Origin of the sequence: Jonesia denitrificans DSM 20603 (genome assembly GCF_000024065.1) — a bacterium.
GTDB classification, from domain to species: Bacteria; Actinomycetota; Actinomycetes; order Actinomycetales; family Cellulomonadaceae; genus Jonesia; species Jonesia denitrificans.
On sequence record NC_013174.1, the window covers coordinates 633,631 to 689,643 of the forward strand.

67 protein-coding genes (2 of these 67 cut by a window edge) are annotated in these 56,013 nt (G+C 58.7%); 57 read left to right on the forward strand and 10 right to left on the reverse strand.

Annotated elements, in window-relative coordinates; all coding sequences use genetic code 11:
• From JDEN_RS02915 to JDEN_RS03120, 42 genes are all read left to right on the forward strand, one after another.
• Window positions 1-708, forward strand: the 3' portion of a protein-coding gene (locus tag JDEN_RS02915; RefSeq protein WP_015770874.1) for a DNA-directed RNA polymerase subunit beta'. Its footprint begins 3,165 nt before the window's first position; 708 of the gene's 3,873 nt are visible here — the last part of the coding sequence; the start codon falls outside the window, past its left edge; it ends in the stop codon at window positions 706-708.
• Window positions 709-734: 26 nt separating this feature from the next.
• On the forward strand, window positions 735-881 hold the full coding sequence (locus JDEN_RS13790; RefSeq protein WP_169304091.1) for a hypothetical protein: 147 nt from the start codon (window positions 735-737) through the stop codon (window positions 879-881).
• Between the two features lie 343 nt (window positions 882-1,224).
• Window positions 1,225-1,599 carry a 30S ribosomal protein S12 gene (rpsL, locus tag JDEN_RS02920; protein ID WP_015770875.1) on the forward strand — a complete coding sequence of 125 codons (375 nt, stop codon included), beginning with the start codon at window positions 1,225-1,227 and terminating at the stop codon, window positions 1,597-1,599.
• Window position 1,600: 1 nt separating this feature from the next.
• Window positions 1,601-2,071 carry a 30S ribosomal protein S7 gene (rpsG, locus tag JDEN_RS02925; protein WP_015770876.1) on the forward strand — a complete coding sequence of 157 codons (471 nt, stop codon included), beginning with the start codon at window positions 1,601-1,603 and terminating at the stop codon, window positions 2,069-2,071.
• Between the two features lie 90 nt (window positions 2,072-2,161).
• On the forward strand, window positions 2,162-4,261 hold the full coding sequence (gene fusA / locus JDEN_RS02930) for an elongation factor G (protein ID WP_015770877.1): 2,100 nt from the start codon (window positions 2,162-2,164) through the stop codon (window positions 4,259-4,261).
• 130 nt (window positions 4,262-4,391) lie between these two features.
• A complete protein-coding gene (gene tuf / locus JDEN_RS02935) occupies window positions 4,392-5,582 on the forward strand; it encodes an elongation factor Tu (RefSeq protein WP_015770878.1) in 1,191 nt (396 codons plus the stop codon).
• A gap of 491 nt (window positions 5,583-6,073) precedes the next feature.
• Window positions 6,074-6,382, forward strand: coding sequence for a 30S ribosomal protein S10 (gene rpsJ / locus JDEN_RS02940; RefSeq protein WP_012867945.1), 309 nt, complete (start codon window positions 6,074-6,076; stop codon window positions 6,380-6,382).
• 19 nt (window positions 6,383-6,401) lie between these two features.
• Complete coding sequence (rplC, locus tag JDEN_RS02945) at window positions 6,402-7,061, forward strand: 50S ribosomal protein L3 (RefSeq protein ID WP_015770879.1); 660 nt, start codon at window positions 6,402-6,404, stop codon at window positions 7,059-7,061.
• A gap of 4 nt (window positions 7,062-7,065) precedes the next feature.
• Window positions 7,066-7,752 carry a 50S ribosomal protein L4 gene (rplD, locus tag JDEN_RS02950; protein ID WP_015770880.1) on the forward strand — a complete coding sequence of 229 codons (687 nt, stop codon included), beginning with the start codon at window positions 7,066-7,068 and terminating at the stop codon, window positions 7,750-7,752.
• Complete coding sequence (gene rplW, locus JDEN_RS02955) at window positions 7,749-8,051, forward strand: 50S ribosomal protein L23 (protein WP_015770881.1); 303 nt, start codon at window positions 7,749-7,751, stop codon at window positions 8,049-8,051. The genes rplD and rplW overlap by 4 nt, the downstream gene beginning before the upstream one ends.
• Before the next feature lie 33 nt (window positions 8,052-8,084).
• The gene (rplB, locus tag JDEN_RS02960; protein ID WP_015770882.1) at window positions 8,085-8,921 is read left to right on the forward strand and encodes a 50S ribosomal protein L2; all 837 of its coding nucleotides are present in this window, start codon (window positions 8,085-8,087) and stop codon (window positions 8,919-8,921) included.
• A gap of 15 nt (window positions 8,922-8,936) precedes the next feature.
• Entirely contained in the window at window positions 8,937-9,218 is a 282-nt protein-coding gene (gene rpsS, locus JDEN_RS02965; protein WP_015770883.1) for a 30S ribosomal protein S19, read from the forward strand.
• Window positions 9,219-9,266: 48 nt separating this feature from the next.
• Complete coding sequence (gene rplV / locus JDEN_RS02970) at window positions 9,267-9,635, forward strand: 50S ribosomal protein L22 (RefSeq protein WP_015770884.1); 369 nt, start codon at window positions 9,267-9,269, stop codon at window positions 9,633-9,635.
• The gene (gene rpsC, locus JDEN_RS02975; protein ID WP_015770885.1) at window positions 9,635-10,450 is read left to right on the forward strand and encodes a 30S ribosomal protein S3; all 816 of its coding nucleotides are present in this window, start codon (window positions 9,635-9,637) and stop codon (window positions 10,448-10,450) included. Before rplV ends, rpsC begins: the two co-directional genes overlap by 1 nt.
• 4 nt (window positions 10,451-10,454) lie before the next feature.
• Window positions 10,455-10,874, forward strand: a complete 420-nt coding sequence (gene rplP, locus JDEN_RS02980) for a 50S ribosomal protein L16 (RefSeq protein ID WP_015770886.1) — start codon at window positions 10,455-10,457, stop codon at window positions 10,872-10,874.
• Window positions 10,874-11,113, forward strand: a complete 240-nt coding sequence (gene rpmC / locus JDEN_RS02985) for a 50S ribosomal protein L29 (protein WP_015770887.1) — start codon at window positions 10,874-10,876, stop codon at window positions 11,111-11,113. Before rplP ends, rpmC begins: the two co-directional genes overlap by 1 nt.
• A 7-nt stretch (window positions 11,114-11,120) precedes the next feature.
• Window positions 11,121-11,393, forward strand: coding sequence for a 30S ribosomal protein S17 (gene rpsQ, locus JDEN_RS02990; RefSeq protein WP_015770888.1), 273 nt, complete (start codon window positions 11,121-11,123; stop codon window positions 11,391-11,393).
• Window positions 11,394-11,529: 136 nt separating this feature from the next.
• Window positions 11,530-11,898, forward strand: coding sequence for a 50S ribosomal protein L14 (rplN, locus tag JDEN_RS02995; protein WP_015770889.1), 369 nt, complete (start codon window positions 11,530-11,532; stop codon window positions 11,896-11,898).
• Between the two features lie 2 nt (window positions 11,899-11,900).
• Window positions 11,901-12,251 (forward strand): 50S ribosomal protein L24, encoded by a 351-nt coding sequence (gene rplX / locus JDEN_RS03000; RefSeq protein WP_015770890.1) that lies wholly within the window; start codon window positions 11,901-11,903, stop codon window positions 12,249-12,251.
• Entirely contained in the window at window positions 12,251-12,814 is a 564-nt protein-coding gene (rplE, locus tag JDEN_RS03005) for a 50S ribosomal protein L5 (RefSeq protein ID WP_015770891.1), read from the forward strand. Before rplX ends, rplE begins: the two co-directional genes overlap by 1 nt.
• A 1-nt stretch (window position 12,815) precedes the next feature.
• On the forward strand, window positions 12,816-13,001 hold the full coding sequence (locus tag JDEN_RS03010; RefSeq protein ID WP_015770892.1) for a type Z 30S ribosomal protein S14: 186 nt from the start codon (window positions 12,816-12,818) through the stop codon (window positions 12,999-13,001).
• Between the two features lie 74 nt (window positions 13,002-13,075).
• The gene (rpsH, locus tag JDEN_RS03015; protein ID WP_015770893.1) at window positions 13,076-13,474 is read left to right on the forward strand and encodes a 30S ribosomal protein S8; all 399 of its coding nucleotides are present in this window, start codon (window positions 13,076-13,078) and stop codon (window positions 13,472-13,474) included.
• Between the two features lie 21 nt (window positions 13,475-13,495).
• Window positions 13,496-14,035 (forward strand): 50S ribosomal protein L6, encoded by a 540-nt coding sequence (gene rplF / locus JDEN_RS03020; RefSeq protein ID WP_015770894.1) that lies wholly within the window; start codon window positions 13,496-13,498, stop codon window positions 14,033-14,035.
• Window positions 14,036-14,037: 2 nt separating this feature from the next.
• Window positions 14,038-14,409 (forward strand): 50S ribosomal protein L18, encoded by a 372-nt coding sequence (rplR, locus tag JDEN_RS03025; RefSeq protein WP_015770895.1) that lies wholly within the window; start codon window positions 14,038-14,040, stop codon window positions 14,407-14,409.
• Window positions 14,410-14,443: 34 nt separating this feature from the next.
• On the forward strand, window positions 14,444-15,100 hold the full coding sequence (gene rpsE, locus JDEN_RS03030; protein WP_015770896.1) for a 30S ribosomal protein S5: 657 nt from the start codon (window positions 14,444-14,446) through the stop codon (window positions 15,098-15,100).
• Window positions 15,100-15,282: a 50S ribosomal protein L30 gene (gene rpmD, locus JDEN_RS03035; RefSeq protein WP_015770897.1), complete on the forward strand. Its 183-nt coding sequence runs from the start codon at window positions 15,100-15,102 to the stop codon at window positions 15,280-15,282. Before rpsE ends, rpmD begins: the two co-directional genes overlap by 1 nt.
• Window positions 15,283-15,284: 2 nt before the next feature.
• Window positions 15,285-15,761 carry a 50S ribosomal protein L15 gene (gene rplO / locus JDEN_RS03040; RefSeq protein ID WP_015770898.1) on the forward strand — a complete coding sequence of 159 codons (477 nt, stop codon included), beginning with the start codon at window positions 15,285-15,287 and terminating at the stop codon, window positions 15,759-15,761.
• A 308-nt stretch (window positions 15,762-16,069) separates the two neighbouring features.
• Window positions 16,070-17,359 carry a preprotein translocase subunit SecY gene (secY, locus tag JDEN_RS03045; protein WP_015770899.1) on the forward strand — a complete coding sequence of 430 codons (1,290 nt, stop codon included), beginning with the start codon at window positions 16,070-16,072 and terminating at the stop codon, window positions 17,357-17,359.
• Window positions 17,356-17,943, forward strand: a complete 588-nt coding sequence (locus tag JDEN_RS03050) for an adenylate kinase (protein ID WP_015770900.1) — start codon at window positions 17,356-17,358, stop codon at window positions 17,941-17,943. Before secY ends, JDEN_RS03050 begins: the two co-directional genes overlap by 4 nt.
• Before the next feature lie 257 nt (window positions 17,944-18,200).
• Complete coding sequence (infA, locus tag JDEN_RS03055) at window positions 18,201-18,422, forward strand: translation initiation factor IF-1 (protein WP_015770901.1); 222 nt, start codon at window positions 18,201-18,203, stop codon at window positions 18,420-18,422.
• Between the two features lie 52 nt (window positions 18,423-18,474).
• The gene (gene rpmJ / locus JDEN_RS03060) at window positions 18,475-18,588 is read left to right on the forward strand and encodes a 50S ribosomal protein L36 (protein WP_015770902.1); all 114 of its coding nucleotides are present in this window, start codon (window positions 18,475-18,477) and stop codon (window positions 18,586-18,588) included.
• A 205-nt stretch (window positions 18,589-18,793) separates the two neighbouring features.
• A complete protein-coding gene (gene rpsM / locus JDEN_RS03065) occupies window positions 18,794-19,168 on the forward strand; it encodes a 30S ribosomal protein S13 (protein ID WP_015770903.1) in 375 nt (124 codons plus the stop codon).
• A gap of 71 nt (window positions 19,169-19,239) precedes the next feature.
• Window positions 19,240-19,647, forward strand: a complete 408-nt coding sequence (gene rpsK / locus JDEN_RS03070; protein WP_015770904.1) for a 30S ribosomal protein S11 — start codon at window positions 19,240-19,242, stop codon at window positions 19,645-19,647.
• 139 nt (window positions 19,648-19,786) lie between these two features.
• On the forward strand, window positions 19,787-20,791 hold the full coding sequence (locus tag JDEN_RS03075) for a DNA-directed RNA polymerase subunit alpha (RefSeq protein ID WP_015770905.1): 1,005 nt from the start codon (window positions 19,787-19,789) through the stop codon (window positions 20,789-20,791).
• Window positions 20,792-20,842: 51 nt separating this feature from the next.
• The gene (gene rplQ / locus JDEN_RS03080; protein WP_015770906.1) at window positions 20,843-21,388 is read left to right on the forward strand and encodes a 50S ribosomal protein L17; all 546 of its coding nucleotides are present in this window, start codon (window positions 20,843-20,845) and stop codon (window positions 21,386-21,388) included.
• An 84-nt stretch (window positions 21,389-21,472) separates the two neighbouring features.
• The gene (truA, locus tag JDEN_RS03085; RefSeq protein WP_049754506.1) at window positions 21,473-22,345 is read left to right on the forward strand and encodes a tRNA pseudouridine(38-40) synthase TruA; all 873 of its coding nucleotides are present in this window, start codon (window positions 21,473-21,475) and stop codon (window positions 22,343-22,345) included.
• Between the two features lie 46 nt (window positions 22,346-22,391).
• Window positions 22,392-23,306, forward strand: coding sequence for an oxygen-dependent tRNA uridine(34) hydroxylase TrhO (trhO, locus tag JDEN_RS03090; RefSeq protein ID WP_015770908.1), 915 nt, complete (start codon window positions 22,392-22,394; stop codon window positions 23,304-23,306).
• A gap of 297 nt (window positions 23,307-23,603) precedes the next feature.
• Window positions 23,604-24,047: a 50S ribosomal protein L13 gene (gene rplM, locus JDEN_RS03100; RefSeq protein WP_015770909.1), complete on the forward strand. Its 444-nt coding sequence runs from the start codon at window positions 23,604-23,606 to the stop codon at window positions 24,045-24,047.
• A gap of 40 nt (window positions 24,048-24,087) precedes the next feature.
• Complete coding sequence (gene rpsI, locus JDEN_RS03105; RefSeq protein ID WP_015770910.1) at window positions 24,088-24,579, forward strand: 30S ribosomal protein S9; 492 nt, start codon at window positions 24,088-24,090, stop codon at window positions 24,577-24,579.
• Between the two features lie 235 nt (window positions 24,580-24,814).
• Window positions 24,815-26,167 (forward strand): phosphoglucosamine mutase, encoded by a 1,353-nt coding sequence (gene glmM, locus JDEN_RS03110; RefSeq protein ID WP_015770911.1) that lies wholly within the window; start codon window positions 24,815-24,817, stop codon window positions 26,165-26,167.
• Between the two features lie 103 nt (window positions 26,168-26,270).
• A complete protein-coding gene (locus tag JDEN_RS03115; RefSeq protein WP_041288106.1) occupies window positions 26,271-26,924 on the forward strand; it encodes a peptide deformylase in 654 nt (217 codons plus the stop codon).
• Entirely contained in the window at window positions 26,912-27,628 is a 717-nt protein-coding gene (locus tag JDEN_RS03120) for a DedA family protein (RefSeq protein ID WP_015770913.1), read from the forward strand. Before JDEN_RS03115 ends, JDEN_RS03120 begins: the two co-directional genes overlap by 13 nt.
• Window positions 27,629-27,649: 21 nt before the next feature.
• On the opposite strand, the gene coaA is transcribed toward JDEN_RS03120, so the two are convergent.
• On the reverse strand, window positions 27,650-28,624 hold the full coding sequence (coaA, locus tag JDEN_RS03125) for a type I pantothenate kinase (RefSeq protein ID WP_015770914.1): 975 nt from the start codon (window positions 28,622-28,624) through the stop codon (window positions 27,650-27,652).
• A 216-nt stretch (window positions 28,625-28,840) separates the two neighbouring features.
• Between coaA and glmS the strand changes: the two genes are divergently transcribed.
• Together glmS and JDEN_RS03135 are read left to right on the forward strand one after the other, a co-directional pair.
• Window positions 28,841-30,706, forward strand: a complete 1,866-nt coding sequence (glmS, locus tag JDEN_RS03130; RefSeq protein ID WP_015770915.1) for a glutamine--fructose-6-phosphate transaminase (isomerizing) — start codon at window positions 28,841-28,843, stop codon at window positions 30,704-30,706.
• Between the two features lie 5 nt (window positions 30,707-30,711).
• Window positions 30,712-31,062, forward strand: coding sequence for a holo-ACP synthase (locus JDEN_RS03135; RefSeq protein ID WP_015770916.1), 351 nt, complete (start codon window positions 30,712-30,714; stop codon window positions 31,060-31,062).
• 42 nt (window positions 31,063-31,104) lie between these two features.
• Here JDEN_RS03135 and JDEN_RS03140 read toward each other — a convergent pair whose 3' ends face one another.
• Window positions 31,105-32,103: an LLM class F420-dependent oxidoreductase gene (locus tag JDEN_RS03140; RefSeq protein ID WP_015770917.1), complete on the reverse strand. Its 999-nt coding sequence runs from the start codon at window positions 32,101-32,103 to the stop codon at window positions 31,105-31,107.
• Window positions 32,104-32,208: 105 nt separating this feature from the next.
• On the opposite strand from JDEN_RS03140, the gene JDEN_RS03145 reads away from it, so the two are divergent.
• From JDEN_RS03145 to tsaD, 7 genes are all read left to right on the forward strand, one after another.
• Complete coding sequence (locus JDEN_RS03145; protein ID WP_041288108.1) at window positions 32,209-33,726, forward strand: bifunctional ADP-dependent NAD(P)H-hydrate dehydratase/NAD(P)H-hydrate epimerase; 1,518 nt, start codon at window positions 32,209-32,211, stop codon at window positions 33,724-33,726.
• A gap of 271 nt (window positions 33,727-33,997) precedes the next feature.
• Window positions 33,998-35,230, forward strand: coding sequence for an alanine racemase (gene alr / locus JDEN_RS03150; RefSeq protein ID WP_015770919.1), 1,233 nt, complete (start codon window positions 33,998-34,000; stop codon window positions 35,228-35,230).
• Between the two features lie 8 nt (window positions 35,231-35,238).
• A complete protein-coding gene (tsaE, locus tag JDEN_RS03155) occupies window positions 35,239-35,784 on the forward strand; it encodes a tRNA (adenosine(37)-N6)-threonylcarbamoyltransferase complex ATPase subunit type 1 TsaE (RefSeq protein ID WP_015770920.1) in 546 nt (181 codons plus the stop codon).
• Window positions 35,785-35,786: 2 nt separating this feature from the next.
• Window positions 35,787-36,476 (forward strand): tRNA (adenosine(37)-N6)-threonylcarbamoyltransferase complex dimerization subunit type 1 TsaB, encoded by a 690-nt coding sequence (gene tsaB / locus JDEN_RS03160; protein WP_015770921.1) that lies wholly within the window; start codon window positions 35,787-35,789, stop codon window positions 36,474-36,476.
• A complete protein-coding gene (gene rimI / locus JDEN_RS03165; RefSeq protein WP_015770922.1) occupies window positions 36,473-37,039 on the forward strand; it encodes a ribosomal protein S18-alanine N-acetyltransferase in 567 nt (188 codons plus the stop codon). The genes tsaB and rimI overlap by 4 nt, the downstream gene beginning before the upstream one ends.
• Window positions 37,036-37,953 carry a sulfurtransferase gene (locus tag JDEN_RS03170; protein ID WP_015770923.1) on the forward strand — a complete coding sequence of 306 codons (918 nt, stop codon included), beginning with the start codon at window positions 37,036-37,038 and terminating at the stop codon, window positions 37,951-37,953. The genes rimI and JDEN_RS03170 overlap by 4 nt, the downstream gene beginning before the upstream one ends.
• Before the next feature lie 31 nt (window positions 37,954-37,984).
• Window positions 37,985-39,028, forward strand: a complete 1,044-nt coding sequence (tsaD, locus tag JDEN_RS03175) for a tRNA (adenosine(37)-N6)-threonylcarbamoyltransferase complex transferase subunit TsaD (RefSeq protein WP_015770924.1) — start codon at window positions 37,985-37,987, stop codon at window positions 39,026-39,028.
• A 21-nt stretch (window positions 39,029-39,049) separates the two neighbouring features.
• Here the strand turns inward: tsaD and JDEN_RS03180 are convergent, their stop codons facing one another.
• Window positions 39,050-40,189, reverse strand: coding sequence for a glutamate--cysteine ligase (locus JDEN_RS03180; protein ID WP_015770925.1), 1,140 nt, complete (start codon window positions 40,187-40,189; stop codon window positions 39,050-39,052).
• A 9-nt stretch (window positions 40,190-40,198) separates the two neighbouring features.
• On the reverse strand, window positions 40,199-41,401 hold the full coding sequence (locus JDEN_RS03185; protein WP_226926611.1) for a THUMP-like domain-containing protein: 1,203 nt from the start codon (window positions 41,399-41,401) through the stop codon (window positions 40,199-40,201).
• A 181-nt stretch (window positions 41,402-41,582) separates the two neighbouring features.
• On the opposite strand from JDEN_RS03185, the gene groES reads away from it, so the two are divergent.
• Window positions 41,583-41,876, forward strand: coding sequence for a co-chaperone GroES (groES, locus tag JDEN_RS03190; RefSeq protein WP_015770927.1), 294 nt, complete (start codon window positions 41,583-41,585; stop codon window positions 41,874-41,876).
• A gap of 156 nt (window positions 41,877-42,032) precedes the next feature.
• Here the strand turns inward: groES and JDEN_RS03195 are convergent, their stop codons facing one another.
• Entirely contained in the window at window positions 42,033-42,341 is a 309-nt protein-coding gene (locus tag JDEN_RS03195; RefSeq protein WP_015770928.1) for a WhiB family transcriptional regulator, read from the reverse strand.
• A gap of 618 nt (window positions 42,342-42,959) precedes the next feature.
• Between JDEN_RS03195 and JDEN_RS14045 the strand changes: the two genes are divergently transcribed.
• The 3 genes from JDEN_RS14045 to JDEN_RS03210 all read left to right on the forward strand — a co-directional run bounded on the left by JDEN_RS14045 (window position 42,960) and on the right by JDEN_RS03210 (window position 46,892).
• The gene (locus JDEN_RS14045; protein WP_049754409.1) at window positions 42,960-44,138 is read left to right on the forward strand and encodes a MerR family transcriptional regulator; all 1,179 of its coding nucleotides are present in this window, start codon (window positions 42,960-42,962) and stop codon (window positions 44,136-44,138) included.
• Window positions 44,139-44,239: 101 nt separating this feature from the next.
• Entirely contained in the window at window positions 44,240-45,754 is a 1,515-nt protein-coding gene (guaB, locus tag JDEN_RS03205) for an IMP dehydrogenase (protein ID WP_015770930.1), read from the forward strand.
• A 4-nt stretch (window positions 45,755-45,758) separates the two neighbouring features.
• A complete protein-coding gene (locus JDEN_RS03210) occupies window positions 45,759-46,892 on the forward strand; it encodes a pseudouridine synthase (protein ID WP_226926610.1) in 1,134 nt (377 codons plus the stop codon).
• Here the strand turns inward: JDEN_RS03210 and JDEN_RS03215 are convergent.
• Window positions 46,848-47,564, reverse strand: coding sequence for an exonuclease domain-containing protein (locus JDEN_RS03215; protein ID WP_015770932.1), 717 nt, complete (start codon window positions 47,562-47,564; stop codon window positions 46,848-46,850). The two genes, JDEN_RS03210 and JDEN_RS03215, sit on opposite strands and share 45 nt — an antisense overlap.
• A gap of 158 nt (window positions 47,565-47,722) precedes the next feature.
• On the opposite strand from JDEN_RS03215, the gene JDEN_RS03220 reads away from it, so the two are divergent.
• Entirely contained in the window at window positions 47,723-48,868 is a 1,146-nt protein-coding gene (locus tag JDEN_RS03220; protein ID WP_015770933.1) for a GuaB3 family IMP dehydrogenase-related protein, read from the forward strand.
• A gap of 114 nt (window positions 48,869-48,982) precedes the next feature.
• Here JDEN_RS03220 and JDEN_RS03225 read toward each other — a convergent pair whose 3' ends face one another.
• Together JDEN_RS03225 and pta are read right to left on the reverse strand one after the other, a co-directional pair.
• Window positions 48,983-50,182 carry an acetate/propionate family kinase gene (locus JDEN_RS03225; RefSeq protein WP_015770934.1) on the reverse strand — a complete coding sequence of 400 codons (1,200 nt, stop codon included), beginning with the start codon at window positions 50,180-50,182 and terminating at the stop codon, window positions 48,983-48,985.
• Window positions 50,183-50,217: 35 nt separating this feature from the next.
• Complete coding sequence (gene pta / locus JDEN_RS03230; RefSeq protein ID WP_015770935.1) at window positions 50,218-52,317, reverse strand: phosphate acetyltransferase; 2,100 nt, start codon at window positions 52,315-52,317, stop codon at window positions 50,218-50,220.
• A 382-nt stretch (window positions 52,318-52,699) separates the two neighbouring features.
• Between pta and JDEN_RS03235 the strand changes: the two genes are divergently transcribed.
• Window positions 52,700-53,635: an SURF1 family protein gene (locus JDEN_RS03235; RefSeq protein WP_015770937.1), complete on the forward strand. Its 936-nt coding sequence runs from the start codon at window positions 52,700-52,702 to the stop codon at window positions 53,633-53,635.
• An 8-nt stretch (window positions 53,636-53,643) separates the two neighbouring features.
• On the opposite strand, the gene JDEN_RS03240 is transcribed toward JDEN_RS03235, so the two are convergent.
• Complete coding sequence (locus JDEN_RS03240; protein ID WP_015770938.1) at window positions 53,644-55,431, reverse strand: ABC transporter ATP-binding protein; 1,788 nt, start codon at window positions 55,429-55,431, stop codon at window positions 53,644-53,646.
• Window positions 55,418-56,013, reverse strand: the end of a protein-coding gene (locus JDEN_RS03245; protein ID WP_015770939.1) for an ABC transporter ATP-binding protein. The gene runs 1,174 nt beyond the window's last position; only the last 596 of its 1,770 coding nucleotides appear in the window; the start codon falls outside the window, past its right edge — the gene reads right to left on this strand; its stop codon occupies window positions 55,418-55,420. The genes JDEN_RS03240 and JDEN_RS03245 overlap by 14 nt, the downstream gene beginning before the upstream one ends.

Genomic DNA, 56,013 nt, shown 5'->3' on the forward strand with positions numbered 1-56,013 from the left:
CCTGAGGATGATTCGGAAGAGATCAGCTACCAAGTCTCCAAGCGTGCACGCCTTTTAGTGGCAGATGGTGACCGGGTTGCTGTGGGAACGCAGCTTGTACAGGGTGCAGTCGACCCGAAGAAGGTCCTTCGTATCCTTGGTCCCCGGGCAGCGCAGAAACACCTCGTGGACGAAGTTCAGGAAGTGTACCGTTCTCAGGGTGTGGATATTCACGACAAGCACATCGAGGTCATCGTGCGTCAGATGCTGCGTCGTGTCACCATCCTTGATTCAGGGACGACGGATCTTCTGCCAGGGGAACTCGCAGAGCGTGCCCGTTTTGAAGATGCGAACCGTGAGGCTCTCTCCACAACAGGGACCCCGGCATCGGGACGTCCAGAGTTGATGGGGATCACCAAGGCATCGTTGGCGACCGATTCGTGGTTGTCCGCGGCGTCGTTCCAGGAGACCACTCGAGTGCTCACGGAGGCTGCAATGTCCGGCCGCCGCGACCCACTTCTTGGGCTCAAGGAAAACGTCATCCTCGGTAAGCTCATTCCAGCAGGGACGGGGCTACCTCGTTACCGCAACGTGGATGTCGAACCCACAGAGGAAGCGAAGTCCGAGTTGTACCCGAACTTCGGTTACGACGAGATCGACTTCTCTGGCTCTGGCTTCGGTGGAGACACAATCTCCCTCGACGACATCGAATTCCCTGACTTCCGTTAGGAATAGAGGGGTGTGAACGCCGTGGGGTGCAGCTACTGAAGCTGCGCCCCACGGCGTTGTCGTTCCCGGGCCACGATGTGCCTGCCGATGCGCTGGTTGGCTGGTGCGCATCGGCAAGTGATGATGTGGTTGGCGGGAGAGGAGGGCCGGTACTCACCGTTGATGTGTGGTAGAGCACTTTGACGCATTCCTGGGCCACAGGTAGTCTTGTGGAATGTGCCTACTCGCGTAGGAGTTTAGCTGTGCCTCGGGAAACGAGGAACGCGCACAAAGCCCGCACCATTGTCAGTTTATGGTTCGTGAGTGCTGTGACGCAGATAAGCCAAACTAACGTGAGTGAGCATCCCAATCAGAATCACTGACAGATCCTGGTGGGCCATCGAGCCGGTGGAACGTGGCGTATCGCAGCGAAAGCTGGGGTAAGCGCGTGCGCCGACCCCGGTGGAACAAGCCGATACAGACCATGTAGCTCACGCCGCGATTGCCGTGGCGAGCTCGAAAAGACACGGAGTAACTGTGCCCACAATCCAGCAGCTCGTCCGTAAGGGGCGGACGTCGAAGGTTGGGAAGTCCAAGACTCCTGCCCTCAAGGGTTCCCCTCAACGGCGCGGCGTGTGCACCCGCGTCTACACCACCACACCAAAGAAGCCAAACTCGGCGCTGCGTAAAGTTGCCCGTGTGAAGCTGTCCAGCGGCATTGAGGTCACCGCCTACATTCCAGGCGTCGGTCACAACCTGCAAGAGCACTCCATTGTGCTCGTGCGTGGTGGACGTGTGAAGGACCTCCCCGGTGTTCGTTACAAGATCATCCGTGGTGCGCTCGACACGCAAGGTGTGAAGAACCGCAAGCAGGCTCGTAGCCGCTACGGCGCGAAGAAGGAGAAGAGCTGAAATGCCTCGTAAAGGCCCAGCCCCGAAGCGTCCGCTGATCGCGGACCCTGTCTACGGTTCCCCGGTTGTAACGCAACTCATTAACAAGGTTCTCTTCGACGGTAAAAAGACCGTTGCTGAGTCCATCGTTTATGGTGCACTCGAAGGCGTTCGCGACAAAACAGATTCCGACCCAGTCGTTATCCTCAAGCGCGCACTCGAGAACATCCGCCCAGCCCTCGAAGTTCGTTCCCGGCGTGTGGGTGGTGCCACCTACCAGGTGCCAGTCGAAGTTCGCCCAGCACGTGCGACCACACTCGCATTGCGTTGGTTGGTTGACTACTCTCGCGCACGCCGCGAGAAGAGCATGACCGAGCGTCTCATGAACGAGATTCTCGATGCATCCAACGGCCTCGGGGCAGCTGTGAAGCGCCGCGAGGACATGCACAAGATGGCCGAATCGAACAAGGCCTTCGCGCACTACCGCTGGTAATCTTGTGTGGTGGCACCGTTTGTGCGGTGCCACCACTCACCAGTTGGTCGCAATCTTTGGCCTGTTCCCCACCAGTAAGAGGTAACCCCCGTGGCACTTGACGTGCTGACTGACCTAAACAAGGTCCGCAACATCGGCATCATGGCGCACATCGATGCCGGAAAAACCACTACGACCGAGCGCATCCTGTTCTACACAGGTGTGAACTACAAGCTCGGTGAAACCCACGATGGCGCATCGACGATGGACTGGATGGAGCAGGAACAGGAGCGTGGTATTACCATTACCTCAGCTGCGACCACCTGCTACTGGAAAAACAACCAGATCAACATCATCGACACCCCTGGGCACGTTGACTTCACCGTCGAGGTAGAGCGCTCACTGCGTGTTCTCGATGGGGCTGTCGCCGTGTTCGATGGTAAAGAGGGTGTTGAACCTCAGTCTGAGACTGTATGGCGTCAAGCAGACAAGTACAACGTTCCACGTATTTGCTTCGTCAACAAGATGGACAAGCTCGGCGCTGACTTCTACTTCACTGTTCGCACTATCGTGGAACGCCTGAAGGCAAAGCCGCTTGTCATCCAGCTTCCTATCGGTTCAGAGAACGACTTCATCGGCATGGTTGACGTCATCGAGCAGAAGGCGTACGTCTGGCACGGTGAAACCAAGCTCGGTGAGTCGTACGACATCGAAGATGTGCCAGCAGACCTTCAGGACAAGCTTGAAGAGTACCGTAACCAGCTCATCGAAGATGTTGCTGAGTCTGACGAAGAGCTCATGGAGAAGTACCTCGGTGGCGAGGAACTGACCGTTGCTGAACTGAAGGCGGGTATCCGCAAGCTCACTGTCTCCGGTGAGGCGTTCCCTGTGTTGTGTGGTTCTGCATTCAAGAACAAGGGTGTACAGCCCATGCTTGATGCGGTGATTGACTACCTCCCAACCCCTCTCGACGTTGCGTCAGTGACTGGTACCACGTTGAACGAAGAGGAAGAGCTGGTCCGTCACCCGGATGCAAACGAGCCTTTCTCAGCTCTCGCATTCAAGGTCGCGACTCACCCCTTCTTTGGGAAGCTCACTTATGTGCGCGTGTACTCGGGTAAAGCCTCGTCCGGCGCGCAGGTCATCAACTCAACAAAGGGCAAGAAAGAGCGCATTGGGAAACTCTTCCAAATGCACTCCAACAAAGAAAACCCTGTTGACGAAGCAACTGCCGGTCACATCTACGCGTTTATCGGTTTGAAGGACGTCACGACTGGTGACACCTTGTGTGACCCACAGAACCAGATCATCCTTGAGTCGATGACGTTCCCTGAGCCAGTGATCGACGTGGCAATTGAGCCAAAGACTAAGGCTGACCAGGAAAAGCTCTCGACAGCCATCCAGAAGCTTGCCGAGGAAGACCCAACCTTCCGTGTGAAGCTTGACGAAGAAACCGGTCAGACCGTCATCGGTGGTATGGGTGAACTTCACCTGGATATTCTCGTTGACCGTATGCGCCGTGAGTTCCGAGTCGAAGCGAACGTGGGTAAGCCTCAGGTTGCCTACCGCGAGACCATTCGTCGTGCTGCTGAAAAGGTGGAATACACCCACAAGAAGCAGACAGGTGGATCTGGTCAGTTCGCGAAGGTGCTGGTCACCTTTGAGCCGCTAGACACCGCTGAAGGTGAACTGTACGAGTTCGCCAATGAAGTCACCGGTGGCCGTATTCCACGTGAGTACATCCCCAGTGTTGACGCAGGTATCCAAGCTGGTCTTCAGCAGGGTGTCCTCGCAGGCTTCCCCCTTGTCGGAGTGAAGGCCCGCCTTATTGACGGTGCATATCACGACGTCGACTCGTCAGAAATGGCGTTCAAGATTGCCGGTACCATGGTGCTCCGCGAGGGCATCAAGCGTGCCGATCCGGTACTACTCGAGCCAGTGATGGCTGTCGAGGTGCGCACACCCGAGGAATACATGGGTGATGTTATCGGTGACCTCAACTCACGCCGTGGAATGATTCAGTCCATGGAAGACGCTACCGGCGTCAAGGTTGTCCGCGCACAAGTACCGTTGTCAGAGATGTTCGGGTACATTGGTGACCTGCGGTCGAAGACTCAGGGTCGTGCTGTGTACTCGATGCAATTCGACAGCTACGCCGAGGTTCCTCGTGCAGTTGCCGAAGAGATCATCAAGAAGACCCGGGGCGAGTGAGTTCCCCACAGGTCGAACTGAGAAACCATCACATCAACCTGTAGCGACCGCCGCCCCGCAGATATTCGGACTCAATGTGAGTTAGTATTTGCACGTTCGGCAAAACTACCCAAGTCCCAGGAGGACCCCAGTGGCGAAGGCCATTTTCGAGCGGACCAAGCCGCACGTAAACATCGGCACCATCGGTCACGTCGACCACGGTAAGACGACGCTGACCGCTGCGATCTCAAAGGTTCTTCACGACCGTTTCCCGGACGTGAACCCTGAGTTTAAGTATGACGAGATCGACAAGGCGCCTGAAGAAAAGCAGCGCGGTATTACGATCAACATCTCGCACATCGAGTACGAGACCGACAAGCGCCACTACGCGCACGTCGATGCCCCTGGTCACGCTGACTACATCAAGAACATGATCACCGGTGCTGCACAGATGGACGGGGCTATCCTCGTTGTCGCAGCAACCGATGGTCCGATGGCTCAGACTCGTGAGCACGTGCTTCTTGCACGTCAGGTTGGTGTTCCTTACCTCCTCGTTGCACTGAACAAGTGCGACATGGTCGACGACGAGGAAATCCTCGAACTCGTCGAGATGGAGGTTCGTGAACTCCTCTCCAGCCAGGGCTTCGACGGCGACAACGCTCCCGTTGTTCGCGTGTCCGGGTTCCAGGCACTCGAGGGTGACGAGAAGTGGGTTCAGTCGGTTGCTGACCTCATGGAAGCTGTGGACGCGAACGTTCCAGACCCAGTTCGTGACCTTGACAAGCCATTCTTGATGCCTATCGAAGACGTCTTCACGATCACCGGTCGTGGAACCGTTGTCACCGGTAAGGTCGACCGTGGTGTTCTTGACGTGAACTCCGAAGTTGAAATCGTTGGTATTCGCCCCGCGCAGAAGACCACCGTGACCGGCATTGAGACCTTCCACAAGTCCATGTCACAGGCTCAGGCTGGTGACAACACTGGTCTTCTTCTTCGCGGTATCAAGCGTGAAGACGTTGAGCGTGGACAGGTTGTTGTGAAGCCTGGTTCAATCACCCCTCACACCAAGTTCGAAGCTCAGGTCTACATCCTGAACAAGGACGAGGGTGGGCGTCACAACCCGTTCTACTCGAACTACCGTCCCCAGTTCTACTTCCGTACCACGGACGTAACTGGTGTCATCACCCTTCCTGAAGGCACCGAAATGGTGATGCCTGGTGACAACACCGAAATGTCGGTCGAGCTCATCCAGCCAATCGCTATGGAAGAGGGCCTCGGTTTTGCTATCCGTGAGGGTGGCCGCACCGTTGGTTCAGGTCGTGTAACCAAGGTCATTGAGTGATCATTTGATCACACGCACTGATCTCTGACAGGCGGGACAAACGTTTATTCGTTTGTCCCGCCTGTTTTTTCATGAGGACAGTGAGCGTGTCTCCGCATTCGGTGAGGATGAATTGTCAGTGCAGCAACTGATGGTGTTGGTGTGATCTGATGCAACGGGGTTGGTTTTTAGAAACACGTATGGCAGTATTGAGGAGTTGCCTGTTACGGGCGCGATCATTCAAATATCGAACAGTGTGTTGAGCCACGGACTAAGTCCATCGTTGTGTTGAGCTCTCTGTGCGATATTTCAGGTTGACGCTCCGCAAACCTTCTGGTTCATCACAGGCAAGTAGACGTTGTGAAGGCGACGACTGAACTTGCGTTCGGTCTCCCTTCTCACATGAGCGGCCCACACAATCGTGAGCGCACGCGTAGTCGAGAATATTGCGACACGCGCGAGTGCGGGGGTCGGACAGTAAGCGGTTCGAGAGAAGAGAGTCAGACGACGCCATGGCGGGACAGAAGATCCGCATCCGGCTCAAGTCCTACGACCACGAGGTGATCGACAGTTCGGCGCGCAAGATCGTCGATACAGTCACACGCGCTGGTGCGACGGTCGTGGGCCCGGTGCCGTTGCCAACGGAAAAGAACGTTTTCTGCGTTATCCGTTCGCCTCACAAGTACAAGGACAGCCGCGAGCACTTTGAGATGCGTACACACAAGCGGCTCATCGACATCATTGATCCCACACCAAAGGCAGTTGATTCGCTCATGCGTCTTGACCTTCCTGCGGATGTGAACATCGAGATCAAGCTCTGAGACTGGGGGAGAAGCTTTCATGACTACCCAGCAGAACGAGCGGCCAGTAAAGGCCGTCCTCGGAAAAAAACTTGGGATGACCCAGGTCTGGGATGAGGCAGGACGCCTAGTTCCTGTCACTGTTGTTGCCGTTGAACCCAACGTCGTGACACAGATTCGTACCGTCGACAACGACGGTTACGCTGCGGTTCAGGTCGCAACCGGACAGATTGACCCTCGGAAGGTCACCAAGCCACTCAAAGGACACTTTGAGAAGGCCGGCGTCACTCCCCGTCGTCACGTCACGGAAATCCGTACCAGCGACTCCGGTGAGTACTCACTGGGTCAAGAAGTCACCGTGGGTGTCTTCGAAGCTGGAACCAAGGTTGATGTCATTGGCACAACCAAGGGTAAGGGGTTCGCCGGAGTGATGAAGCGCCACGGGTTCGCTGGTGCCAGCGCATCTCACGGTGCTCACCGCAACCACCGTAAGCCTGGTTCTATCGGTGCGGCCGCAACGCCGTCACGCGTGTTCAAGGGCCTGCGTATGGCTGGTCGCATGGGTCACGACCGTATGACCGTGCAAAACCTGACCGTCCACGCGGTCGACGCTGACAAGGGCTACGTACTCCTCAAGGGTGCAGTTCCAGGCCCTAAGGGTGGCGTCGTTCTCGTGCGCAACGCAGTGAAGGGAGCGTGAAACCATGGCTGAGAACCTGACCGTCGACATCCTCGACGCAACTGGTAACAAGACAGGTGACGCTGTGCTTCCCGCCGAGATCTTCGATGTTGCCCTCAACGTACCGCTGATTCACCAGGTCGTTGTTGCGCAGCAAGCTGCTGCTCGCCAGGGAACCCATGCAACCAAGACCCGGGCACAGGTGTCCGGGGGTGGGCGTAAGCCATACAAACAAAAGGGAACAGGGCGTGCCCGTCAGGGTTCAACCCGCGCCCCTCAGTTTGCGGGTGGTGGAGTAGTCCACGGACCACAGCCACGTGACTACTCGCAGCGCACGCCAAAGAAGATGAAGGCAGCAGCTCTTCGTAGCGCACTGTCTGACCGTGCTCGCGCTGGTCGCATTCACGTCATCGATTCTTTTGGTGTAACGGAAGCTCCGTCCACGAAGGGTGCACTTTCGGCACTGTCCTCGCTGAAACTCAGCAAGGAAAACTTCGGCGACGTCAAGCACGTTCTTGTGGTTCACGAGCGGAATGACGAGATCACGATCAAGTCATTGCGGAACATCGAATCAGTACACCTGATCACCGCAGACCAGCTCAACACCTACGACGTGCTCCTGTCCGATGATGTTGTGTTCACCAAGGCTGCACTCGACGGCTTCTTGGCTGGACGTCAGTCCGCTGACAACAACGAGGAGAACGCCAAGTGACTAAGCCGCAGAAGGACCCCCGCGACGTCATTGTCGCCCCCGTCCTCACTGAAAAAAGCTACGTCGGCTTCGAAGAAGGAAAATACACCTTCATTGTGCAGCCGAACGCGAACAAGACTGAGATCAAGATCGCCGTTGAGAAAATCTTCGGCGTGAAGGTCGACTCCGTCAACACCATCAACCGTCAGGGCAAGACCCGTCGGACCCGTTTCGGCCTCGGCAAGCGCAAGAACACCAAACGCGCGATTGTGACCCTCCGTGAGGGACAAATCGACGTGTTCGGTGGGGCAGCTAGCTGATCGCCGTTCGAGAGCAGATGAGGATAGATCCCCATGGGAATCCGTAAGTACAAGCCGACGACGCCAGGCCGCCGTGACGCCAGCGTTGCCGACTTCGTCGAGATCACGCGCTCACAGCCGGAGAAGTCACTGGTCCGTCCACTGACCAAGACTGGTGGCCGTAACAACTCCGGCCGTATCACAACCCGTCACAAGGGTGGTGGTCACAAGCGTGCGTACCGTGTTATCGACTTCCGTCGGCACGACAAGGACGGCGTGCCCGCAAAGGTCGCTCACATTGAGTACGACCCGAACCGTACCGCTCGTATCGCACTGTTGCACTATGCAGATGGCGAAAAGCGTTACATCATTGCGCCACACAAGTTGCAGCAAGGTGACGTTGTTGAGGCTGGTCCCAACGCCGACATCAAGCCAGGCAACAACCTTCCACTTCGCAACATCCCGACCGGTACCGTGATCCACGCAATTGAGCTTCGCCCAGGTGGTGGAGCAAAGATTGCACGCTCAGCTGGTGCTTCGGTGCAGCTTGTTGCGAAAGACGGACCATACGCGCAATTGCGTATGCCATCTGGCGAGATCCGCAACGTTGACGCGCGCTGCCGCGCTACCGTCGGCGAAGTGGGTAACGCTGAACAGTCGAACATCAACTGGGGTAAAGCAGGACGTATGCGGTGGAAGGGCGTTCGCCCAACTGTCCGTGGTGTTGCTATGAACCCGATCGATCACCCGCACGGTGGTGGTGAAGGTAAGACCTCAGGTGGACGTCACCCGGTCTCACCTTGGGGACAACCAGAAGGGCGTACTCGCCGGCCAAACAAGCCGAGTGACAAGCTCATCGTTCGTCGTCGCCGCACCGGCAAGAAGCGCTGATAGGGAGCCTGAACAATGCCACGCAGCTTGAAAAAGGGTCCTTTCGTTGACGGCCACCTTCAAAAGAAGGTCGACGCACAGAACGAAGCTGGTACCCACAATGTCATCAAGACCTGGTCCCGTCGGTCGGTTATCACGCCCGACTTCCTAGGTCACACTTTCGCCGTGCACGACGGTCGCAAACACGTACCCGTGTTTGTGACTGAAGCGATGGTCGGTCACAAACTCGGTGAGTTTGCTCCAACCCGCACGTTCCGCGGCCACGTTAAGGACGACAAGAAGGGCCGTCGCCGCTGACCTCGGTCACAGGCAATGGTCATGACGAACCAAGAAGGCAGGACAGCAATGGAAGCCATGGCGAAGGCGCGGTTCATCCGTGTCACGCCCCGAAAGGCCCGTCGCGTCGTGGATCTTATCCGTGGCAAGCAGGCCACAGAGGCCGTAACCGTGCTCAAGTTTGCGCCACAGGCTGCGAGCGAGCCGGTTCTCAAGGTCGTGCAGAGCGCTATCGCTAACGCACGGGTAATCGCAGACCGTGACAACGTGGCCTTTGACGAGACAAAACTCGTCATCAAGACCGCGGTGGTGGATGAGGGACCAACCCTCAAGCGTTTCCGCCCACGTGCTCAGGGTCGTGCTAGCCAGATCCTCAAGCGGACCAGCCACATCACTGTGGTTGTTGCTCCGATTGACGACAAGGAAGGGGCCCGATAGTGGGACAGAAGGTTCACCCGCACGGGTACCGTCTCGGAATCACCACCGATCACCGTTCGCGTTGGTTCGCTGACAGCACGAAACCAGGTCAGCGTTACCGCGACTACGTCCGTGAAGATGTCGCAATCCGCAAACTCATGAGCGAAGGCCTTGAGCGTGCGGGGATTGCAAAGGTTGAGATCGAACGTACACGTGACCGTGTTCGTGTTGACATCCACACCGCGCGTCCCGGCATCGTTATTGGTCGCCGTGGTGCAGAGGCAGACCGTATTCGTGGCGAGTTGGAAAAGCTCACAGGAAAGCAAGTTCAGCTCAACATTCTCGAGGTCAAGAACGCTGAGATCGAAGCTCAGCTTGTTGCCCAAGGGATTGCTGAACAACTGGCGTCCCGTGTGTCTTTCCGTCGCGCAATGCGTAAGGGAATGCAGTCCGCACTTCGTGCCGGCGCGAAGGGGATCCGTGTGCAATACTCGGGTCGTCTTGGTGGTGCTGAAATGAGTCGTTCGGAGTTCTACCGTGAAGGTCGTGTGCCACTGCACACACTCCGCGCGAACATCGACTACGGCTTCTTTGAAGCACGCACCACCTTCGGGCGCATCGGTGTCAAGGTGTGGATCTACAAGGGCGACATGACCGAGAAAGAGTTCAACGCGCAGCAGGCACAGCAGGCTCCGCGCGCTGGACGCGGACGCGGCGAACGCCCTGCACGTGGACGTCGTAACAGTGAGCGTAACAGCGGTGGCGCAACGCCAGCTGCTGATGCTCCCGCAGCTGAAGCGAAGGCTCCGGCTGCTGAGACCGGAACGGAGGCCTGAGCGAATGCTTATCCCGCGCAGGCTCAAGCACCGCAAGCAGCACCACCCCTCCCGTAGTGGAGCTTCCAAGGGTGGAAACGTTGTGACCTTCGGTGACTATGGTATTCAGGCTTTGACCCCTGCCTACGTCACGAACCGTCAAATCGAAGCTGCACGTATTGCGATGACCCGCCACATCAAGCGTGGCGGTAAGGTCTGGATCAACATCTACCCAGACCGTCCCCTCACGAAGAAGCCCGCCGAAACTCGTATGGGTTCCGGTAAAGGTTCACCCGAGTGGTGGGTCGCTAACGTCAAGCCAGGCAAGATTGTTTTCGAACTTGCTGGTGTCCCAGAGCCACTTGCTCGCGAGGCCATGCGCCGCGCGATGCACAAGCTCCCAATGAAGTGCCGTTTTGTGGTGCGTGAAGGAGGTGCTAACTGATGGCCGTTGGAACTAAAGGCCTCGAGCCAAAGCAACTGGACCTCCTCGACGACGCAGCACTTGTTGCAGAACTTGAGAAAGCGAAGAAAGAACTCTTTAACCTTCGTTTCCAGGCTGCTTCAGGGCAACTCGAAACACATGGCCGACTCAAGGCCGTTCGCCGAGACATCGCGCGCATTTACACGATTCTTCGTGAGCGTGAACTCGGTATCCGTACTGCACCAAGCGTGAGCGAGTGAGGCTGATATGAGCGAGAACATCGTCGCAGAACGCCCTCAACGCAAGACGCGTCGTGGGTACGTTGTGAGTGACAAGATGGAGAAAACCATCGTTGTCGAGGTAGAGGATCGCGTAAAGCACCCGCTTTACGGTAAGGTTATGCGCAGGACTAGCAAGGTGAAAGCTCACGACGAGCAAAACACCGCTGGAATCGGCGACCTGGTCCTCATCATGGAAACCCGTCCGTTGTCAGCCACTAAGCGCTGGCGTCTGGTGGAGATCCTCGAGAAGGCCAAGTAAGCAGTCTTCCTCCATGGGGCGGACCGTGAGTTTACGGTTCGCCCCATAGAGTTGTCTGTGAGACCTTCTTCAGAAATTTATCCGTTCGGCAAGGCTCGCTTAGGCGAGAACCAGCTCGACGACAGGAGTTCATTACATGATCCAGCAGGAGTCGCGACTTCGCGTCGCTGATAACACGGGAGCCAAGGAAATCCTTTGCATCCGCGTTCTCGGTGGCTCGGGCCGTCGCTACGCCGGTATTGGTGACACAATTGTCGCCACCGTCAAGGATGCAATCCCTGGCGGAAACGTCAAGAAGGGTGACATCGTCAAGGCTGTCATCGTTCGTACGTCCAAGGAACGCCGTCGCCCAGACGGTTCCTACATCAAGTTCGACGAGAACGCAGCGGTGATTCTCAAGAACGACGGGGAACCACGCGGTACGCGTATCTTTGGTCCCGTCGGTCGTGAACTGCGCGACAAGCGCTTCATGAAGATCATCTCGCTGGCGCCGGAGGTGCTCTGACCATGGCTAACATCAAAAAGGGCGACACCGTAATCGTCATCGCGGGCAAGGACAAGGGCAAGACAGGCCGTGTTCTCCAGGTTCTTCGTGACCAGGACCGCGTCATTGTTGAGGGTGTCCGTCGAGTCACCAAGCACGTCAAGCCAGGACAAACTGCTCGCGGTACACGCACGGGTGGCATCGAGGTTGTCGAAGCCCCGATCCACATCTCTAACGTTCAGTTCTATGACGCAGAGACCAAGCGTGGGAAGCGCCTCGGATCCCGCCTCGAAGAGGTAGAGCGTAACGGGCGTCAGCGTATTGCACGCGTGCGTGTTGTTCGTGGCCACGGCGACAAGGAGAAGGACGTCTGATGAGCACCGAGACCAAGACTCAGCCTCGCCTCAAGTCGCGTTACCGCGACGAGATCCGTCCTGCGCTGCACGAAGAGTTCAAGCACGAAAACATCAACCAGGTTGCTGGCCTTGTCAAGGTCGTCGTCAACATGGGTGTGGGAGACGCTGCAAAAGACTCCAAACTCATCGAGGGTGCAATCCGTGATCTGACACTGATCACCGGTCAGAAGCCTCAGGTGAACCGTGCTCGCAAGTCCATCGCGCAGTTCAAACTTCGTGAAGGAATGCCAATCGGCGCACACGTGACGCTTCGTGGTGACCGTATGTGGGAGTTCACTGACCGTCTTCTCTCCATCGCGTTGCCTCGTATCCGTGACTTCCGCGGTCTTTCGCCTAAGCAGTTCGACGGAAACGGTAACTACACGTTCGGTCTGACCGAGCAGTCGATGTTCCACGAAATCGACCCCGACTCAATCGACCGGGTGCGTGGTATGGACATCACATTTGTCACCTCAGCCAAGACCGACGAAGAGGGCCGTTCGCTCCTCAAGCGACTCGGCTTCCCGTTCAAGGAGAACTGACATGGCTAAGAAGGCCCTGATTAACAAGGCAGCCGCAAAGCCCAAGTTCGCGGTTCGCGCTTACACCCGGTGCCAGCGTTGCGGTCGTCCGCACGCCGTGTACCGCAAGTTCGGACTCTGCCGTATCTGCCTTCGCGAAATGGCACACCGCGGCGAGCTTCCCGGCGTCACGAAGAGCAGCTGGTAACAACTACGTCGCAGGTCCAGCGGGCGCGGCTTGCGCAGCGCCTGGATACCCCGGCGAGGAAGGGCTGAAGCCCAATGACTATGACCGATCCGATCGCAGACATGCTGACACGTCTGCGGAACGCGAACTCGGCTTACCACGAGACGGTGACTATGCCATCGTCGAAGTTGAAGTCGAACATCGCGGCAATTCTCAAGGCCGAAGGTTACATCAAAGACTGGAAGATCGAGGATGCCCGTGTGGGTAAGAGCCTCGTCATCGAGTTGAAGTACAACACGGCCCGCGAACGTGCACTGGCTGGTGTGCGTCGTATCTCGAAGCCTGGTTTGCGTGTCTACGCAAAGTCCACGAACCTTCCACAGGTGCGTGGCGGACTGGGTGTCGCTATCTTGTCGACATCATCAGGTCTTCTCACAGACAAACAAGCCGCACAGAAGGGCGTGGGTGGGGAAGTCCTCGCCTACGTCTGGTAATCGGAAAGGAGAAGGATACACATGTCACGTATCGGTAAGCTTCCTATTCCGGTTCCCGCTGGTGTGGATGTCACGATCAACGGAAACCTTGTCACGATCAAGGGATCAAAAGGCACGCTTGAGCACGTCATCCCTGCACCCATCGAGGTTGCGCGGGCTGAAGACGGAACGATCATCGTGTCACGCCCCAACGACGAGCGTCAGTCACGTGCCCTGCACGGTCTGACTCGCAGCCTGTTGGCCAACATCATCACTGGTGTGACCCAGGGATACGAGAAGAAGCTCGAGATTGTTGGCACGGGTTACCGTGTGACCGCAAAGGGTAAGGACCTTGAGTTCGCCCTTGGTTTCTCGCACCCGGTTGTCGTTACTGCTCCTGAAGGTATTACCTTCGCAGTCGAAGCTCCCACGAAGTTCTCCGTGTCGGGTATCGACAAGCAGCAGGTCAGCGAGGTCGCAGCGAACATCCGCAAGATTCGTAAGCCTGAGCCTTATAAGGGCAAGGGTGTGCGCTACGCCGGCGAGAACATCCGCCGCAAGGCTGGAAAGGCTGGTAAGTAACCATGGCTCTGAAGATTCTTGGAAAGGGCAAGGCAGTTGCTCGGCAGCGTCGTCACGCTCGTCTTCGCAAGAAGATCCGTGGTACTGCCGTACGTCCACGTCTCGTAGTTACTCGTTCGACCCGGCACATGGTTGCGCAAGTCGTCGATGACACTGCAGGCAAGACACTTGTTTCGGCGTCCACCCTTGAGGTGGACTTGCGATCATTCGACGGTGACAAGACCGCAAAGTCCCGCAAGGTTGGCGAACTGATCGCTGAGCGTGCGAAGGCTGCCGGTATTGACTCGGTCGTTTTTGACCGCGGTGGAAACAAGTACCACGGCCGTGTGGCGGCAGTCGCAGAGGGCGCCCGCGAAGGTGGTCTGTCACTGTGATCTCCACAATCGTTTCGAAGCAAAGGACACTCTGATGGCTGCAGGGCAGCGCAATTCCGGCGCACCCACGGGTGGCGCCAATGAGCAGAATGACCGTCGTAACAGCCGCGGACGCGGTGAAGGCGGAGGTCGTCGTGGTGACGCAGCTGAAAAGAGCGCTTTCGTTGAGCGCGTCGTCACCATCAACCGCGTAGCTAAGGTCGTTAAGGGCGGTCGTCGTTTCTCCTTCACAGCACTTGTTGTGGTGGGAGACGGTGACGGAACCGTCGGCGTCGGCTACGGTAAGGCCAAGGAAGTACCCGCGGCTATTGCCAAGGGTGTTGAGGAAGCGAAGAAGAACTTCTTCCGCGTTCCACGCATCAAGGGGACCATCACTCACCCAGTTCAGGGTGAGAAGGCAGCGGGAGTTGTCTTCTTGCGTCCTGCAGCACCTGGTACCGGTGTTATCGCCGGTGGTCCAGTGCGTGCAGTACTCGAGTGTGCAGGTGTTCACGACATCTTGTCGAAGTCACTTGGTTCCACCAACGCGATCAACATCGTGCACGCCACCGTTGACGCACTGAAGCAGCTCGAAGAGCCAGCTGAAGTTGCTGCTCGCCGTGGTCTTCCACTCGACCATGTAGCCCCGGCTGCCCTGCTCCGTGCACAGGCAGAAGGTAAGGCTGCGCAGAGCGCTGAGGTAGGTGCGTGATGGCCAATCTCAAGGTAACCCAGGTCAAGTCCGCAATTGGCGGCAAGCAAAACCAGCGCGACACGCTGCGTACTCTGGGCCTCAAAAAGATCGGACAGTCTACTGTCCGTGAGGATCGCCCAGAGGTCCGCGGCCTCATCGCTACCGTGGCACACCTAGTCACGGTTGAGGAGGTTGACTGATCATGGCCGAGAAGAAGGCTGAAGAAACCACCACAGTTGAGCCGCTGAAGCTTCACGACCTTCGCCCAGCTAGGGGCGCAAAGAAGGCCAAGACCCGTGTGGGTCGTGGTGAAGCATCCAAGGGTAAGACTGCTGGTCGTGGTACCAAGGGTACGAAAGCGCGTTACCAGGTTCCGGCACGCTTTGAGGGTGGTCAAATGCCACTTCACATGCGTTTGCCGAAGCTCCGTGGCTTCAAAAACCCATTCCGCGTCGAGTACCAAGTTGTGAACTTGGACAAACTCTCAGAACTATATCCTGAGGGTGGCGCAGTAACCGTTGACGACCTTGTCGCAAAGGGCGCTGTTCGCAAGAACAAGCCCGTCAAGGTTCTCGGCACCGGCGAGATCTCGGTCAAGCTGGAAGTCACCGTTGACGCAGTGTCCTCCTCAGCCCAGGAGAAGATCCAGGCTGCCGGCGGCACCATCTCAGTTCGCTGAGAATCCCTACATGACTATGGGCTGGTACACCGCGTGTGCCAGCCCATAGTCATGCCATATCAACAAACACCACGAGTGACACAGACGTCTTACTCACAACACGCCCCATCATGTCCATGGGCAGAACTTGGACATCATGTGGATTTCTGTTCAAGGCAGTGTGCGTATAAGGTATCTTCGGTATCGCTATACCGATACGCTGTCATCATTTGCATGCACCTGTTGGTGATAACCACAGTGGGTTGCCACCATACACAGGACGCCGCGTACGCGGTGACCGCGCCGCGACAAGGGCTCAGGAGGACCATGTGCTAGGCGGATTCGTTCGTGCGTTTAGGACGCCAGATCTACGGTACAAGTTGCTGTTCACTATCGGAATCATTGTGCTGTATCGGATCGGATCGTTTGTTCCAGCACCTGGTGTCTCCTATCCCAATATTCAACAATGTCTTGCCACTCAGGAAACGGGAGCCCTTCTTGGTCTCGTTAACCTCTTTTCCGGTGGGGCATTGCTTCAACTGTCAATCTTTGCGCTGGGGATCATGCCGTACATTACGGCAAGTATTATCGTCCAGTTACTCCGTGTGGTGATCCCTCGATTTGAGGCACTGCATAAGGAAGGGCAGACGGGAACAGCAAAGCTTACTCAGTACACTCGTTACCTCACTATTGGTCTCGCCCTGCTGCAAGCAACCACTTACGTCACCTTGGCTCGCACCGGCAACTTGATTCCCGGTTGTGTTGTGATCCCAAACAACAGTGTCATGACATCGCTCTTTGTGGTGTTAACGATGACGGCAGGGGCAACGCTTCTGATGTGGTTTGGTGAGCAAATCACTGACCGCGGCATTGGTAACGGCATGTCGATGCTGATCTTCATCTCTATTGCTGCATCGTTCCCACCTGCTATTTGGTCGATCACGCAAGGTTCTGGTGGTTTTGCCAAGTTTGCTATCGTTCTCGCGGTCGCACTCATTGTTATCGCTCTTGTCGTGTTCGTCGAACAGTCACAACGTCGTATCCCTGTTCAATATGCGAAGCGTATGGTCGGTCGCAAGGTGTATGGCGGTTCTTCGACTTACATTCCGATCAAGATCAACATGGCAGGTGTGATCCCTGTCATCTTCGCGTCGTCGATCCTCGCTGTGCCCACTTTGGTCGCGCAGTTCGCGGACGTGAATAATGATTGGGTAGCCTGGATTCAGCGGAACATTGCCTCACCATCGGCGCCGCTCCACCTTGCTCTTTTTGTTGTCATGATTCTTTTCTTCTGTTTCTTCTACACTGCGATTACCTTCAACCCGGATGAAGTCGCGGACAACATGAAGAAATATGGAGGCTTCATTCCCGGGATCCGTGCTGGCCGCCCAACTGCGGAATACCTGGATTACGTCATTACCCGTGTGACATCAGCGGGGGCGATCTACTTGGCCTTGGTGGCACTCGTGCCGACAGTGACATTCATTGCGATGGGTGTTGGCGATTCGATTCCGTTTGGTGGAACATCGATTCTCATCATCGTTGGTGTCGGGCTGGAAACTGTGAAGCAGATTGATTCACAACTGCAACAACGTCATTACGAAGGGTTGCTCAAATGAGCGCACGCATTGTTCTGTTAGGTCCTCCCGGCGCAGGAAAGGGCACCCAAGCTGCTCGACTTGCCCAGGAACTCGGTGTCGAAGCCATCTCCACCGGAGACATCTTTCGCGCCAACATTAAGGGTGGGACAGAACTTGGCCGCCTTGCCCAGGAATACACCGCAAAAGGTGAACTTGTTCCTGACTCAGTGACCAACGCGATGGTTAAAGATAAGCTCACGTCGATGGTGGGGGAGGACCCCGCCCGGCTCGGCTTCATCTTGGACGGTTACCCCAGGAACGTTGCTCAAGTTGCAGAGCTTGACAACATTCTTGAGGAAATCGGTGTCACAGTTGATGGTGCAGTGGAACTTACTGCCGACAACGACATTGTCGTCGAACGTCTCTTGAAGCGGGCCGAGATCGAAGGCCGCCAAGATGATACAGAGCCTGTGATCCGCCACCGACTGGATGTGTATGCGCAGCAAACGGCGCCCATCGCACAGGTGTATCTGGAACGTGGACGGCTGGTCCAAGTCGATGGAATCGGCGACATTGATGAGGTCACTGCTCGGTTGATCAAGTCTCTTGAACAACTGGGCTAAGTGACGAGAATTCGTTACTCATTGACGAGGACAGCGGGGCTAGGACGAAGTGACGTCCTAGCCCCGCTGCTCGTGCGTAACTGTGTAGAGGTTGCGTAAAACATTCCTGCACAGTATTCCCGTGCAGTGCGTGAAGGAGTCCCAGATGCAAGGTAACCGGGATCACTGTTCCTAGAGCTGTGCAGGCAGGGTAAGATGGTGCGTTGGTATGTGTCTACGCATACCAACGACAGCAATGACAGGAGTTAGCGGAGTATATGGCGAAGAAAGACGGCGTCATCGAGATCGAAGGGACCGTGGTCGAGGCTCTCCCCAATGCGATGTTCCGTGTTGAGTTGGCCAACGGTCACAAAGTGCTTGCCCACATCTCCGGAAAGATGCGTCAACACTACATCCGCATCCTCCCCGAGGATCGTGTGGTTGTTGAGTTGAGTCCCTACGACTTGACCCGAGGAAGAATCGTCTACCGCTACAAATAGCCACTCGATCACTGCTGTTCCACCGAACAGTGGAGACAGCGGAGGAACCACGATGAAGGTCAACCCCAGCGTCAAGAAGATCTGTGACAACTGCAAGGTGATTCGTCGCCACGGCCGTGTCATGGTCATCTGCGAGAACGTCCGCCACAAGCAACGCCAAGGCTGAGAATACTCTCAACTTGGTGTGCGGCGACGGGACTCAGTAGGTCACGAGATCTCAATTCGGGGTCGCGCCCGAAGACATGAAAGCGCATTACCGTCACGATCCGACAACTTGACGACGTGACACACCCTCGGCTCGGAGGCCGAGGCTCACGTGATGTGAGAGGTAATGCACCAGACCTCCGAATGAAGTACAGGAGCCACAAAAGATGGCACGTCTTATTGGCGTCGACCTCCCTCGCGACAAGCGAGTTGAGGTAGCGCTTACGTACATTTACGGTGTGGGTCGTACCCGCGCTCAGCAGACTCTGGAAGCCACTGGCATCTCCCCAGATGTCCGCGTCAAGGACCTCGGTGACACCGAGCTCGTCGCACTGCGTGACTACCTTGAAGGCAATTTCAAGCTCGAAGGTGACCTTCGCCGTGAGGTTGCTGCAGACATCCGCCGCAAGGTTGAGATCGGCTGCTACGAGGGTCTTCGCCACCGCCGCGGCCTTCCGGTCCGTGGTCAGCGCACAAAGACCAACGCTCGTACCCGTAAGGGTCCGAAGAAGACCGTAGCCGGCAAGAAGAAGGCCCGCTGATCTAGCGGCCCTGATGGTGCAACTTGTTGTATGCACCATTTCCTTAGACCTCAACCCAGGAGAAAGAGCATATGCCTCCCAAGACTCGCGTCGCCCAAAGCGCACGCAAGCCTCGCCGCAAAGACAAGAAGAATATTTCCGTCGGCCAGGCACACATCAAGTCCACCTTCAACAACACCATTGTGTCGATCACTGACCCATCAGGTGCTGTCATCTCGTGGGCCTCATCGGGACAGGTGGGCTTCAAGGGCTCACGTAAGTCCACTCCCTACGCTGCTCAGCTTGCTGCAGAGTCAGCTGCTCGTCGTGCTCAAGAGCACGGTATGAAGAAGGTTGACGTCTTCGTCAAGGGTCCAGGTTCGGGCCGTGAGACTGCGATCCGTTCCCTCCAGGCTGCTGGTCTTGAGGTTGGATCGATCCAGGACGTTACTCCTCAGGCGCACAACGGCTGCCGTCAACCTAAGCGTCGTCGCGTCTGATCCTTATGGATCGTCGTGTGTCACCGTCAATAGCAACGTGCGGTACACACAGCTAGGCACAAGCCTGTCAGGTCATGCTTAGTGATACTAAGCGCTCAATATGCGTCATATAGCGGACGCATGTCGAAAGGAAAGCCACGTGCTCATTGCACAACGTCCCACCCTCTCAGAAGAGGTTATTTCAGACGCTCGTTCCCGGTTCACCATTGAGCCGCTGGAACCAGGGTTTGGGTACACGCTCGGTAACTCGCTGCGTCGTACATTGCTGTCTTCCATTCCTGGTGCGGCAGTGACCTCAATCCGTATTGACGGGGTTCTCCACGAGTTCTCAACGATCACCGGTGTGAAAGAAGACGTCACTGAGATCATTTTGAACGTGAAGAACCTGGTCCTGTCATCGGAAAACGATGAGCCAGTGGTGATGTACTTGCGTAAGCAAGGTGCTGGTGTTGTGACAGCAGCGGACATCGTACCGCCAGCAGGGGTCGAGGTACATAACCCTGACCTGCACATCGCAACACTGAACGACAAAGGTAAGCTCGAAATTGAGCTGACCGTTGAGCGTGGGCGTGGATATGTATCAGCGCAGCAGAACAAGTCGATGGACGCCGAAATTGGTCGGATCCCCGTTGACTCAATCTACTCACCCGTGTTGAAAGTCACTTACAAAGTGGAAGCAACACGTGTGGAGCAGCGGACCGACTTTGACCGACTCATTGTCGATGTGGAAACCAAGTCGTCGATCGTACCTCGCGACGCGCTGGCTTCTGCTGGGAAGACACTGGTTGAGTTGTTCGGTTTGGCTCGTGAGCTCAACGTAGAAGCTGAAGGAATCGAGATTGGTCCTTCACCTACTGATGCTGCACTCGCTGCTGACCTTGCTTTGCCTATCGAGGATCTGAACCTGACGATCCGTTCGTACAACTGCCTGAAGCGTGAGGGCATCCACCAGGTGGGTGAACTTGTCGCACGCAGTGAGGCAGATCTGCTCGACATCCGTAACTTTGGTGCGAAGTCAATCAACGAGGTGAAAGAAAAGCTCCACGAGCTTGGCTTGTCGCTGAAAGACTCACCGCTGGACTTCCAGCCATCATCTGAGTCGGACTACTTTGACGACGGTGACGTCGACGAGCAGTACAACTGACTTCTGGACTGACCGCACGAGCGGTCTCACAATCTGCAAGGAGCAAGAACAATGCCTACCCCGTCTAAGGGCCCACGGCTCGGCGGCAGCCCGGCTCACGAGCGTTTGATGCTCGCGAACCTCGCTTCTAGCCTTTTCGAGCACGGCCGTATTACGACCACCGTGACAAAGGCCAAGCGTCTTCAGCCGGTGGCCGACCGCCTCATCACGAAGGCCAAGCGTGGTGACCTCCACGCACGCCGTCAGGTTGCTCAGGTGATTCGCAACAAGACCGTTCACGTCCCAGACGCTGAAGGTGACGCGAAGACTGTTGTGCACCGTCTCTTCACGGAGATTGCACCGGCAATGGCAGAGCGCCAGGGTGGTTACACTCGAATCACCAAGATCGGTACTCGTCGTGGCGACAACGCGCCGATGGCTGTCATCGAGCTCATCACTGAGCCGGTTTCCCCGAAGCAGGCTGTTGTGAAAGAGGCAACGAAGGCCGCTGAGCGTGCCGCTGCTAAGGAAGAAGCAGCAGCTCAGGTGGAGGAGTCTGTTGACACTCCTGCTACTGAAGCTGATGCTCCTGCCGCTGAGGTTGAAGAAGCAAAGTGATGTGTTGTCACGCTGAGGCGTGATGTGCTTGTGTGGGGCACCGACCGTGAGGTTGGTGCCCCACACCTGTTTGTGAGGGATTGTGTGGTTGGCGTGATTCGGATTCGTTGTGATGTGGCTTATCGTGGCACGGACTTTGTGGGGTGGGCACGTCAGCCGGGTTTGCGCAGTGTTCAGGGCACCCTTGAGGACGCGTTGGAGCGTTTGATGGGGGAGCGCATTGCGGTGACTGTTGCTGGGCGTACGGATGCTGGTGTCCATGCGCGTGGGCAGGTTGTTCATTGTGATGTTCCTGGTGACCGGTGGGAGCGGTTACCGGGCCGGTCGGATCGTACGCCGGGTGAGGCTCTGCGAGCTAAGTTGGGTGGGATTTTGCCTTCCGATGTGGTGGTTCGTCGGGTTGCCCCGGCACCGCCTGGTTTTGATGCGCGTTTTTCGGCGTTGTCGCGGACCTACTATTACCGTATTGCTGACGATGTGATGATGCGTGATCCGTTGACGGCGCCTTTTGTGTTGTGGGTACGCTCACCTCTTGATGTTGAGGCGATGAATCGTGGTGCAGCGCCGTTGGTGGGGTTGCGGGATTTTGCGGCGTTTTGTAAGCCGCGTCCAGGCGCATCGACTATCCGTGAACTGCAGGATTTCCGCTGGGAGCGGGTGGAGCAGGGGCCAGATGAAGGGCTTGTGCGTGCCACTGTGCGCGCGGATGCGTTTTGTCACAATATGGTGCGCGCGTTGGTGGGTGCGTCTCTTGATGTGGGGCGGGGGGTGCGTGGTGAAGAGTGGTTGGTCCAGGCGTTAACGTCGAAGTCGAGGGTGAATTCATCGGCGGTGGTGCAGCCACATGGGTTGACTCTCGAGCAGGTAGCGTATCCGCCGGTCGACCAACTAGCTGACCGGGCGCAGGCGATCCGTGCCCGCCGGATGGATGAGGAACTGTTGGACGGCGGTGTGTGACGCATCTGTTGTCTCGGTAGAGCCGTGATCGCCATATCCTAGTGTTATGGCGATCAACAAAATTATTCTTTTTTATGCGTTTGCTCCGGTGGCTGATCCCACGGCAGTGCGTTTGTGGCAGTTGGCGTTGGCAGAAAAGTATGGATTGACGGGACGTGTCATTGTGGCACCGTCGGGGATTAATGCGACGTTGGGCGGTCGTCTTGAGGACTTAAAACAGTATGTGAAGACGACGCGACAGTACCCCGGTTTTGGGTCAATGGATGTGAAGTGGTCACAGGGGTCAGGTGCGGATTTCCCTCGTTTGTCTGTGAAGGTCAAGCCAGAGCTCGTGGCGTTTGGGGCGCCTGAGGAGGTCGTGGTTGATCGCCATGGGGTAGTCAATGGGGGGCAGCACCTTGAGCCTGAGGAAGTGAATTCGCTCGTTGATGAGTTAGGCGATGATGTGGTGTTCTTTGACGGGCGCAACGCATTTGAGGCGCATATTGGCCGTTTTGAAGGTGCTGTTGTTCCTGACACTCAGACCACGCATGATTTCGTGAGGGAACTTGAATCTGGTAAGTATGACCATTTGAAGGACAAACACATTGTGTCGTACTGCACAGGTGGGGTGCGTTGCGAGATTTTGTCTGTTCTCATGAAGAACCGCGGGTTTGAGAATGTCTATCAAATCAAAGGTGGGATTGTACGGTACGGCGAAAAGTTCGGTACAACTGGGTTGTGGAAGGGCCCGTTGTATGTGTTTGATAAGCGGATGGTGCACCACTTTGATGGCGAGACCTTAACGTTGGGGCGGTGTTGTGTGTGTGAGGCGCCCACGGAACGATTCCTTAATTGCGCGGACCCGGGGTGTAAGCGACTTCGTTTGTACTGCGATGAGCATGTGGCGGTTGCTCAGTCGACTGTGTGTACTGATTGCAGCGAGCGAACCCAAGACGTGACCTACCTCAAATCCCATTGATCTTCATCGTGGGGTACACTGAAACCTGATTGCTGTATATCCATGTGTGCTGTGTGACTGGATGGTTGTTGGATCAGGAGTATGACACTCCGAGGTCCCGCCTGCTTCAACCGTCACCGCAACAGGCTGTCACTGAAGAAGGATCCGCTGGATTTTCTGCAGTGCTTGTACACGTAATCATTGTGCTTCTCCCGAGACCGGTGCGCCCACTCGCTAGGCTCCACGAAGCGCTCGCCGACCTTTCTGCGCGCTGACAAGCGACAGAGAAGACACGAACACGAAACGAAGGCTACGAACGTGCGTACGTACACCCCGAAGCCAGGCGACATTCAACGTGACTGGTACGTCATTGACGCCACCGACGTTGTACTCGGTCGCCTCGCCAGCCACGTCGCTCAATTGCTCCGTGGCAAGCACAAGGCTACTTTTGCCCCCCATGTCGACGGCGGTGACTTTGTCATTGTCATCAACGCTGACAAGGTGGCTCTGAGCGGCAACAAGCTTGACCAGAAGAAGGCTTACCGGCACTCCGGTTACCCAGGTGGTCTCACCGCGGTTCCTTACTCCGAACTCATGGAGAAGAACCCTGAACGTGCTGTGGAGAAGGCCGTTCGCGGCATGATCCCTAAGACCAGCCTCGGCCGTGAGCAGATGACGAAGCTTCGCGTTTACGCAGGCTCCGAACACCCTCATGCTGCACAACAGCCGAAGACCTTCGAGATTACCCAGATCGCGCAGTAGGCTTCGGCTTACGCGAATATAAGGACGCGAGGACACTCCAGTGGCCGAAACCACCGTCGATATTGACACACTGGGCGACGAAGAGATCCCCAGCACATACACATCCGAGTCAGCAGCACCGACCGGGCGCGGCCAGAGCATTACCGCACCAGGTCAGGGTGTTGGGCGCCGTAAGGAAGCTATTGCCCGTGTACGCCTAGTTCCTGGTTCCGGCCAGTGGACAATCAACGGGCGTCCATTGGACGGTTACTTCCCGAACAAGGTGCACCAGCAACTGGTGAACTCCCCGATCAAAGCAGTGGACGTTGAGGGTCGCTTCGACGTCGTCGCTCGTATCAATGGTGGCGGGGTGACCGGTCAAGCCGGTGCCTTGCGCCTTGGTATTGCGCGTGCGCTGAACGCCATTGACCGCGACGCTAACCGTGCAACCTTGAAGAAGGCCGGGTTCTTGACCCGTGACGCGCGTGCAGTTGAGCGTAAGAAGGCTGGTCTGAAGAAGGCCCGTAAAGCATCGCAGTTCTCCAAGCGCTGATCTGCAGCTTCACAAACGAAGGGCTCCCGCACGTTGGTGTGGGGGCCCTTTGCTTTTCCTCCACATGCTCTCCTCTTGCCACCCATCAGTGGCGATGTGGTCATACAGTAGATTGGGACCGGCGTGGGTGTGGTTGACGCACGGTGTGGTGGACTTTGACTTTGGCCTGCGTGCTTATTGGTGTGAGCGCGCGTGATGATGATCGTCTGTAGACGATGTGACGAACAGGAACAACATGGCACGACTCTTTGGGACTGACGGTGTTCGCGGGTTAGCGAACCGTGATGTCACTGCGGAACTGGCACTGGATCTTGCAGTGGGGGCGGCGCATGTGTTGGCGCTGCGTGGCGAGTTTCGTAAACCGCGTCCACGGGCGATTGTGGGCCGTGACCCGCGTGCATCGGGTGAGTTTCTTTCTGCTGCAGTTGCTGCAGGTTTGGCGAGTGCTGGGGTTGATGTTGTTGATGTGGGCGTCGTACCGACACCAGCGGTTGCCTTTTTGACGGGGCGACTTGGTGGCGATTTAGGTGTCATGATCTCTGCTTCCCATAACCCTATGCAGGACAATGGGATTAAGTTTTTCGACCGCAATGGGTACAAGCTCGACGATGATGTTGAGGACCAGATTGCTGCGCTTATGGGGGAGAACTGGGAACGTCCTGTGGGTGCGAAAGTGGGGCGTATCAGGTACGACTACTCTGCTGTTGATGCCTATGTTGACGCGCTGGTGGATACGGTGACGTATTCGCTTGAGGGGCTTCGTGTTGTCGTGGATTGTGCGCATGGGGCCGCGAGTGTGGTGGGGCCGTTGGCGCTGGAGCGGGCGGGGGCTGAGGTCATCGTCATCGGGAATGAGCCTGATGGTGAGAACATCAACCACGAGTATGGGGCCACGGCTCCCCGCCGGATGGCGGCTGCAACAGTGGGGCATTCTGCTGATGTGGGTGTGTCCTTTGATGGGGATGCGGATCGGTGTATCGCTTCTGATGAAGAGGGGATCATCGTTGATGGCGACAAGATCATGGGGATGTTAGCGATCGGTGCTGCTGAGGCTGGTCGTTTGAAGGACAACGTCTTAGTGACGACTGTGATGTCGAATTTGGGTCTTCGGTTGGCCATGGAGGAGCGTGGTATCTCCACGGTGCAAACGAGTGTGGGCGACCGTTACGTGTTGGAGGAAATGCTTCGTCATGGCTACACCATTGGTGGTGAGCAGTCGGGGCATGTGTTGTTGACGGAGTTTTCGACGACTGGTGATGGTATTTTGACGGCGTTGCACCTCCTGTCACGGTTGGCGGAACGCCGGGTGAAGATGAGTGAACTTGCTGGGGCAATTACGCAACTTCCTCAGGTGATGATCAATGTGAAAGATGTGGATAAGGCGGCTGCGCGTACCCATGAGGGTGTCTTGGCGGCGGTTGCTGCTGAGGAGGCCGCGTTGGGTGACACGGGGCGGGTGTTGCTTCGTGCATCGGGTACTGAGCCGCTTGTGCGGGTCATGGTGGAAGCCCCAACGCAAGAGTTGGCGCAGGGTTGTGCACAGCGTCTAGCTGATGTAGTGCGTGAGCATTTGGCTTTGTCGTCATAGTGGTGCGGGGAGCACGGTGGTGCCGTGCTTTCCCCGTGGTGAGTTCGTGAATGTGCCCGGCGTGGAAACGCCGGGCACTGTGCGTTCGTGGCACGATGGTGGTGTGACTGCTGTGAGTGTTCGTGATCAAGTGTGTGAGTTGTTGGCGTCGTGCCCTGATGGGGTGTTGCCTCTTGTTCATGCCGGGCATCCTGTGTTGCGCAGGGAGGCGGGGCGTTACGAAGGGCAACTGGGTGCTGACTTCATGGCGTTCATTGATGCAATGAACACCACGATGGTGGTGGCACCGGGGGTTGGTTTAGCTGCACCCCAAGTGGGGGTGAGTCTGGCTGTGGCGGTGATGCGTGATCCGGGTGCGGCGGATGATGCTGATCCGCGTGAGCGGGTGGCATTTCCGATGCGGGTGTTGGTGAATCCGGTGTATGAACCGGTGGGGGATGAGAAGGTGTCGTTTTTTGAGGGCTGTTTATCTGTTCCTGGGTACCAGGCGGTTGTCGCCAGGTGGCGTCGGGTGCGTGTGATGGGCTGGGATGAGACTGGTGCGCCTGTTGATGAGGTATTGACTGGGTGGCCGGCTCGGATTGCTCAGCATGAGATTGACCATTTGCGTGGTGTGTTGTACGTGGATCGTGCGCATTTGCGGTCGTTGTCGACGATGGAGAATCTTGCGCAGTGGTGGTCGGTGTCTGCTCATCCGCATGCTGCGGGGGAGGCGTTAGGTTTTCCGGTTGAGCAGCAGGGTTCATGGACGCAGTAATTGGGGCGCTGGGGAGCGTCAATGATGTGTTGATGTCGGTGGCGACAAGCTATGAGGGTTCGTGGCTGCTGTTTTTGTTTTTGTGGCTTTTCATCACTCTTGACGGCGTGTTGCCTATTTTCCCGTCTGAGTCGCTGGTCATTGCTGTTGTTGCATTGGCTGTGTCGGCTGGTTCTCCACCGTTATGGGCAGTTGTGGTGGTGGCGATTGCGGGTGCGATGTGTGGTGATGTGACGACTTATCACATTGGACGTCGAGCAGTTCGGCGGTCGTGGCGTTGGCTCCAGTGGGTGAGGGTTGCGCGGGTGCTTGATTGGGCGGAACGGTTGGTGGCTCGCAAGCCGGCGACCATCATTGTGGCTGCGCGCTATATCCCTGGTGGTCGAGTGGCTGTGAATTTTACGGCTGGGAGGATGTTTTTCCCACGTCGTGGGTTTGTGTTTTTTGATGCCATTGCTGCGGTGACATGGTCTGTGTATTCCACGGTTATTGGAATGGGTGCGGGGGCGTGGTTTGAGGGGCACCCTATTTATGCGGTGATTGTGGGTGTTGGCGGTGGCGTGTTGATTGGGGTGGCTGTCGATGCGGTGTTGCGTCGGGTGCTTGCTCACCGCGGGGCGGCTTTGAAGTCTATGGATGGGTATGTTCCCCCGCACGTCCCGGATGTTGAGACTCCTTTCACCCGCACGGATTCGGAGTCGTGAGGGGAGCGGGCAGGAGGGTAGTTAGAGTTTTCGGAGACGGACGCGTTGGACAGAGTGGTCGGCGTCTTTGGTGAGGACGAGTGTGGCGCGCGACCGGGTGGGCAAAATGTTGTCGGTGAGGTTGGGTTCGTTGATGGATTCCCAAATGGATTCTGCAGTGGCGATGGCTTCGTTGTCGCTGAGGTTAGCGTAGCGGCGAAAGTAGGAGCCTTCTTGCGCGAACGCGGAGTCGCGCAAGGAAAGGAAGCGGTCGACGTACCAGGACCTGATGTGAGAAGTTTTGGCGTCAACGTAGATGGAGAAATCGAAGAAGTCGGAGACTGCGAGGCTGGTGGTGGCACTACCTGGCTGGGGGCGTGCGGGTTGGAGGACGTTGAGTCCTTCGACGATGAGGACGTCGGGGCGGGTGACGGTTTGTCGTTGCCCGGGGACGATGTCGTAGGTGAGGTGGTCGTAGACGGGGGCGTCAACGTGTGTTCGTCCCGCTTTGACCCGGGACAGAAAGCGGATCAGTGCCCGACGGTCGTAGGATTCGGGAAATCCTTTGCGCCCCATGATGTTGCGTCGTTGGAGTTCCGCGTTGGGCAAGAGGAATCCGTCGGTGGTGATGAGTTCCACGCGTGGTGTGTCGGGCCATCGGGCGAGCATTTCGCGCAGGATGCGGGCGGTGGTTGATTTCCCGACGGCGACGGAACCGGCGACGCCGATGACATAGGGGGTGCCACCGGATTCTTCTCTAAGGAAGGTGGAGGTGGCCCGGTTGAGTTGCCTGGTCGCCCCGATGTAGAGGTTCAGGAGCCTGGACAGTGGGCGGTAGATCGCATCGACTTCTGCGAGGTCAATGGGGTCGCCGAGTCCTGCAAGCCTGGTGACATCGTGGTCGGTGAGGGGGAGCGGGGTTGATTCTGAGAGTCGTTGCCAGGCGGCGCGGTCGAGGTCCACATAGGGCGTCGTCGGCGTGATGTGGTGTTCCGTCACCTGACGATTCTGCCGCATGGATCGCGATGTTGGGAAATGGAGGTGATGTGTGGGGAGTGTGGCGTCGCTGACCTTGGGGGCGCGATGTGTGGTGGGGCATCTACAATGGGCTGGTCTGCTGTGCGTGTGCGTTGGTTCATGTGTGGTGGTTGTCAGAGCCTGTGATGTGGGGACCCCGCGCGGGCGCGTTGTGCATTGTTTGGGGGCGTGTGCCCGAAGGAGGACATCGGATCGATGTGTGGAATTGTTGGCTACGTTGGGTCAGCTACCCCGTCTACGCGCCCGCTGGATGTGGCTTTGGAAGGCTTAGGGCGGTTGGAGTACCGCGGGTATGACTCTGCGGGTGTTGCCTTGGTTGCCCCTGGTCGTGATGAGGTTGCGGTGGCGAAGAAGGCAGGGAAACTTGTCAATTTGCGCACAGCGCTTGTTGAGTCGCCTCTTCCGCAGGCAACAGCGGCGATTGGTCACACGCGGTGGGCCACCCATGGTGCCCCCAGTGATCTCAACGCTCATCCTCATGTGGCGCTTGATGGTCGTCTTGCGGTGATTCACAACGGCATTATTGAGAACTTTTTTTCGCTGCGCTCTGAGTTGTTGGAGGCAGGTGTTCAGTTCGTCTCTGAAACTGATACGGAGGTGGCTGCGCATCTGCTTGCGGCACAGTATGAGCGGTGCGGGGACCTGACCGAGGCGATGCGTGTTGTTGCGCAACGTCTTGAGGGGACGTTCACGTTGTTGGCTGTTCACGCCGACCACCCAGATACGGTGGTGGGTGCCCGCCACGATTCCCCGCTGGTTGTGGGTCTTGGCGACGGCGAGAACTTCCTCGGTTCTGATGTGGCGGCGTTTATCGCTCACACCAGAGAAGCGTTGGAGTTGGGGCAGGACCAGATCGCCACGATCACTCCAAATGCGGTGACGGTGACAGATTTTGAGGGGCAGGTAGTAACCCCGAAGCATTACACCGTGGACTGGGATGCGTCTGCGGCAGAAAAGGGCGGTTTCTGGTCCTTCATGGCGAAGGAGATCGCTGACCAGCCAAAAGCTGTGGCGGACACCTTGTTGGGTCGAACCAACGAGTCAGGGGACTTGATCCTTGATGATGCTCGTATTGATGAAGCGACTCTGCGCACGATTGACAAGATCATTGTGGTGGCGTGTGGGACTGCAGCCTATGCGGGGCACGTTGCGAAGTACGCGATCGAGCATTGGTGTCGGATCCCGGTGGAGATCGAACTTGCCCACGAGTTCCGGTACCGTGACCCCATTGTTACCCCCCGCACGTTGGTGGTGGCAATTTCCCAGTCAGGGGAAACCATGGACACCCTCATGGCTGTGCGGCACGCGCAGGAACAGGGGGCAAAGGTGATCGCGATCGTGAATACCCACGGCTCGACTATCCCGCGTGAGTCGGACGCAGTGTTGTACACCCATGCTGGTCCTGAGGTGGCCGTCGCATCAACGAAGGCGTTTGTCTCCCAGATCACGGCTGCCTACATTCTCGGGCTCTACTTCGCTCAACTGCGGGGCAACATGTTCCGCGATGAGATTCATACTGTGTTGGATGAGTTGCGGGCCATGCCGGACAAGATCCAGGAGGTTCTTGACCGTGGTGAACGGGTTCGTGAGATCGCCCGGTGGATGGCGGACACATCGTCTGTGTTGTTCTTGGGTCGCCATGTTGGGTTCCCTATCGCGCTAGAAGGTGCCCTGAAACTCAAGGAACTGGCGTACATCCACGCTGAAGGGTTCGCTGCTGGCGAGTTGAAGCACGGTCCGATCGCTCTCATTGAACCGGGTCAACCTGTGTTTGTTATTGTGCCGTCACCGCGTGGCCGTGACTCGCTGCATTCCAAGGTTATTTCCAACATTCAGGAGATCCGCGCTCGCGGTGCACGGACGCTGGTCATCGCTGAAGACGGTGATGAGGCAGTGACCCCATTTGCTGATGAGGTGTTTTGGGTTCCGCAATGCCCGACCTTGCTGTCGCCGTTGGTCACTGTTGTTCCGTTGCAGATTTTCGCGGCGGAGTTGTCGCGGGCGAAGGGGTTGGATGTTGACCAACCGCGTAACCTCGCGAAGTCGGTGACGGTCGAGTAGCCCCCGTGATCATTGGGATTGGTGTGGATGTGGTTGATGTGTCGCGGTTCGCTGCGACCATTGACCGTGTCCCTCGCTTGGTGGAACGGCTTTTTGCCCCGCAGGAACGTGACATGCCAGTCCAGTCGTTGGCGGCTCGGTTTGCTGCGAAGGAGGCAATCGCGAAGGCGCTGGGTTCGCCAGGAGGGCTGCGTTGGCATGATGCGGTGATTCTCCGGGCGCCGGGGCGGCGCCCGGAGGTCCACGTGTCAGGCACTGTTGCCCATGTTGCATCGGAACAGGGGATTAAGGTGTTCCATGTGTCCTTGTCGCATGATGGGCCTATCGCAACGGCAATGATTGTTGCGGAAGGGTAGGAATACTTGGGGCTCGCCGTTGGTGTGGGAAGATATGTTGCCTTATTTGCCCATGGTCTGCGACAAGTGGGGAATGACGGTCCGTTCGAACAGTTCCATTCCTGAGGTGTCGTAGGCAAGCTCGGGGAAGTAGGTGATGGCGTAGGTCATCCCCCGTTGCTCAAGGTCGTGCAGGGTGTCAATAATGCGCTCTGGGGTGCCCACCAGTGGCCCGTTCGCTAGTGAGTGTGTTTCGCGTTCCGCGGCCTGAGGCGACACGGTGCGTTCCAGGTGCTGGCGGTACCAGTTGATCCGGTCGTTCACTTCGCGTTCGGTTTCGGCGATGACAACGTTGTAGTTGGCGCTGCGAGTGATGGTTGCGAAGTCGCGGCCTAAGTCATCGCAGTGGCTTCGGAGGACTTCACTTTTGTGGCTGAACACTTCTGGGGTGCCATCGAAGTTGGTGTATTGGGCGTACTGCGCTGCGATCCGTAGAGTTTTCTTTTCTCCTCCGCCGGCAATCCATAGCGGCACGGTTCCGGTGGGGGTGGGGTAATTCAGCGCATCGGTGATCTGGTAGTGCGTGCCGTCTAAAGTGGCGTGCCCGGTGGTGAACATCTGGTGCATGATGTCGACGCCTTCTGCGAGCGCGGCAAGCCGTTGACCTGCGGTGGGGAACCCGTACCCGTATGCTCGCCATTCGTGTTCGTACCAGCCAGCTCCGATGCCCATTTGGATGCGCCCACCGGAGATGATGTCTGCGGTGGTGGCGGCTTTGGCGAGGTAGGCGGGGTTACGGTACCCCATGCAGGTGCACATTTGTCCGAGGTGAACGCGGGTGGTGGTTGCGGCGAACGCAGCCATGAGGGTCCATGCTTCGTGGGTTGCTTCGTGGACGGGTTCTGGCACGGTGTGGAAGTGGTCGTAGACCCACAGGGAGTCGTAGGCGTCGCCTTGGTCGGCTTGTTGGGCGAGTTCTTTCATGAGGGGCCAGTGGCGTTCGGTGGGGATTCCGGTGAGGTCTTGACGCCAGCCTTGGGGAATGAAGAGTCCAAATTTCATGGTTCCACCCTACTGCTGGTGGGTGGTCTTGCGTGGGTATCAATGGTGGTGCGCGTTGCTGTGGTGGCGGTCGCGGTGCCTGGGGTGGGGCGTCACAATAGGGACATGATTGTTGGTGTGAGTGCACGACAGATGCAGGTGGCTGAGAAGCCGTTGTTGGATCGTGGGGTTGCGTTGATGGCGCGTGCATCGAGAGGTCTTGCGCAGTGTGTGGTGCAGGTTGTGCGGCAGCGGTGTGGGCAGGTTGCTGGTGCGCGGGTTGTGGTGTTGGTGGGGCAGGGCAATAACGGTGGTGATGCGTTGTTTGCTGCTGCGTTGCTGGCGCGCTTGCCGATGTCGGTGACGGTGGCGCTGGTGGGGGAGAGGTGCCACGGTGACGGGTTGGCTGCGGTCCGTGCATCGCAGGCGGTGGTGGTGACCCCCAGTGACGGTGCAGAGGTTGTTGCCCTGTGTGCGGGGGTGGATGTGGTGGTGGATGGGATTGTGGGCATTGGCGCTCGCGGTGCGGTGCGGGGGTTGGCTGGTGATGCGTTGGCGTCGTGGTCGGCTCGTACCAGGCGGGATGGTGATCCTGTGTGGGTAGCTGTGGATGTTCCTTCTGGTGTGGATGCATCGTCTGGTGAGGTTGCCGATGCGAGGCGCACGGTGCACGCGGATGTGACGGTGACCTTTGGGGTGGCAAAGACGGGGCTGTTGGTTGCGCCGGGGGCGTTGTCCGCGGGGCGGGTGCAGGTGGTGGATATTGGCGTAGATGTGGGTGAGTGGGATGTGGTGAGTGTGGTTGGTGGTGATCTTGGACCTGGTGGCTTGTGGGGGTGGTTGTGGGAGTTGCCGGCAGCAACTGACCACAAGTACACCCGGGGGGTGGTGGGGGTGGATGCGGGGTCTGCTGTTTACCCGGGGGCTGGGGTGCTGGCGGCGCGTGCTGCTGCTGCGTGCGGTGTGGGAATGGTTCGTTATGAGGGGGACCGGGAGGTCGCCGGGGTTGTGGCTTCGGTTGCGCCGCATGTTGTGTCGGCCCGCGGGAGGGCGCAGGCGCGTGTGGTGGGGTCAGGGCAGGAACCTGACGATGCGGTGGCTGAGCGGGTCCGGCACGCGATGTCGGCGGGGGCGCCTACTGTGCTTGATGCGGGTGCGTTGGGTGTTCTTGACCGGTCGTTTGCGTTGAGTGAGCAAATGGTGTTGACGCCGCATGCCGGTGAGTTGGCGGGGCTGTTGATGGCCTTTGGTGTGGAGGTGACTCGTGCGCAGGTGGAAGCGAGACCGTTGTGGGCGGCGCGTTGTGCTGCGGAGGTGACGGGAGCGACCGTGGTGCTGAAGGGGGTGACTCCGGTGATTGCTGGCCCGGGGGTTACGTACGTGCAGCCCATTGAGGATGCGCGGGTGTCACGGTTGGCGACCGCTGGTTCAGGTGATGTGTTGGCCGGTGTCTTAGGGGCAGCGTTGGCGCGGTTGGTGGCGGTGAAAGCAGATGCTGTGGGTGCGACGGATATTGCAGGTGCAGTTGCGTGCGGGGTGTTGACTCACCAGCTCGCTGCCCTTCAGGGAGGTGATGGGCCGTTGACAGCGAGTGACCTGGTTGCCCACATTCCGGCGGCGATTGCGATGGTGTGTGCTTCGTGACTGAGTATGTGGCCTGCTCTGAATCTGACCTTGTCGATCAGGCACTGACACACGTGTTGGCCCTTCATCGTGCGACTCAAGCTCGAGGGGGGCACGGGTTGTGTTGGGAATCGCCGGGTTTCACCTGTCCGATGGGTGATGTCTGCCGACGAAGCGAACGCGCGTCGTGTTGACGCCAGCGCTGTGCGCGCAGACCTTATCTTGCACATCACCTCGGTACGCGAACACGATCTCCACAGGTCCCCGTCGCCACCAGTGTAAGAATGGGGGAGTGAGCGATAACCACCAACCACCACCAGGAACTTATCCCGGGCGTGCCATCATCGACCTCGCCGCGATCTCGCAGAACGTGTCCACCCTGGCAACACGCCTGGGGGACAACGGCTCGCATGCGGCAATCATGGCGGTCGTCAAAGCGAACGCCTACGGGCACGGGCTCGTCCCCGCAGCCCGCGCAGCGCTCCATGGTGGTGCAACCTGGTTGGGTGTCGCCCACGCCCATGAAGCGCTCGCGCTGCGTCAGGCTGGGATTACCGACCGCATCCTCACCTGGCTTCATGCGCCCGGCGTCCCCTACCGTGACCTCATCGCAGCAGACATCGACGTGTCTGTCGCCGCACCCTGGGCAGCCCAAGAAGTCATCAGCGCTGCACAAGCTGCCGGACGCCCGGCCCGCGTGCACCTCAAAGTAGACACTGGACTGGGACGCAACGGGGTCACTCCCGCTGACCTTCCTTTTCTGCTTGCCACCCTCATCGATGCGCAACACGCAGGGCACCTCACCCTGGTCGGGGTGTGGTCCCACCTGGCATTCGCCGATGAACCCCACCACCCCAGTGTGCGGGAGCAAGCACGCGTTTTTGACGACGCAATCACGATTGTGCAAGCGGCCGGGGCTCACCTGGAGGTGCGGCACATCGCCAATTCAGCTGCGACACTGACAGCCCCAGAACTTGCCTACGATCTTGTTCGCCCCGGCCTTGCCATCTACGGGCTTTCCCCTATTCCGCAGGTCGCCTCCGCTGCCGAACTTGGGTTACGACCAGCAATGACCGTGCAAGCCGACATTGCCACCGCGAAACGCTTGCCTGCCGGCCACGGGGTGTCCTACGCACACCACTATGTGACTGCCCGTGACACACACATTGCTGTGATCCCTTTGGGGTACGCCGACGGCATCCCACGGCACGCATCAGGACACAACGGAGAACTGGGAGCCCCGGTATCGATCAACGGCGTCACTTACGCGATCGCGGGGCGAGTGTGCATGGACCAGATTGTCATTGACGTGCACGACGACAGTGTTCGTGCCGGTCACACCGCCACGCTCTTTGGTGACCCCACCCTTGGTGTCCCCAGCGCGCAACAATGGGCTGACGCCACCGGAACAATCTCGTATGAAATCACCACACGCATCGCTGACCGCCTCCCACGGATGTATCTTCCGACCAGCGACCTGCACCACGCCCCCACCGTTTCTCAGCACTCTCACACAGGTGGATAATAGGAACCGTGACGTCACAACAGACCTTCACCCTCACCCTTCCCGACGCCGACGCGACCCAGTCCTTGGGCGAACGCCTCGCCGGATACCTGACAGCAGGGGACCTTCTCATTCTCACAGGTGACCTCGGGGCCGGAAAAACCACGCTCACCCAAGGGATCGGCCGTGGGCTTGGTGTGCGAGGCGCAGTCGCTTCTCCCACCTTCATCATCGCGCGAGAACACCCATCATTGACTGACGGCCCAGGGCTCGTGCACGTGGACGCGTACCGGCTCAGCTCACTTGACGAGGTTGATGCCCTCGACCTGGACACCTCACTGGACGAATGTGTGACCGTTGTGGAATGGGGCGAAGGGCTCGTTGACACACTCAGCGACGACCGACTAGACATTGTTCTTCGACGACCTCACGGCGGAATTACCTCTGCAGATGTCGACCTGGACAGCGCAGAGGTTGGGGAACGTGTCGCGACAATCACAGCACATGGGGAACGGTGGGCAGCCACTGATTTTCGTGCGTTGTGTTCACCGTCCCCCACACCCACGGAGAAGTAACCATGGCGATTCTCAGTATTGACACCTCCGCAGCTGTCAGCGCATCCCTCGTCTCGCCCCAGGGAGAAGAACTTGCCAGCGACACCGTGGCGCAAGAACGACGGCACGCGGAAGAACTGATGCCCCTCATCGTCCGGCTCCTCGACACAGCGCGCCTCACACCTGAGGACCTAACCGCCGTTGTCGCTGGTCGCGGTCCTGCACCTTTCACCGGATTGCGTGTTGGTTTGGTCACCGCCCACACGTTCGCGTTTGCACGCGACGTCCCGCTCTACGGGGTATGCTCACTGGATGCAATCGCCGCAGACACAGCCCAGACCCTGGGACTGACCGCCGGTCAACGCATTGCAGCGCTCAGCGATGCACGCCGCAAAGAAGTGTATTGGGCGACCTACACCGTGACACCCCAAGGCACAATCACCCCCCTGGACGCACCGAGTGTCGCCTACCCCGCTGACCTTGCAGCCTCCGGCCAGCTCAACGAGTCTGTTGTGGTCGGTGCAGGTGCCCACCTTTACCGCGAGCAGCTGGGGATTGACACAATCGCCGATGCGCCCACCCGTCCCAGCACCACGACCCTGGCACGATTGGCGCTTGCTCGCCTCAACGAGGACCAACCTGCCACGCCCCTCTACTTGCGCCGCCCTGATGCACAAGTGCCAGCGGAACGTAAGCGTGCGACCGCCTCATGACACACACCCACATCAACGACATTGTCACCGAACGTGGCGTGGTGCGGTTACGCCCCATGGCCAGCCGGGACCTCGATCGGATCATCGAACTTGAGGTGACACTCTTTGACGCCAGCGCGTGGAGTTACGGGGCATTTGCGCAAGAACTGGCCACCCACGGTCGCTGGTACATCGTCGCCGAACACGACGTCAAAGACGTTGCCGGTGGTGACACCGTCGTAGGGTATGCAGGTCTTTGGTTCGACGGTGACGTCGCCCAAATCATGACGATCGGAGTCGACCCCGCCGCCCAAGGACTCCACATCGGCGCAGCCCTCCTTGACGCACTCATCGACCGAGCCCGTCACCTTGGCGCACACGCTGTGCTCCTGGAGGTAGCCGTCACCAACGACCGTGCCATTGAGCTCTACACACGCCGAGGATTCCACACCATCACCACCCGGAAACGCTACTACCAACCCGGCAACATTGACGCCTACGTCATGCAACGTCCCCTCACCGACCACACCTCACACCCCGGGCCCGTGGGACGTGAAGCGATCACCATGGAGGATCCACAGTGACCACACCCCACCACCACACGCAACGCGCGCACGTGTGGACAACCGTCAGCGACCTCCACACCCGCCTCAACTCACCACACCCACCGCGCATCCTCGACGTGCGGTGGCAACTCGGCCGCAACGACGGGCGCGAACGCTACGAAGCCGGGCACATCCCCGGAGCGCTCTACGCTGACCTCGACACCCAACTCGCGGCCCCCGCAAGCCCCGAAGCTGGACGCCACCCACTTCCCTCCCTACAAGCACTGACCGAATCAATCCGTGCGTGGGGCATCACCCCCGACATCCCCGTCGTGGTCTATGACACTGTCGGAGGAATGTCAGCAGCCCGCGCCTGGTGGCTCCTACGATGGGCAGGTCTCACTGACGTCACAATCCTGGACGGCGGACTCGACGCATGGACTAAGCAAGGCCACAGCCTCACCCAAGGATTTGACACCGTTGACCCCACAACCATCACCCTGACCGGTGGACACATGCCCACCATCACCACCGACGACGCCGAACACTTCCCAGAACACGGCATTCTCCTGGACGCGCGTGCCCCTCACCGCTACAGCGGAGAAGAAGAACCCATCGACCCCCGCGCCGGACACATCCCCGGAGCGCTCAACACACCCACCGCCCACTTCATCGACGAGGCCGGGCACCTCAAACCCGCAGCCGACCTCACCGACATCCTCACTGATGCCGGAGTCATCGACCCCAGCCACGCCGACCTCGACACCGACGGGCTTATCGCAAGCGCCGACCAACCACTGGCTGTGTACTGCGGGTCGGGAGTGACAGCCGCCCACGCAATCGCCGTGCTCGCCTCCCTCGGAATCGAAGCCGCACTCTACCCCGGGTCATGGTCGCAATGGTCACACGACCCGCACCGGCCCGTGGCGACCGGCAATCACACCGAACCCTAGCAACCAACCCCACCACCACCGAGGTGCCCCTATGACCAACCCACTCATCTTGGGTATTGAAACATCCTGTGACGAAACAGGCGTGGCACTCGTGCGCGGACACGAGCTCCTCTTCGACGCGGTCGCCAGCTCAATGGATGAACACGCCCGGTTCGGCGGAATCATCCCCGAAGTGGCATCCCGCGCACACCTGGAAGCCATGATCCCCACCATCCGACAGGCACTAGACGAAGCGCACGTTGATCTCACCGACGTCGACGCCGTCGCGGTCACCGCAGGACCCGGCCTCGTGGGACCACTCACCATCGGCGCATCGGCAGCCAAAGCGCTCGCAGTAGCGATCAACCGCCCCCTTTACGGCGTGAACCACGTTGTTGGTCACGCAGCGGTGGATCAACTTGTCCACGGCGCCTTCCCCGACCGGTTCCTCTCCCTGGTTGTTTCCGGTGGACACTCATCCTTATTGCTGGTCAATGACATCGCACGCGATGTGGAGGAACTGGGATCCACCCTGGACGACGCCGCCGGTGAAGCCTTCGACAAAGTGGGCCGCCTGCTCGGGCTGCCCTACCCAGGCGGACCGCACATCGACAAACTTGCCCGAGAAGGTGACCCTCAGGCCATTCGCTTCCCTCGCGCATTAACCAAGGGTCGGGACAAGGAAAAACACCAAGACGATTTTTCTTTTTCCGGGCTGAAAACCTCTGTTGCGCGGTGGGTAGAAGCACGCCATGACCAAGGACTGGAGATCCCCCTTAACGATGTGGCTGCCTCGTTTGCAGACGCTGTCGCTGACGTTCTCACCGCGAAGACACTGGCGGCCTGCCAACGGCACGATGTGGATACCCTCGTCATTGGTGGTGGTTTCTCTGCGAACTCGCAACTGCGCGATATGGCGGCCGAGCGGTGCGCTGAAGCGGGAATAACTTTGCGGATCCCACCGATCCGGTATTGCACCGACAACGGCGCGATGATTGCGGCACTCGGAGCGAACATGGTGGCCGCGAACGTGGCGCCATCAGCACTCGACATTCCCGTGGACTCCTCCATGCCACTGACAGTCACACACGTCTAACGGGTGTATGAGTGGGGCAGGCTACAACGGTTTGCCGGCCCGCATCTCGCGGACAAGATGATCCACCACCGCCCCCAGGTCACCACCATGGCGGCGAGCAACGGCGCGCTGACGTTGGTAGGACGCACCTTTACGCATCATCGTGTCGATGTGTTGAAGTTGGTCAAGGCAGCCGAGGCGTTCTGCTGTTGGTTCAAGCATCGTCATGAGGCGAGGAAGATCGTTGGTGACGAGTTCTTCGTCGCCCTGCGCATTGAGAATAAGGATGGCATCCATTCCGTACCGTGCTGAGCGCCATTTGTTTTCTTGAATGAACCACGGTTGCATGGTGGGCAACGGTTTGCCTTCATCGAGCAGGGAGGAAAAGTGTTCTACCAAGCATTGGGTGAGGGCTGCTAGGGCAAGGACTTCAGTGAGGTTGGAGCACCCGTCGGCAATCCGGGTTTCAATGGTTCCGTACCGGGGGGAAGGGCGTAAATCCCAGCGAACCTCATCAAACTGGTCGATCACTCCAACCTTCAGCATGTCATCAACATAGGCTTCCAGTTGACCCCAGTCGTCAAACTGAAACGGAAGCCCTGCGGTCGGCAATTGTTGAAACATCAGCGCACGGTTGGACGCATAGGATGTGTCTTTCCCGCCCCAGAACGGGGAACTGGCAGACAGAGATTGCATGTGCCCGAAGTAGGTCATCATCGCCCGCATGATCGGCAGAACCTTGCGGTGGTCTTCAATGCCGACATGGACATGAATCCCGTAAATGAGCATTTGTCGGCCCCACCATTGGGTGCGGTCGATGAGGGTGGCATACCGTTGTTTGTCGGTGACTTTCTGGTTTGACCACCGGGCAAAGGGGTGGGTTCCAGCGCACATCAATTCCACTCGCAAAGGGTCGGTAATGCCTCGTAACTGCTCGATCGACAATGCGAGATCATCTCCGGCTTCCTTGACCGTGCGGCACACTCCGGTGACAATTTCCACGGTGTTGAGAAGGAGTTCTTGACGAATGTGGGGGTGTTGCCCGCCGCCTTCCGGGGTGACTGCGTCCAGAATTGTTTGTGCGACTTGTCGCAGGTCGCCGGAGTCCTTATCCACTAAGGCGAGCTCCCACTCAATGCCGATGGTGGAGCGCTCGGAACGCTGAAACTCAATAGTGGACATGGTTTCTCCCTACAGTGGGTGCCCAATCATGGCGATGCGACTGTCCTTCACCCGAGTGAGAATGACGGTGGCCCGGTTGGGGCCAGCCAAACCCAGTTGGGGGCGGAGTTTTTCGGGTGTGATGTCGACGCCACGTTTTTTGATCTCTACCGACCCCACTTTACGTTCCCGCAAGTAGCCGCGCAGGTTTTTCACTGTGTAAGGAAGCACATCGGTGATCTGGTAGGCCCGCCCGAGGCGGACGCCGTCGGCCAGCGGGATATGGTCGCTGTCGGTGGTGAGATAGGCGATGTGTGGGTCAAGTAATTGCGCGCCGATGCGTTGGGCAAGGTCAGCGACGAGACCTGCGCGGATGAGGGCGCCGTCTGGTTCGATGAGGGTGGTGCCGTAGTGGCCAGGGGCGGCAATTTCTGGTTCGGTGTTGCTGGGGTGTGCGGTGAAGGTGTGATGGTGTCCTTCTGCATTGATGAGGAGGGCCGTGTGGCCACGATGCTGGGCTAGTGGCCCGAACCAGATGCCCGCTTCGACGACCTCGCCGCTGACTGAAACCCATTGCGCTTCGGTGTCGGCGGGGATGTCCTCGTGGTTGATGCCAGGCCCCACTTTGACGCCTAACGCTCCGTTGACGCGGGCAGCGAGGTCCCATACTGCAGGAAGTGGGGGGTGGTGTGCTGCGGGATCAAAGAGGCGTTTGCCCTGCTGGCGGCGTGCAGGGTCGGCGTAGATCCCGGCGACGGGTGCACCGGAGGTGACATAGTCAAGACCATCACCGTGTGTCACATGGACCTCGGGGAAAGGACGCACGTTGTGTGCGGCGATGAGCGCGGTCGTGTGGTCCTTTTCCACTGCGTGGACATGGAGCCCGCTGGCTCCAAAGGCGAGAGAGTCCGCTCCGATTCCGGCGGTGATGTCTGCCATGATGGTGATGCCGGCGTTGGTGAAGCGCCGGGCGTGGTGTACGGCGACTGAGAGCCGGGTGGCTTGTTCTAGGCCGTCACGGGTGAAGAGCATCCGTTCGGCGAACGGTCCAAACTTTGTGGTGGCTTGTGCGCGCAGTTGTGCTTGGGTGAAGGCCAGTGCGATGAGGTCAGGATGGTAACCCTGATTGCGCAGTGACTGAGTGAGGGGCAGGATCCGGTCGGGGGAATAGGGGGTGACGTGGGCGAGTAGTTCTTCGCCTTCAGGGGTCATGAGTTCTTCGATGAGCGGCACCTGTCCATCCTCACATGTTTTCTTTATCCCCTGCATTGGCACTCGCCTTGACCGAGTGCTAATCGGGCCCTACATTAGACAGTGGAGCAGTTCTCTAGAGGCACCGGCCCCCGCGACGGCGGTGTGCTAGTGACTGCGCTGACAAACTAACCAGTCAACTCAACGCGAAAGGGTGGTCCGCGTGTCGGTCTCCATCAAGCCGCTCGAGGACCGGATTGTGGTCAAGGCTCTTGAAGCTGAAACCACGTTGCCTTCCGGTCTTGTTATCCCAGACACTGCAAAGGAAAAGCCTCAGGAAGGTGAAGTTCTTGCAGTAGGTCCTGGTCGCATCGATGACAAAGGCAACCGCATTCCGGTTGATGTCAACGTTGGCGACAAGGTCATTTACTCCAAGTACGGCGGAACTGAGATCAAGTACGCTGGCGAGGAATACCTGATTCTTTCTGCTCGCGACGTGCTCGCGATCGTCGGCTGATTCTTCTTCGCTGACAAAAAACTCGGTGATCGACGCCCTGGACTGCGTCGATCACCGAGTTTTTCTTGTCTCTGTGGTGTTTGCCGCACCACAGGTGTGAAACGTGCGGGGGTGGGACGCCCTGGACTGCGTCCCGACCTCTGCCGCACGACGGCGTTAGGCGATGCGGGTGACTTCTGCGGCCTGCCGGTCCCGTTCCGCGAGAATTGCGTGGCGCTCATCCTCTGAGAGGCCACCCCACACACCGTAGGGTTCACGCACTTTCAGGGACTGCTCGCGGCACTCCATCATGACGGGGCATGTTGCGCAAATTGCTTTGGCCTTTTCTGCCCGACGACGGCGCGAGGATCCACGTTCGCCTTCGGGGTGGAAGAAGAGGGTGTCTTCGACGTCGCGGCATGCGCCTTGGTACTGCCATTCCCAGAGTTCCATGACTGGCCCTGGCAGACGTGAGACATCCGTCATCGTGTGCTCCCTTCGATGGTCCCACCGTTGTGGTGAGGATCACGTGTTATTTCGCGCTTGATGCATCCACCGTATATCGATTCGACAGTTGTTCAAAAGTGATTCGTGCGGGTGAAAAGTTGTTCGCGTCACGATGGGGGACGTTTTACCTATGAATTTTGGCGAAAATGAGCGCATCTCAGGCAGTTTTGGGGACTGCTATCCATGAAAGGGGGTTGTCAGACGCGATTCGACACGTTCTTTCCCTCGACTCTGAGCATGTGTGCGCCGATAGAGATCGCGAGGGTGATCAATAGGGCCGTAGAAAACGACTCTGTTCACCGAGCATCCTCAAAGAGACAACAATCTGAACAATATGTGAACTGGTTAGTGGGGCCGTCTGGGTGCCATCGTCGTCAGATGAATCGGTTTTGACGCGTTTCTCGACATGCGAAGAGAGGTGAGCTTCGGCATGATGGAGTTCTAGAACAGACCAAGAGACAGCCACGTAACGTCCGAGACACAACGTGCACAGAGCTGCACTTAACGCAGCCACGGTGCCGAACAACCCTCATCGCACGGCCCACACCGCATCGATGAAGGGGCGAGGGGGACATCATGGGAGCGAGGAATCCACGGGTGACGCGACAGCACAATCCGGCACTCAGTGTTGCGGCAGTGGCCCAACGACTCGGAGTGGCGCCATCAACTTTACGGACCTGGGACCGCCGCTACGGCCTCGGCCCATCTGCCCACTCCTTGGGATCGCACCGACGCTACAGCGCACAAGATGTAGCGCGGCTCATGGTGATGCGAACCTGGGTCCTCAAGGGAGCATCGGGAAGCGAGGCGGCACAAGCCGCCCAGGAACTTAACGCAGACGAACTTGACTACGTGACAGTCGAACGCGACCTCGATGACGCGCTTAGCCAATCAGGACTCAAACCCACACGGCTGACTGACACCCCAAGTGGCCCCAGTGCTTCCTCCCTACCATCAGCGTCCTCGAGTGACCCAGCGCCTTCCCAATCCGCCACACCACAAGATGCGCCGGAAGCCAGGAACACCGGTGCATCGATCTCCCGTCTGCGCGTTGCGCGCTCTGCACCAGAAACACCCCACCAACTTAGCTACCCAGAACGGTGCACGGAACTGGTCAAAGAGGCCCTGCAAGACAACGAGCTCGCCTGCACCACCCTGCTCCAAGTCGACCCCGATGACAACGTGATCGCATGGTGGAAACAACTAGTCCGGCCTGCTCTTGACCGCCTTGCCAGCCACACTGTCCTTGCTCGACCCGGACAAAATCCTCACCTCCTCGTGGGGAACCTCGCCCTGTCACAACTGCGACGGTTCACCAGAGCCCTGGACGCGCGTAACCCCCAAGGGTCGCGACCACACCCGTCGCGCCTGCGCAATATTGTGCTCGTCTTCGCACCCCCCAACGACACTCTTGCATTGCCCGCACACGTCCTCACCGCAGCGCTCCTTGCGAACAACCACAACGCTCACATCATCATTGGGCCAGAAAACGAACACCGGGTGACCGAACTTGTCACCATGGTGCGCCCTGCCGCCGTGGTCTTCGTCTCCACTCACCGGGCCCCTGACCTGTCTGTCATTCGCACACTCGTCGACGTCCACCCCGACCTGCCCACCTTCCTCGGGCTAGGGCCGGACATCGACCTCGGCGAACTCATCTCCCGGCCCCACGTATCCCGGATCCGGTCATTCACCGCGCTCTTCCACGAAGTTGCCGCCGCAGCCGGTAATCGAGCAAGCGCCCCCGACTACTGGAACGACAACAGCACACAGTGAATAACACAGAAGGTGCCACCGTGAAGAACACCACCGTGGCACTAGTCTCACTGTGAGCGCTAGGCTGCCAGAAACCCCAGTCGGCCACGTAGTATTCAGATATGACGACGTCCCACGCATCGCACGACCCCTTCGGATTCCTTGGCCTCACCTACGATGACGTTCTTCTCCTCCCCAATGAAACAGACGTCATCCCCTCCGAGGTCGACACGACAACGCGACTGACCAAAGACATCACCCTGTCTGTCCCCCTCGTGTCTGCAGCCATGGACACCGTCACCGAAGCGCGTATGGCCATTGCTATGGCACGCCAAGGTGGCATCGGGATCATTCACCGCAACCTGTCCATTGACGAGCAAGCCCGCAACGTCGACATGGTCAAACGTTCTGAATCCGGAATGATCACCGACCCAGTCACGGTGGGGCCCAACGCCACCATCGAAGAACTCGACAACCTGTGCGGACAATACCGAGTCTCCGGGCTTCCTGTCGTGGACGACAACAACACGTTGCTCGGGATCATCACCAACCGTGACCTGCGATTCGTCAAACCTGAGGCGTACCTGACGACCACAGTGCGTGACGTGATGACCCCCATGCCGCTCATCACAGGTAAGGTCGGCATCGCCCGCGACGACGCGGCGAACCTCCTCGCGAAACACCGCATCGAAAAGCTTCCTCTCGTTGACGAGCAAGGACGCCTCCAAGGGCTCATCACCGTCAAAGACTTTGTCAAAACTCAGCAGTACCCCAATGCCACCAAAGACGCCGAAGGGCGACTCCGGGTCGGCGCCGCCATTGGTTTCTACGGTGACGCCTGGGAACGCGCAACTGCGCTTGCTGAAGCAGGTGCTGACGTCCTTGTCGCCGACACCGCAAACGGTCACGCACGGCTCCTGCTCGAGATGGTCACCAAGATCAAAAAAGACCCCTTCTTTCGCAATGTCCAAGTCATCGGTGGAAACGTCGCCACCTATGACGGGGCGCGGGCACTGGCAGAAGCCGGGGCCGACGCCGTGAAAGTAGGTGTCGGGCCAGGGTCAATCTGTACCACTCGCGTCGTCGCAGGGGTTGGGGTTCCCCAAGTAACAGCCGTCTATGAAGCTGCGCGCGCATGCCGCGAACTGGGCGTACCAGTCATCGCTGATGGCGGACTGCAATACTCCGGAGACATCGCCAAAGCCCTTGTCGCGGGGGCAGAAACCGTGATGCTTGGCTCCCTCCTCGCCGGCTGCGACGAATCCCCAGGAGAACTCGTTTTTGTCAACGGCAAACAGTTCAAGCACTACCGCGGAATGGGATCACTCGGAGCCATGGCTTCGCGCGGAAAACGCTCATACTCCAAAGACCGTTACTTCCAAGCAGACGTCTCCTCCGACGACAAAATCGTTCCCGAAGGCATCGAAGGACAAGTGCCCTACCGTGGCCCACTCGGCGCAGTGGCCTACCAACTCACCGGAGGGCTGCATCAATCCATGTTCTACGTGGGTGCACGCACCATCCCGCAACTGCAAGAACGGGGAAAGTTCGTCCGCATCACCTCTGCAGGGCTCAAAGAATCTCACCCCCACGACATCAAAATGACCGTGGAGGCACCCAACTACAACGGCCGGTGACCACGTGGCACGACGCTCAGCACGGAAGCGGCGGTCTTCGCCGCTTCCCGTGCGCGACGGAATCAACCCTGTCCGCCTCCAGATGCCTCACCCGGGTGAACCACTCCCACGCTCCCGCCGACCGCACGTCACTGGCCCCCGGGACGCTATGGGCCTCACCCGTGACGCACTAGGACGCGACAAGGAGGCGACGGGCGCCCCATCCGCCATGACCACGGCAGACGATGCGCCACCCCACGCTCCCGCCGACTTGCGCACCATCGCTGATTTTCTCGTCTGGCGGTTCCCCCACGACACCGATACCCTCCTGGCAAAACTGCGTGCAGGTGAAGTCGTCGACGAGATCGGACGCCCCCTCACCCTGGAGTCCCCCTACCGCCCTGGTGGGCTCATTCACCTCTACCGAGACCCAGACCCGGAACCCGAAGTCCCCTTTGCCTGCGATGTCCTGTTCGAAGACGACGACCTCTACGTGATCGACAAACCACACTTTCTCGCATCAACACCCAAAGGGCGCTACGTCACTGAGACCGCGCTCGTGCGACTACGCAAAGACACCGGAAACCCTGAACTCAGCCCCGCTCACCGACTTGACCGGCTCACCGCCGGAGTGCTCGTCTTCACCAAACGTCGAGAACTCAGAGGCGCCTACCAGGAGCTGTTTGCACAACGACAAGTCACCAAGGTGTACCAGGCTGTCGCCCCCACCAACCCAGCAGTTGACCTGCCTGCCACAGTCCGATCGCGCATCGTCAAAGAACACGGAATCATGCGGGCCCACACCATGCCCGGTGAACCAAACACCGAAACCCTTGTCACACTCACGGACACTGCAACGCTGCCAGCAGGTCACGACGTTGCAGTCCAAGACGTCGGTTTGTACACCCTGTACCCGCACACCGGAAAAACGCACCAACTACGCATCCACATGGCGTCACTGGGGCTAGGGATCGTTTACGACAACTATTACCCGGACTTCTACCACGTCGAGTCCGACGACTACCGTCACCCGCTGCAACTCCTGTCTTCACAGCTCGCGTTCACCGATCCCCTCAGCGGGGTACAACGTGACTTCCGGTCCCGCAAGACACTGTCAGTGTGGGCGGACGCTCTCACCCACACCCAACCACGCAGGTGACACATCGGCGACACGCCCCTGCTTTGCCAACCACGTGTTGAAGTTCGTCGCCCACTGTGTGTGAGCCTGCGCCTGAAACGCATGCAACTCGTCAAGTGTCATCGCAGCGAGCCGAGGGTGGCGCCCAACCATCCGCTCCAACACATCCAACGTGGCCACAACATCAGCATCAGCAGTGTGGAGTGTTCCGGTGTCCTCCACCCCATACTCGGAACACAAGTTCGCCAACTTGCGCTGTCCACGGCGATACCGGTCAACAGCACGATCTAACACGAGAGGGTCAATGACAGGAGCCACCGGACCGCCTAGCCGCTGCGCAAGGGTAGGAAGGCCATGTCGGGCCAGTTCGGCTTCCACGATGCAGACATCAAACGTCGCGTTGAACGCCACCAATGCCCACCCTTGCGACATGTGATCAACGATCCGGTCAGCAATCACACTCAACGCGTCCACTGGGTTCGCTCCGTGCTCAACGGCGTATTCAGTGGTGATTCCATGAATACGGGCGGCCTCATCAGGAATGGGAACGCCAGGGTCAATCAACCACGTGTCCACAGTTGTGACCTCACCGGTGCGCAACACCAATGCAGCTGTTACTACCCGGTCGTGGGCCGTGTCCACACCCGTTGTTTCCGTATCGAACCCGAGCAATGGCCCATCGGTCCACGCCATGATCTTTCCTTCCCCAAAAGTCCGCTGCCATGCTGACTATGCCCACATGACACGGAACTTGACGACGGCTGTCGTTGCACAGTCAAGCATGCCACCTCCCCCTGACACGAGGTGACGTCCCACGCCTAGACCGCGAAAAACACGATACTCTGGGGGACGTGAGCAATGAGATTGAGATTGGCCGAGGCAAGCGGGGACGGCGCGCCTATACCTTTGACGACATCGCGGTGGTCCCCTCCCGACGAACCCGAGACCCCCAAGACGTGTCGACCAGCTGGCAAATCGACGCCTACCACTTTGATCTACCCATCATGGCTGCGCCCATGGACTCTGTCATGTCACCTGACACAGCCATTGCACTGGGCAAACTTGGTGGGCTTGGTGTCCTTGACCTGGAAGGGCTATGGACCCGGTACGAGGACCCCACCTCACTCCTCGCGGAGATTGCCTCCCTACCTGCAGGTCAATCCACTGCCCGAATGCAAGAAATCTACGCTGAACCCATCAAACCAGAACTCATTACCTCGCGGCTGCGAGACATCCGCAACGCCGGGGTGACTGTTGCGGGGGCGCTGTCGCCAGCCCGCACCCAAGAGTTCTCCCAACAAGTCATTGACGCCGGTGTCGACCTCTTTGTCATCAGAGGAACCACCGTGTCCGCGGAACACGTGTCCAGTCACGCTGAACCCCTCAACCTCAAACGGTTCATTTACGAGCTTGATGTCCCTGTCATTGTTGGTGGTGCCGCGTCCTACACTGCCGCACTTCACCTCATGCGCACCGGTGCAGCGGGAGTCCTGGTGGGATTTGGTGGGGGAGCAGCCCACACCACCCGCACATCGCTAGGCATTCATGTCCCCATGGCCACTGCGGTCGCTGATGTTGCTGCCGCCCGCCGTGACTACCTCGACGAATCTGGTGGCCGGTACGTCCACGTGATCGCCGACGGCGGAGTTGGCCGTTCCGGTGACCTCGTCAAGGCGTTCGCTGTCGGCGCTGACGCGGTCATGATCGGGGCTGGGCTTGCCCGCGCCAGCGAAGCACCAGGCCAAGGTTGGCACTGGGGGCCAGAAGCGCATCACCCACAACTGCCCCGTGGCGAGCGGGTACACGTGGGCACCGCAGGTTCACTGGAGGAAATCCTCTTTGGCCCCGGAACCCGGGCAGATGGAACCCTTAACATGGTCGGGGCATTGCGCCGCGCCATGGCCACAACTGGATACAGCGAACTCAAGGAGTTCCAACGCATCGAAGTGGTGGTGTCCCCCTACGCTGGGTCTTCGCGACCAGCAACTGACGGGTAACACCCGATCGTGGCGCCGCGCCCCGCGTAAGCCCACTGATGCATATGTACTGATGCCCACCCTGTTCACACAGGGTGGGCATCAGTACATTGCCACGCCGACAACACCGTGCAGTTACGCCTCCACCAAAGCAAGAGTCTGGCGGGCAATGGCGAGTTCCTCATTGGTGGGGATCACAGCCACCGCGACGGTGGAGTCAGGTGTGGACACGATCCGTGCTTCCTTAGACCGCACAGCGTTGGCTTCCTTGTCGATGCGCACCCCAAAACCGGCAAGCGCGTCGGCAACTCGTTCGCGGATGAGGGCGTTATTCTCTCCTACCCCGGCGGTGAAGGTGATGACCTCAGGAAGACCTCCCAGGACAGCCATGTAGGAACCGATGTACTTCACAAGGCGGTGGACGTACACGTCGAAGGCGAGAGCTGCGTCCTGGTTCCCTGCCTCGATCATGGCGAGGACTTCGCGGAAGTCGTTGTTACCACAGAGTCCTTTGAGCCCTGACTCTTTGTTGAGCAGGGTGTTGACTTCGTCGATGCTCAGCCCAGCGGCACGTTGCAGGTGCAGAACGATGGCGGGGTCCATGTCTCCCGTGCGCGTTCCCATGACAAGCCCTTCCAAGGGAGTAAGTCCCATGGACGTGTCGACTGCGGTTCCGCCGGCAATTGCTGAGATGGACGCACCGGACCCGAGGTGTGCCACGATCTGGTTGAACGAGGTGAGGTCGCGTCCAAGGAGGAGCGCTGCTTGTTCACTGACGTACTGGTGGCTGGTGCCGTGGAATCCGTATCGCCGGATGGAGTGTTCGGCGGCAAGGTCCTTGGGCAGCGCATAGGTGTACGCAGAGGCAGGCATCGTTTGGAAGAAAGACGTGTCGAAGACAACGACGTGGGGTATGTCGGAGAACAGTTCGCGTGCCACCTCGATGCCGCGCACGCTTCCTGGGTTGTGGAGCGGGGCAAGGGGAATGAGGTCACGAATTTTTTCGACAACGTCATCATCGACAACGGTGGGGTGAGGGAAGACGGATCCGCCTTGAACGACTCGGTGACCTACCGCAACAATGTGGGCGTCGGCGAGGCGTGGGCCGTGGGTGTCAAAGAGGCGAAGGACTTCGCGAAGACCATGACCGTGGTCAGTGATGGGCAGTTCTTCGCTGTGTTCTTCTCCGTGGTAACGGTGCTCGACGAGGCCGTTGCTTTCCCCGATGCGTTCGACAAGCCCACCGGCGATTGCTTCACCGGAGGTGGGGTCAACGAGCTGGTATTTGATCGTGGACGATCCGGCGTTGATGACAAGAACTGTTGCGTGTGACATACCTGGTGTGTTCTCCGTGTTCGTTGGTGGCCAGATCACGAGGCGGGCTGGTTTTGTGCTTGGATTGCGGTGATCGCGACGGTGTTGACGATGTCTTGGACTAGTGCGCCGCGCGACAAGTCGTTGACAGGTTTACGTAGCCCCTGAAGAACTGGGCCGACAGCCACAGCACCGGCTGAGCGTTGGACTGCTTTGTACGTGTTGTTCCCAGTGTTGAGGTCGGGGAAGATGAACACGGTTGCACGCCCAGCGACCGCAGAGTCAGGCAGTTTGGAGGCAGCAACTGAGGCGTCAACTGCGGCGTCGTACTGAATGGGGCCTTCAACTTCGAGGTCAGGGCGGCGTTCGCGAACAATTTCGGTGGCTGCGCGGACCTTGTCGACGTCCACACCAGTGCCGGAGTCTCCTGTTGAGTAGGAGAGCATGGCAATGCGGGGGGAGACCCCAAACTGTGCTGCTGTTTGCGCGGAGGAGATCGCGATGTCGGCGAGTTGTTCCGCTGTGGGGTCAGGGTTGACTGCGCAGTCACCGTAGACGAGGACACGGTCTTCGAGGCACATGAAGAACACGGAGGAGACCACGGATACGTCAGGAACTGTTTTGATGATTTCGAAGGCGGGGCGGATGGTGTGTGCTGTGGTGTGTGCGGCACCGGACACCATTCCGTCTGCGAGCCCGAGTTGCACCATCATGGTTCCGAAGTAGGACACAGAGGAGACGATTTCCCGGGCGCGGTCAACGGTGACGCCTTTGTGGGCGCGGAGTTGGGCGTATTCTTGCGCGAACCGTTCATGCATCTCACCGGATTTGGGGTTGATGATTTGGGCATCTGAGATATCGAGGCCCAGTTCGGTGGCGCGTGCTCGGATCAGTGGTTCGTCACCAAGGATGGTCAGGTCAGCGACTTGACGTTGCAACAGTGTGGATGCGGCGCGCAGGATACGGTCGTCAGTTCCTTCGGGGAGAACAATGTGTTTTTTGTCTTCCCGCGCCCGGGCAAGAAGATCGTATTCGAACATGAGGGGGGTGACGGCTTCTGGTCGTTGCACTTCGAGTGCAGCCAGGATCGCCTGGGAGTCAATGTTTTGTTCGAACAGGGCAAGGGCTGTGTCGACTTTGCGTTGCGCTTCTTTGGACAGGCGTCCGCGGACAGATGCGGCGGCTGAAGCGGTGCGGAAGGTTCCCAGTGAGGTGTGAATGATGGGTACGGAGGGGTTGATGTCGTCGAGGAGGCGTGAGACGTTTTCCGGGGGGTAGAACCCGCCGTTGAGGATGATACCTGCAAGTGATGGAAACGACTTTGCGGTTTGCGCTACAAGCAGTCCGAGAAGCACATCGACTCGGTCACCGGGGGTGATGACCACGGCGCCGTCGACGAGCTTTTCGAGGAGGTGGTCGAAGGTCATCGCTCCAACGAGGACGTCGAGGACTTCACGTCCCAGGAGTTCGTCGTCACCGTTAACAAGTTCACCACCTACCGCGCGCATGAGTTGTTGGACGGTGGGTGCGGTGAGGAAAGGCTCTTCCGGGACTGTCCAGGTGGGGACGGTCACATCGGCGAAGACTTGTTGCACGGCGGGGATGGAGCCGGTGAGGCAGCGGTTGACGATTGTCCCCATGACGGAGGCGTAGTTGGCGCTCAACTCTGAGACGGAGACGTCGAAGAGTTGGCGGATTCCTTCTGGGGACCGACCGTTTCCGGACAGGACGAGGAGGACGGGGGCGCCCAGGTTCGCTGCGATCCGGGCGTTGAAGGCAAGCTCAGTGGGGCCGGCAACGTCAGTGTAGTCGGATCCAACAATGACCACAGCGTCGCAGTTGCGTTCCATCTCGCGGTATCGGGCCACGATGTTGGCGAGAGCTGCTTCGGGGTCGTGGTGGACTTCGGCGTAGGTTGCGCCGGTGCATTGATCGTAGGAGAGGTCGACGCCATCGTGGGCGAGGAGGAGCTCGAGAACGTAGTCGCGTTCGCCGACTTCGTCGCGTGAGTTTGCTCCGTTGCGGGTGATGGGGCGGAACACCCCGACGCGTTGTACTTGCCGGCTGAGGAGATCAACGACGCCGAGGGCGATTGTTGATTTACCGGTTTCTCCTTCGGGTGAGGAGATGTAGACGCTGCGGGCTTTGCTGCTCACTTTTCCGCCTCCGTGGCTTGTGCACGATCCGGGTTGTCGTGCCGTGGTGTGGTGTCAACGGGTGTTCTGTGACGGCGCGTGGGTGATGTGGTGAGGCTTTCATCCTCATCATGTCATGTCGCTTGTGACACCAAAAGCTGAGGCAACGTCGTGCGACGATGCCGCTGCTTATGGACCACGGCGTCGCACTCATCTTTTCGTACATTACGCCGTAAAAGACTGGGCCTTAAGGACCACGGCTCGGATAAAACTGGGTGAGCGGGATTATTCGGGCGGTGATATCGGTCACCTGGGGTCCATCTGGCCTGGTTTGTGGCACATCTGTTTTGGTATAGCCTTGGTTGGCGCTATTCCTGGGTGGGGTGAACGTTAGGCTGGTGGGGTGGCAACTTCTTCACGTGATAGCGAACCGGTGACCCTGCGTGCATTTGTCCGGCAAGCCTGTGCGCCCAGGTATCTTGCGCTCTTGGTCGTGTTCCTTGCTGTGGCGGCGCTCTGCGCCCGCTTGGGCGTGTGGCAGTTGGATCGTGCGTTTGAGCGCGCTGAGTTAAGCAGGGTTCAGGAACAAGCTGAGGCGGAGGCTGAGCAGCCACCGTTTCTCGGCGAAGTCCTCACCCCGCAAACAACGTTTCCTGGCAACTTGGTGGGCCAGCGTGCGGTGGTGACCGGTGAGTTTGTGCCTGAGACTACGCGTGTGGTGTCAGGGCGCACCATTGGCCAGGGCGAGGGTGTGTTACTCGTCGATGCGCTGCGTGTGACTGATGATGGTTCCGCTGGAGCGTCGTGGGCCCACTTGTCACAGCCACCTTTCCTGGCTGTTGTTCGAGGGTGGTTGCCCAAGGATGCTGTCGGGGATGACGGGTGGCTCACTGACCAGTGGGCTGATGTGGTGGTTCCACCAGCAGGGGAGGTCACCGTCGAAGGGTGGTTGCAAGCAAGTGAGTCAACTTTGCCTTCAGATTCGGCTGGTGTTGTGGTCTCGTCGCTGTCGACTGCCGCTCTCGCTAACGCGTGGGATGCCCCGGGTTACGGCGGGTATCTGGTCGTGATTGACAGTGATCCGGAGCAGTCTGATGCTCTGACATTGTTGCCCCGACCCACGATTGAGGGGGGTGACGGTGTGAACGTGCAGAACTTCTTCTATGCGTTGCAGTGGTGGGTGTTTGGACTGTTTGCCGTTGCGTTGTGGTCACGCCTGGTTGTTGATGCGGTGAAGGACCAGGCGGTGTCGGTGTCCCAGAACCCGTTTGCCCAGTTGAACGCGCAAGCCCACGACACAGGGGTCGGCATTGACAACAATGCACCACCACGCACATGACGAGGGTGTCATGTGCGTGGCGACGTGGGTGGTGAGGTGACGGAGTCCTGTTGCCAAGAATGCCACAGGTTCGCGTAGGACCCCTGGCGTGCAACAAGTTCGTCATGTGAACCTAGTTCGGTGATTTTGCCACCGTCAACAACAGCGACACGGTCAGCGTCGTGTGCGGTATGGAGCCGGTGGGCGATAGCGATGACCGTGCGCCCGGTCAGGACTGAGGCCATGGATCGTTCGAGGTCGCGCGCTGCACGCGGGTCGAGCAAACTGGTCGCTTCGTCCAGGATGAGGGTGTGGGGGTCCAAGATGATGAGTCGCGCTAACGCGATTTGCTGAGCCTGAGCAGGACTGAGTGGGTGTCCCCCTGAACCTACTTCGGTGTCGAGTCCTTCTGGGAGTTCGTCAACCCACGACAATGCTCCTACTGCGTCGAGAGCCTGGCGAGCATCATGGTGGGTGGCGTGGGGATCCGCCAGTGTGATGTTGTGTGCGAGGGTTCCGACGAACACGTGGTGTTCTTGGGTGACCAATGCAACATGAGTGCGTAGGTCGTTGACAGTGAGATCGACCAACGGGACATCTCCTACTGTGACGGTGCCTGCCGTGGGTGGGTGAATACCAGCGAGCATGCGCCCCAGGGTGGATTTCCCGGCCCCGGACGGGCCGACAACTGCCAGGCGTTCCCCGGGTGTCAGGGCAAGGGACACCGAGTGGAGGACGTTGTGTCCTTCACGGTAGGCGTAAGTGACGTTGTGGGCGTTGATGACCTCGTGACTGGGGTGCGCACCGGTTGCGGTGCGGTCTTGGGCAATGTGGTGCACACCGATAATGCGGGCCATGGAGGTGGCAGCTACCTGCGTTTCGTCAAGCCAGAACACAAGATCCCAGATGGGGCCAATCATTTGGATGGCATAAAGGAGTACGGTCGTGACCGCACCAACTGTAGCGTGACCGCCAGAGACCATGACCGCCCCCCAGATCAACACGGTGATAGGGGCGAGCGCGAAAGCAAAATCCATCCCAGGGATCAACACGGTGCGCAGGTTCACGGTCCGGCGTTCGGCAGCGATCGAGTTCGTGATGTCCTGCTCGAGGAGGGCAACCCGCTGGCTGGCGAGATTTAGTGTTTCGACGGTGTGAGCACCGTCGACTGTTTCGGTGATGTCTGCGTAGGTGCGAGCGTAACTTGCTGATTCGGCGAGGTAACGGGGAGCGGCACGACGCAGGTACCAGCGTGCCACGCCGATGAGCAGGGGGCTTCCGGCGAAGACAGCAAGTGCCACGGGGGGCGACACCGCGATCGTGGCGATGAGTGTCATGAGGACAGTGGCCGTTGACACCAGGATTTGGGGGACACCGAACCGCACGGTGTGTTGGACGCGGTTGATGTCGTGGGTGGTCCGCGACACGAGGTCACCGGTCCCGGACCGCTCCACGATAGACAGGGGAAGGGAGGTCACGGTGGAAAGGAAATCTTCACGTAGTTCAGCGAAGGCTTTTTCCCCGAGAACCATGGCGTGAAGTCGTGCGAATCGGACAAGGACTGCTTGGGTGAGAAGCGCACCGGCCAGCAGCGCAACCATTGTGGTGATGTACGTGGCGGTTGTGCCGGCAGTGAGTGCGTCCACGAGCTGTCCCACAACAGCAGGGCCAGCGAGACCTGCGATTGCGCCCAGGGTTTGGAGGACAATGACGAGTGTGAGCGTCCGGGAGTTGCGGCGCACCATACCAGTGGCGTATTCGCGGACTTGGGGTCCGGTGGCGACTGGGAGGAAAGGCGAGGTTTCAGTGTGTGACATGGGTGGTGTCCTCGTCGGTCAGGGTGCGCGTTGTCGTGGCGCGGTAGGTGCGGGCTTGGGGTGTGTCGCCGGTGAGTAAGTCGTGGTGTGTTCCAGACCCCAGAAGCGTGCCGTGTGCGTCGAGCACATGGATGATGTCCATGTGTTCCAACATGAGGGGGCTGGTCGTGGCGATGAGTGTGGCTTTCCCGGCACGTTCGGCGGCGATGTGCGCTGAGATTCGTGCTTCAGTGTGTGCGTCCACTGCTGAGGTCGGGTCGATGAGCAGGAGACGGGGAGACTGGGTGAGTAAGGCCCGGGCTAGGGCAACACGTTGTCGTTGACCGCCGGATAAGCTCCGGCCTTTTTCTGGCAAGGGGGAGTCGAGGCCGTCGGGAACGGATTCGAGTACATCGTGGCAGGCAGTGAGGTCGATGGCGTGCATGATCTCGTCGTCCGGTCGGGTCATTCGACCAGTGAGGGCTTCACGCAGGGTCCCGGAGAAGATGTGGGGGGTGGATTCGGACACGGTGATGGCCGTGCGTAATGCGTCTTTGGTGTACTCGGTGAGGGGCACGTGATCCAGGGAGACCGGGGTGTGAA

Coding starts and splice junctions, on each gene's coding strand:
- JDEN_RS03180 (WP_015770925.1), bottom strand. CDS start 40,189: ATGTCCACTATTGAGTTTCAGCGTTCCGAGCGCTCCACCATCGGCATT.
- rpsG (WP_015770876.1), top strand. CDS start 1,601: ATGCCTCGTAAAGGCCCAGCCCCGAAGCGTCCGCTGATCGCGGACCCT.
- rpsJ (WP_012867945.1), top strand. CDS start 6,074: ATGGCGGGACAGAAGATCCGCATCCGGCTCAAGTCCTACGACCACGAG.
- rpsM (WP_015770903.1), top strand. CDS start 18,794: ATGGCACGTCTTATTGGCGTCGACCTCCCTCGCGACAAGCGAGTTGAG.
- rplR (WP_015770895.1), top strand. CDS start 14,038: ATGGCTCTGAAGATTCTTGGAAAGGGCAAGGCAGTTGCTCGGCAGCGT.
- rpsS (WP_015770883.1), top strand. CDS start 8,937: ATGCCACGCAGCTTGAAAAAGGGTCCTTTCGTTGACGGCCACCTTCAA.
- JDEN_RS03050 (WP_015770900.1), top strand. CDS start 17,356: ATGAGCGCACGCATTGTTCTGTTAGGTCCTCCCGGCGCAGGAAAGGGC.
- tsaD (WP_015770924.1), top strand. CDS start 37,985: ATGACCAACCCACTCATCTTGGGTATTGAAACATCCTGTGACGAAACA.
- rplD (WP_015770880.1), top strand. CDS start 7,066: ATGGCTGAGAACCTGACCGTCGACATCCTCGACGCAACTGGTAACAAG.
- rpsQ (WP_015770888.1), top strand. CDS start 11,121: ATGAGCGAGAACATCGTCGCAGAACGCCCTCAACGCAAGACGCGTCGT.
- rpsH (WP_015770893.1), top strand. CDS start 13,076: ATGACTATGACCGATCCGATCGCAGACATGCTGACACGTCTGCGGAAC.
- rplB (WP_015770882.1), top strand. CDS start 8,085: ATGGGAATCCGTAAGTACAAGCCGACGACGCCAGGCCGCCGTGACGCC.
- JDEN_RS03120 (WP_015770913.1), top strand. CDS start 26,912: ATGGACGCAGTAATTGGGGCGCTGGGGAGCGTCAATGATGTGTTGATG.
- rplC (WP_015770879.1), top strand. CDS start 6,402: ATGACTACCCAGCAGAACGAGCGGCCAGTAAAGGCCGTCCTCGGAAAA.
- rplF (WP_015770894.1), top strand. CDS start 13,496: ATGTCACGTATCGGTAAGCTTCCTATTCCGGTTCCCGCTGGTGTGGAT.
- rpsK (WP_015770904.1), top strand. CDS start 19,240: ATGCCTCCCAAGACTCGCGTCGCCCAAAGCGCACGCAAGCCTCGCCGC.
- rpsE (WP_015770896.1), top strand. CDS start 14,444: ATGGCTGCAGGGCAGCGCAATTCCGGCGCACCCACGGGTGGCGCCAAT.
- rplE (WP_015770891.1), top strand. CDS start 12,251: ATGAGCACCGAGACCAAGACTCAGCCTCGCCTCAAGTCGCGTTACCGC.
- rplN (WP_015770889.1), top strand. CDS start 11,530: ATGATCCAGCAGGAGTCGCGACTTCGCGTCGCTGATAACACGGGAGCC.
- guaB (WP_015770930.1), top strand. CDS start 44,240: ATGACGACGTCCCACGCATCGCACGACCCCTTCGGATTCCTTGGCCTC.
- JDEN_RS03145 (WP_041288108.1), top strand. CDS start 32,209: ATGATTGTTGGTGTGAGTGCACGACAGATGCAGGTGGCTGAGAAGCCG.
- JDEN_RS03215 (WP_015770932.1), bottom strand. CDS start 47,564: ATGGCGTGGACCGATGGGCCATTGCTCGGGTTCGATACGGAAACAACG.
- trhO (WP_015770908.1), top strand. CDS start 22,392: ATGGCGATCAACAAAATTATTCTTTTTTATGCGTTTGCTCCGGTGGCT.
- infA (WP_015770901.1), top strand. CDS start 18,201: ATGGCGAAGAAAGACGGCGTCATCGAGATCGAAGGGACCGTGGTCGAG.
- JDEN_RS03240 (WP_015770938.1), bottom strand. CDS start 55,431: ATGTCACACACTGAAACCTCGCCTTTCCTCCCAGTCGCCACCGGACCC.
- JDEN_RS03140 (WP_015770917.1), bottom strand. CDS start 32,103: ATGAAATTTGGACTCTTCATTCCCCAAGGCTGGCGTCAAGACCTCACC.
- glmM (WP_015770911.1), top strand. CDS start 24,815: ATGGCACGACTCTTTGGGACTGACGGTGTTCGCGGGTTAGCGAACCGT.
- rpmD (WP_015770897.1), top strand. CDS start 15,100: ATGGCCAATCTCAAGGTAACCCAGGTCAAGTCCGCAATTGGCGGCAAG.
- rplO (WP_015770898.1), top strand. CDS start 15,285: ATGGCCGAGAAGAAGGCTGAAGAAACCACCACAGTTGAGCCGCTGAAG.
- tsaB (WP_015770921.1), top strand. CDS start 35,787: ATGGCGATTCTCAGTATTGACACCTCCGCAGCTGTCAGCGCATCCCTC.
- coaA (WP_015770914.1), bottom strand. CDS start 28,624: ATGCGGCAGAATCGTCAGGTGACGGAACACCACATCACGCCGACGACG.
- rpmJ (WP_015770902.1), top strand. CDS start 18,475: ATGAAGGTCAACCCCAGCGTCAAGAAGATCTGTGACAACTGCAAGGTG.
- JDEN_RS03195 (WP_015770928.1), bottom strand. CDS start 42,341: ATGACGGATGTCTCACGTCTGCCAGGGCCAGTCATGGAACTCTGGGAA.
- rplV (WP_015770884.1), top strand. CDS start 9,267: ATGGAAGCCATGGCGAAGGCGCGGTTCATCCGTGTCACGCCCCGAAAG.
- glmS (WP_015770915.1), top strand. CDS start 28,841: ATGTGTGGAATTGTTGGCTACGTTGGGTCAGCTACCCCGTCTACGCGC.
- JDEN_RS03010 (WP_015770892.1), top strand. CDS start 12,816: ATGGCTAAGAAGGCCCTGATTAACAAGGCAGCCGCAAAGCCCAAGTTC.
- rimI (WP_015770922.1), top strand. CDS start 36,473: ATGACACACACCCACATCAACGACATTGTCACCGAACGTGGCGTGGTG.
- rplP (WP_015770886.1), top strand. CDS start 10,455: ATGCTTATCCCGCGCAGGCTCAAGCACCGCAAGCAGCACCACCCCTCC.
- rpmC (WP_015770887.1), top strand. CDS start 10,874: ATGGCCGTTGGAACTAAAGGCCTCGAGCCAAAGCAACTGGACCTCCTC.
- rplQ (WP_015770906.1), top strand. CDS start 20,843: ATGCCTACCCCGTCTAAGGGCCCACGGCTCGGCGGCAGCCCGGCTCAC.
- JDEN_RS03225 (WP_015770934.1), bottom strand. CDS start 50,182: ATGTCACACGCAACAGTTCTTGTCATCAACGCCGGATCGTCCACGATC.
- rplX (WP_015770890.1), top strand. CDS start 11,901: ATGGCTAACATCAAAAAGGGCGACACCGTAATCGTCATCGCGGGCAAG.